This is a genomic window from Cryobacterium sp. M91, assembly GCF_002929615.1.
In the GTDB taxonomy this organism is placed as follows: Bacteria; Actinomycetota; Actinomycetes; order Actinomycetales; family Microbacteriaceae; genus Cryobacterium; species Cryobacterium levicorallinum.
In genome coordinates this window covers 55811-112984 of record NZ_PJJT01000081.1, presented here as the reverse complement: position 1 = coordinate 112984, position 57174 = coordinate 55811, and the positions used below count along the sequence as shown (strand labels likewise).

The 57174-nt window shown below is 63.8% G+C and carries 51 protein-coding genes and 2 pseudogenes (2 of these 53 only partly in view); 13 read left to right on the top strand and 40 right to left on the bottom strand.

Annotated features, from left to right (window positions below):
• The 3 genes from CXY80_RS08125 to CXY80_RS08115 form a co-directional block, all read left to right on the top strand.
• A protein-coding gene (locus CXY80_RS08125; protein WP_092448331.1) for an MFS transporter crosses the window boundary here: on the top strand, nucleotides 1-1377 show its 3' portion. It extends 99 nt beyond the left edge of the window; 1377 of the gene's 1476 nt are visible here — the last part of the coding sequence; the start codon falls outside the window, past its left edge; its stop codon occupies nucleotides 1375-1377.
• Nucleotides 1378-1514: 137 nt separating this feature from the next.
• On the top strand, nucleotides 1515-2012 hold the full coding sequence (locus CXY80_RS08120; protein WP_092448332.1) for a universal stress protein: 498 nt from the start codon (nucleotides 1515-1517) through the stop codon (nucleotides 2010-2012).
• A 256-nt stretch (nucleotides 2013-2268) separates the two neighbouring features.
• Entirely contained in the window at nucleotides 2269-3420 is a 1152-nt protein-coding gene (locus CXY80_RS08115; RefSeq protein ID WP_146070706.1) for a hypothetical protein, read from the top strand.
• A gap of 12 nt (nucleotides 3421-3432) precedes the next feature.
• Here the strand turns inward: CXY80_RS08115 and CXY80_RS08110 are convergent, their stop codons facing one another.
• The 13 genes and pseudogenes from CXY80_RS08110 to CXY80_RS08055 form a co-directional block, all read right to left on the bottom strand.
• Nucleotides 3433-4746 (bottom strand): class I SAM-dependent methyltransferase, encoded by a 1314-nt coding sequence (locus CXY80_RS08110; protein ID WP_104132181.1) that lies wholly within the window; start codon nucleotides 4744-4746, stop codon nucleotides 3433-3435.
• On the bottom strand, nucleotides 4743-6122 hold the full coding sequence (locus CXY80_RS08105; protein WP_104132180.1) for an FAD-binding oxidoreductase: 1380 nt from the start codon (nucleotides 6120-6122) through the stop codon (nucleotides 4743-4745). The genes CXY80_RS08110 and CXY80_RS08105 overlap by 4 nt, the downstream gene beginning before the upstream one ends.
• A gap of 252 nt (nucleotides 6123-6374) precedes the next feature.
• On the bottom strand, nucleotides 6375-7349 hold the full coding sequence (gene nrdF / locus CXY80_RS08100; RefSeq protein WP_104132179.1) for a class 1b ribonucleoside-diphosphate reductase subunit beta: 975 nt from the start codon (nucleotides 7347-7349) through the stop codon (nucleotides 6375-6377).
• A gap of 174 nt (nucleotides 7350-7523) precedes the next feature.
• Nucleotides 7524-9629 carry a class 1b ribonucleoside-diphosphate reductase subunit alpha gene (nrdE, locus tag CXY80_RS08095; RefSeq protein ID WP_104132195.1) on the bottom strand — a complete coding sequence of 702 codons (2106 nt, stop codon included), beginning with the start codon at nucleotides 9627-9629 and terminating at the stop codon, nucleotides 7524-7526.
• Between the two features lie 26 nt (nucleotides 9630-9655).
• Nucleotides 9656-10060 (bottom strand): class Ib ribonucleoside-diphosphate reductase assembly flavoprotein NrdI, encoded by a 405-nt coding sequence (gene nrdI, locus CXY80_RS08090; protein WP_092448337.1) that lies wholly within the window; start codon nucleotides 10058-10060, stop codon nucleotides 9656-9658.
• Nucleotides 10061-10113: 53 nt separating this feature from the next.
• Nucleotides 10114-10347, bottom strand: coding sequence for a glutaredoxin-like protein NrdH (gene nrdH / locus CXY80_RS08085; RefSeq protein WP_092448338.1), 234 nt, complete (start codon nucleotides 10345-10347; stop codon nucleotides 10114-10116).
• A gap of 451 nt (nucleotides 10348-10798) precedes the next feature.
• Complete coding sequence (mmsB, locus tag CXY80_RS08080; RefSeq protein WP_092448339.1) at nucleotides 10799-12028, bottom strand: multiple monosaccharide ABC transporter permease; 1230 nt, start codon at nucleotides 12026-12028, stop codon at nucleotides 10799-10801.
• A 30-nt stretch (nucleotides 12029-12058) separates the two neighbouring features.
• Nucleotides 12059-13588, bottom strand: coding sequence for a multiple monosaccharide ABC transporter ATP-binding protein (gene mmsA / locus CXY80_RS08075; RefSeq protein ID WP_092448340.1), 1530 nt, complete (start codon nucleotides 13586-13588; stop codon nucleotides 12059-12061).
• A 143-nt stretch (nucleotides 13589-13731) separates the two neighbouring features.
• Complete coding sequence (gene chvE, locus CXY80_RS08070) at nucleotides 13732-14802, bottom strand: multiple monosaccharide ABC transporter substrate-binding protein (RefSeq protein WP_369828661.1); 1071 nt, start codon at nucleotides 14800-14802, stop codon at nucleotides 13732-13734.
• A gap of 80 nt (nucleotides 14803-14882) precedes the next feature.
• Nucleotides 14883-15143 (bottom strand): annotated as a pseudogene (locus CXY80_RS08065) (hypothetical protein); the annotation flags it as partial.
• Nucleotides 15092-15802, bottom strand: a complete 711-nt coding sequence (locus tag CXY80_RS08060) for an L-ribulose-5-phosphate 4-epimerase (protein WP_092448342.1) — start codon at nucleotides 15800-15802, stop codon at nucleotides 15092-15094. The gene CXY80_RS08060 and the pseudogene CXY80_RS08065, both read right to left, overlap by 52 nt.
• Complete coding sequence (locus CXY80_RS19440) at nucleotides 15799-15960, bottom strand: hypothetical protein (protein WP_158251609.1); 162 nt, start codon at nucleotides 15958-15960, stop codon at nucleotides 15799-15801. Before CXY80_RS19440 ends, CXY80_RS08060 begins: the two co-directional genes overlap by 4 nt.
• Nucleotides 15961-16212: 252 nt before the next feature.
• Nucleotides 16213-17250 carry a LacI family DNA-binding transcriptional regulator gene (locus CXY80_RS08055; RefSeq protein WP_199182238.1) on the bottom strand — a complete coding sequence of 346 codons (1038 nt, stop codon included), beginning with the start codon at nucleotides 17248-17250 and terminating at the stop codon, nucleotides 16213-16215.
• Nucleotides 17251-17402: 152 nt separating this feature from the next.
• Here CXY80_RS08055 and CXY80_RS08050 point away from each other — a divergent pair, with 152 nt between their 5' ends.
• The gene (locus CXY80_RS08050) at nucleotides 17403-18221 is read left to right on the top strand and encodes a shikimate 5-dehydrogenase (protein WP_104132178.1); all 819 of its coding nucleotides are present in this window, start codon (nucleotides 17403-17405) and stop codon (nucleotides 18219-18221) included.
• Between the two features lie 176 nt (nucleotides 18222-18397).
• On the opposite strand, the gene CXY80_RS08045 is transcribed toward CXY80_RS08050, so the two are convergent.
• Together CXY80_RS08045 and CXY80_RS08040 are read right to left on the bottom strand one after the other, a co-directional pair.
• Nucleotides 18398-19543, bottom strand: a complete 1146-nt coding sequence (locus CXY80_RS08045; protein ID WP_104132177.1) for a cystathionine gamma-synthase — start codon at nucleotides 19541-19543, stop codon at nucleotides 18398-18400.
• A gap of 23 nt (nucleotides 19544-19566) precedes the next feature.
• On the bottom strand, nucleotides 19567-20931 hold the full coding sequence (locus CXY80_RS08040; RefSeq protein WP_092448345.1) for a cystathionine beta-synthase: 1365 nt from the start codon (nucleotides 20929-20931) through the stop codon (nucleotides 19567-19569).
• Between the two features lie 269 nt (nucleotides 20932-21200).
• Between CXY80_RS08040 and CXY80_RS08035 the strand changes: the two genes are divergently transcribed.
• Both CXY80_RS08035 and CXY80_RS08030 read left to right on the top strand, forming a co-directional pair.
• Nucleotides 21201-21881 (top strand): DUF3105 domain-containing protein, encoded by a 681-nt coding sequence (locus tag CXY80_RS08035; RefSeq protein WP_104132176.1) that lies wholly within the window; start codon nucleotides 21201-21203, stop codon nucleotides 21879-21881.
• A gap of 25 nt (nucleotides 21882-21906) precedes the next feature.
• Entirely contained in the window at nucleotides 21907-22599 is a 693-nt protein-coding gene (locus CXY80_RS08030; protein ID WP_104132175.1) for a DUF305 domain-containing protein, read from the top strand.
• Nucleotides 22600-22700: 101 nt separating this feature from the next.
• Here the strand turns inward: CXY80_RS08030 and CXY80_RS08025 are convergent, their stop codons facing one another.
• The 12 genes from CXY80_RS08025 to CXY80_RS07970 all read right to left on the bottom strand — a co-directional run bounded on the left by CXY80_RS08025 (nucleotide 22701) and on the right by CXY80_RS07970 (nucleotide 37343).
• On the bottom strand, nucleotides 22701-23525 hold the full coding sequence (locus tag CXY80_RS08025; RefSeq protein WP_104132174.1) for a DUF6454 family protein: 825 nt from the start codon (nucleotides 23523-23525) through the stop codon (nucleotides 22701-22703).
• Nucleotides 23498-25048 (bottom strand): inositol monophosphatase family protein, encoded by a 1551-nt coding sequence (locus CXY80_RS08020; protein ID WP_104132173.1) that lies wholly within the window; start codon nucleotides 25046-25048, stop codon nucleotides 23498-23500. Before CXY80_RS08020 ends, CXY80_RS08025 begins: the two co-directional genes overlap by 28 nt.
• On the bottom strand, nucleotides 25045-26121 hold the full coding sequence (locus tag CXY80_RS08015) for an ABC transporter ATP-binding protein (protein WP_104132172.1): 1077 nt from the start codon (nucleotides 26119-26121) through the stop codon (nucleotides 25045-25047). Before CXY80_RS08015 ends, CXY80_RS08020 begins: the two co-directional genes overlap by 4 nt.
• A gap of 37 nt (nucleotides 26122-26158) precedes the next feature.
• Nucleotides 26159-27004 (bottom strand): ABC transporter permease, encoded by an 846-nt coding sequence (locus CXY80_RS08010; RefSeq protein ID WP_233195141.1) that lies wholly within the window; start codon nucleotides 27002-27004, stop codon nucleotides 26159-26161.
• Nucleotides 27004-27891 carry an ABC transporter permease gene (locus CXY80_RS08005; RefSeq protein ID WP_233195140.1) on the bottom strand — a complete coding sequence of 296 codons (888 nt, stop codon included), beginning with the start codon at nucleotides 27889-27891 and terminating at the stop codon, nucleotides 27004-27006. Before CXY80_RS08005 ends, CXY80_RS08010 begins: the two co-directional genes overlap by 1 nt.
• A gap of 50 nt (nucleotides 27892-27941) precedes the next feature.
• Nucleotides 27942-29099 (bottom strand): extracellular solute-binding protein, encoded by a 1158-nt coding sequence (locus tag CXY80_RS08000; protein ID WP_104132170.1) that lies wholly within the window; start codon nucleotides 29097-29099, stop codon nucleotides 27942-27944.
• A 243-nt stretch (nucleotides 29100-29342) separates the two neighbouring features.
• Nucleotides 29343-31250, bottom strand: a complete 1908-nt coding sequence (locus tag CXY80_RS07995) for an ABC transporter ATP-binding protein (protein WP_369828659.1) — start codon at nucleotides 31248-31250, stop codon at nucleotides 29343-29345.
• A 105-nt stretch (nucleotides 31251-31355) separates the two neighbouring features.
• Nucleotides 31356-33335, bottom strand: a complete 1980-nt coding sequence (locus CXY80_RS07990) for an HAD family hydrolase (RefSeq protein WP_104132169.1) — start codon at nucleotides 33333-33335, stop codon at nucleotides 31356-31358.
• On the bottom strand, nucleotides 33336-34403 hold the full coding sequence (locus CXY80_RS07985; protein WP_092448353.1) for an ABC transporter ATP-binding protein: 1068 nt from the start codon (nucleotides 34401-34403) through the stop codon (nucleotides 33336-33338).
• Nucleotides 34400-35275, bottom strand: coding sequence for an ABC transporter permease (locus tag CXY80_RS07980; RefSeq protein WP_092448354.1), 876 nt, complete (start codon nucleotides 35273-35275; stop codon nucleotides 34400-34402). The genes CXY80_RS07985 and CXY80_RS07980 overlap by 4 nt, the downstream gene beginning before the upstream one ends.
• Nucleotides 35263-36090, bottom strand: coding sequence for an ABC transporter permease subunit (locus CXY80_RS07975; protein WP_092448355.1), 828 nt, complete (start codon nucleotides 36088-36090; stop codon nucleotides 35263-35265). Before CXY80_RS07975 ends, CXY80_RS07980 begins: the two co-directional genes overlap by 13 nt.
• A 113-nt stretch (nucleotides 36091-36203) precedes the next feature.
• The gene (locus CXY80_RS07970) at nucleotides 36204-37343 is read right to left on the bottom strand and encodes an extracellular solute-binding protein (protein ID WP_104132167.1); all 1140 of its coding nucleotides are present in this window, start codon (nucleotides 37341-37343) and stop codon (nucleotides 36204-36206) included.
• A 291-nt stretch (nucleotides 37344-37634) separates the two neighbouring features.
• Here CXY80_RS07970 and CXY80_RS07965 point away from each other — a divergent pair, with 291 nt between their 5' ends.
• The gene (locus CXY80_RS07965; RefSeq protein ID WP_158251607.1) at nucleotides 37635-38366 is read left to right on the top strand and encodes a GntR family transcriptional regulator; all 732 of its coding nucleotides are present in this window, start codon (nucleotides 37635-37637) and stop codon (nucleotides 38364-38366) included.
• A gap of 64 nt (nucleotides 38367-38430) precedes the next feature.
• On the opposite strand, the gene CXY80_RS07960 is transcribed toward CXY80_RS07965, so the two are convergent.
• From CXY80_RS07960 to CXY80_RS07950, 3 genes are all read right to left on the bottom strand, one after another.
• Complete coding sequence (locus CXY80_RS07960; RefSeq protein WP_104132165.1) at nucleotides 38431-39384, bottom strand: carbohydrate ABC transporter permease; 954 nt, start codon at nucleotides 39382-39384, stop codon at nucleotides 38431-38433.
• Complete coding sequence (locus CXY80_RS07955; protein ID WP_104132164.1) at nucleotides 39381-40514, bottom strand: carbohydrate ABC transporter permease; 1134 nt, start codon at nucleotides 40512-40514, stop codon at nucleotides 39381-39383. Before CXY80_RS07955 ends, CXY80_RS07960 begins: the two co-directional genes overlap by 4 nt.
• A gap of 152 nt (nucleotides 40515-40666) precedes the next feature.
• A complete protein-coding gene (locus tag CXY80_RS07950; RefSeq protein ID WP_104132163.1) occupies nucleotides 40667-41986 on the bottom strand; it encodes an ABC transporter substrate-binding protein in 1320 nt (439 codons plus the stop codon).
• Between the two features lie 329 nt (nucleotides 41987-42315).
• On the opposite strand from CXY80_RS07950, the gene CXY80_RS07945 reads away from it, so the two are divergent.
• Nucleotides 42316-43350 carry a LacI family DNA-binding transcriptional regulator gene (locus tag CXY80_RS07945; protein WP_092448361.1) on the top strand — a complete coding sequence of 345 codons (1035 nt, stop codon included), beginning with the start codon at nucleotides 42316-42318 and terminating at the stop codon, nucleotides 43348-43350.
• Between the two features lie 165 nt (nucleotides 43351-43515).
• On the opposite strand, the gene rplL is transcribed toward CXY80_RS07945, so the two are convergent.
• Both rplL and rplJ read right to left on the bottom strand, forming a co-directional pair.
• On the bottom strand, nucleotides 43516-43899 hold the full coding sequence (gene rplL, locus CXY80_RS07940; RefSeq protein ID WP_092340409.1) for a 50S ribosomal protein L7/L12: 384 nt from the start codon (nucleotides 43897-43899) through the stop codon (nucleotides 43516-43518).
• Between the two features lie 54 nt (nucleotides 43900-43953).
• Nucleotides 43954-44469, bottom strand: coding sequence for a 50S ribosomal protein L10 (gene rplJ / locus CXY80_RS07935; RefSeq protein WP_092448362.1), 516 nt, complete (start codon nucleotides 44467-44469; stop codon nucleotides 43954-43956).
• A gap of 343 nt (nucleotides 44470-44812) precedes the next feature.
• Between rplJ and CXY80_RS07930 the strand changes: the two genes are divergently transcribed.
• Together CXY80_RS07930 and CXY80_RS07925 are read left to right on the top strand one after the other, a co-directional pair.
• Nucleotides 44813-46567 carry an MDR family MFS transporter gene (locus tag CXY80_RS07930; protein ID WP_146070705.1) on the top strand — a complete coding sequence of 585 codons (1755 nt, stop codon included), beginning with the start codon at nucleotides 44813-44815 and terminating at the stop codon, nucleotides 46565-46567.
• On the top strand, nucleotides 46560-47021 hold the full coding sequence (locus CXY80_RS07925) for a MarR family winged helix-turn-helix transcriptional regulator (RefSeq protein ID WP_104132162.1): 462 nt from the start codon (nucleotides 46560-46562) through the stop codon (nucleotides 47019-47021). Before CXY80_RS07930 ends, CXY80_RS07925 begins: the two co-directional genes overlap by 8 nt.
• Here the strand turns inward: CXY80_RS07925 and CXY80_RS07920 are convergent.
• On the bottom strand, nucleotides 47018-48535 hold the full coding sequence (locus CXY80_RS07920) for a HAMP domain-containing sensor histidine kinase (RefSeq protein WP_104132161.1): 1518 nt from the start codon (nucleotides 48533-48535) through the stop codon (nucleotides 47018-47020). The two genes, CXY80_RS07925 and CXY80_RS07920, sit on opposite strands and share 4 nt — an antisense overlap.
• The gene (locus CXY80_RS07915) at nucleotides 48532-49281 is read right to left on the bottom strand and encodes a response regulator transcription factor (protein ID WP_104132160.1); all 750 of its coding nucleotides are present in this window, start codon (nucleotides 49279-49281) and stop codon (nucleotides 48532-48534) included. The genes CXY80_RS07920 and CXY80_RS07915 overlap by 4 nt, the downstream gene beginning before the upstream one ends.
• Nucleotides 49282-49475: 194 nt before the next feature.
• Between CXY80_RS07915 and CXY80_RS07910 the strand changes: the two genes are divergently transcribed.
• Nucleotides 49476-50351 (top strand): hypothetical protein, encoded by an 876-nt coding sequence (locus tag CXY80_RS07910; protein ID WP_092448365.1) that lies wholly within the window; start codon nucleotides 49476-49478, stop codon nucleotides 50349-50351.
• A gap of 13 nt (nucleotides 50352-50364) precedes the next feature.
• Here the strand turns inward: CXY80_RS07910 and CXY80_RS07905 are convergent, their stop codons facing one another.
• Nucleotides 50365-51480 (bottom strand): hypothetical protein, encoded by a 1116-nt coding sequence (locus CXY80_RS07905; protein WP_104132159.1) that lies wholly within the window; start codon nucleotides 51478-51480, stop codon nucleotides 50365-50367.
• Between the two features lie 271 nt (nucleotides 51481-51751).
• Here CXY80_RS07905 and CXY80_RS07900 point away from each other — a divergent pair, with 271 nt between their 5' ends.
• Complete coding sequence (locus CXY80_RS07900; protein ID WP_369828660.1) at nucleotides 51752-52339, top strand: YqaJ viral recombinase family protein; 588 nt, start codon at nucleotides 51752-51754, stop codon at nucleotides 52337-52339.
• Nucleotides 52340-52553: 214 nt separating this feature from the next.
• On the top strand, nucleotides 52554-53531 hold the full coding sequence (locus tag CXY80_RS07895) for an NADP-dependent oxidoreductase (protein ID WP_233195139.1): 978 nt from the start codon (nucleotides 52554-52556) through the stop codon (nucleotides 53529-53531).
• Between the two features lie 120 nt (nucleotides 53532-53651).
• On the opposite strand, the pseudogene CXY80_RS20095 reads toward CXY80_RS07895, so the two are convergent.
• From CXY80_RS20095 to CXY80_RS07870, 5 genes and pseudogenes are all read right to left on the bottom strand, one after another.
• Nucleotides 53652-54044, bottom strand: a pseudogene (locus CXY80_RS20095) (signal peptidase I); the annotation flags it as partial.
• Nucleotides 54045-54130: 86 nt separating this feature from the next.
• A complete protein-coding gene (locus CXY80_RS07885) occupies nucleotides 54131-54877 on the bottom strand; it encodes an LPXTG cell wall anchor domain-containing protein (RefSeq protein WP_092448369.1) in 747 nt (248 codons plus the stop codon).
• Nucleotides 54874-56106, bottom strand: a complete 1233-nt coding sequence (locus CXY80_RS07880; RefSeq protein WP_158251606.1) for a fibronectin type III domain-containing protein — start codon at nucleotides 56104-56106, stop codon at nucleotides 54874-54876. Before CXY80_RS07880 ends, CXY80_RS07885 begins: the two co-directional genes overlap by 4 nt.
• Nucleotides 56107-56196: 90 nt before the next feature.
• Entirely contained in the window at nucleotides 56197-56724 is a 528-nt protein-coding gene (locus CXY80_RS07875; RefSeq protein WP_104132157.1) for a hypothetical protein, read from the bottom strand.
• A 91-nt stretch (nucleotides 56725-56815) separates the two neighbouring features.
• Nucleotides 56816-57174, bottom strand: partial view of an alternate-type signal peptide domain-containing protein gene (locus tag CXY80_RS07870; protein ID WP_092448372.1) — the 3' portion only. Its footprint extends 259 nt past the window's final position; only the last 359 of its 618 coding nucleotides appear in the window; its start codon lies off the right edge, out of view — the gene reads right to left on this strand; the stop codon is at nucleotides 56816-56818.

Here is a 57174-nt window from a genome sequence, read left to right as displayed (position 1 = left end):
CTGTCCAAGATAAATGTTGGCCTGCCCGCCATCGAACAGTCGCTCGGCGGCGGTACCACCGAACTCCAGCTGATCGTCGCTGGTTACGCCCTCGCTTTCGGGCTTGCGCTGGTACCGTCCGGTCGGCTGGGCGACATTCATTCCCGGCGACTCATGTTCATCGTGGGTCTCAGTTCATTTACGGTCGCGAGCATCCTGTGCGCGATCGCGCCCACGATCGAGTTCCTGATAGTAGCGCGCATCGTGCAGGGAATTGCTGCGGGAATCCAGATGCCGCAGGTACTCGGGCTGATCCAGCAGCTCTACCAGGGCGCGGCACGAGGGCACGCATTCGGCTTGTTTGGCGCGGTCATTGGAATTTCGACGGCCTTCGGGCCGACGCTGGGTGGCCTCCTGATCGCCGTGGGCGGCCCAGAGAACGGATGGCGTCTGTCGTTTTGGATGAACGTGCCGTTGAGCCTGCTGGCACTCTTTTTCGCGATGCGCGTGCTTCCGAAACGTCAGAGTCATGCGCGGGAGCAGACCGGACTGGACCTGGTCGGCATCCTCTTGCTCGGAATTGCCACCCTCGGCCTCATGCTCCCGTTCGTGCTGACGACCGGTTCGCCAACGGATGACCACAACCGCTGGTTCTGGCTCATTGTCTTCGGCCTGTCCGGTGCCGCATTCTTCTGGTGGGAACGGCGATACCAGCAGATCGGCAAGTCACCCGTTATAGATTTCTCGCTCTTTCGCACGGCGTCCTATCGCAACGGGATACTGATTTCGACGGCATATTTTGCGGCGATTCCACCGTACTTTCTGCTGGTCACCCTCTTTTTGCAGCAGGGCCTCGGGCTGGAACCCGTCTTCGCCGGAATGGTCAGCATCTCATTTGCTCTCGCCTCCGCCGTTACGTCGTGGATCGGCGGTCGCCTGGTCTTTCGCTGGGGCCGCCAGCTCGTCGCCGCCGGCCTGGTCACGGTCATGATCGGCTTTGTGCTCGTTCTGCTTGCGGGACTGTTCGCCTCGGTGAACCTCGCTCCGTGGCTCATCGCCGCAGCCATGACTATGACCGGCGCCGGCGGTGGCCTCGTCATTTCGCCGAATCAGACGCTCACCCTGAGCGACGTTCCGGTCACTCAGGGCGGTGTCGCCGGGTCGATGGCCCAGGTCGGTCAGCGAGTGGGAACCGCGATCGGAGTCGCGGCCATAATCTCGACCTTCTACGCGATGTTGTACGCGGAGGCGAGCCAGCCTGATCGCGTGCAGGTGTTTCGTGACGGCTTCTTCAGCGGCATCCTGGTCGCGTTGGCACTCATCGCCGTTGCCCTGGCCTTCGCCCTGGTCGATTTGTTCGGAGGCCGAACTGAAAAATCCACCGTACCGAACGCCTGAAGTCCTGCTCGTCGCTGGACGAAAATCTCTGTATCCGCCAAACGGCAAATCGGGGCGGGGTCTGCCATGCTGACGGTGACCCGCTGTTCGGCAGGCGTTCCGGTTCGTCTGCGGGCCCTTGAGTAAAGGAGTACAGCATGAGCGCGTGCGTGATTGTTGGGGTAGTGCCCGGCCAAGCGGATACCGTCGTCGTGCAGGCGGCCATATTCGCGGCGCGCTTCAACGCGGAGCTGGTGTGCGCATCCGTCGACGCCGGCCAGTACCGGGTCTACGACCTGGGCGACGGAACGATGACGAGTCTGCCATTCACTGCGGACTCGCCCGAACGTGCGGAGGCGAGATTCGACCCGGATCTCGCGGCGCACCTGGCCGTGCTTCTCGACGGATGCAGGCTCACCTGGAGCACCCGGGCCCTGGCCGGCAATCCGGCCGGGGCCCTCGGCGAGTTGGCGGACACGCTGAGTGCCGCGATGATCGTGGTCGGAACTAGGGAGGCGACCTTGCGGGCCAGCCTGCAGGAGTTCATCAACGGTTCGGTGGCGGCCCAGTTGGCGCACCGTCAGCATCGTCCGGTGGTGGTGATTCCCCTCGCCCCGGTTCCGTCTGATCAGCCCCTACCTTGGGACCCCGCCTAATCCCGGCAAGCGGTAAACGTGCCCCTCAAGCCCCGTTGAACCTTCCCCTAAAACCTCGTCAAACGTGCCCCGAAAAGCTCGTCAAACCTTCCCCTAAAGGCTCGACTCGGCCCGATCGACGACGTGCGGCGCGAACCTGCAGGCAGAGCCGGGAGCATCCGTTGTGACCGTCGCCGTCCGCGCGGATTTACCCACCCACCGGTTTTCCCGGGTCGGGCGGCTAAACTCACCGTCTACGGGGTGAGGACTAAGTTCCATGAAACAACCGGGCATGTTTCTCTGCCTCGTGACCGCCGCCGCCATCGCGGCCGGCAGCGTCACCACGAGTTCCGCCGCCGCCGCCGATTACCCGACCTGGGAGCAGGTGGAAGCCGCCAAGAGCAGCGTCGCCGCCACTCTCGCCGAGGTAGCCGCGATCGAACTCGCGCTCGACGAGTTGCAGACCCGCACCGCCACCCTCGCCGACGACGCCGTAGCGCTCGGCGCCGCCCATGAACAAACACAGGCGGATTACAGCGCAGCCGCAGCCCAGCAGACGGTGCTCTCCGTTCAAGCGGATGCCGCATCCGCTCGCTCTGTCGACAGCAGCACCCGACTGGGCGCGTTGGGGGCCCAGCTTTACCGAGCCGCAGGCACCGATTTGAGTCTGGGCGCCTTCTTCGACAGCACGCACTCCGACGACCTGCTGTTTCGGCTCGGCACGATGGAGCGACTCACGGAGCAGGCGGGGCGGCTCACCGCGGAGGCTGATGCCGAACGCAACTCGGCCGAGGCGCTCAGCGCGCAAGCCGAAGCGATGACCACGGAGCGCGACCGATTGCAGGCCGCAGCATTGGCTGGGCTGACGGCTGCGCGCGCGGCCCAGCAGGCAGCCGACGCGGAGGTTGTCGTAAAGCAGTCCGCAAGCGAGGTGCTCTATGCCCAGCTCGCGTCACTGAAGAACTCATCCGCCGACGTGGAGCGGCAGTATCGAAACGGCGTGGCCGCCCATCAGCAGTATCTCGAACAGCAGCGCCAGGCTGCGGCCATCGCGGCGGCTGAGGCGTCCGCGTCATCCGGATCACCCGCGTCGTCGCCCGTACCGCCCGCCGGAGCCGTGATCGATCGCAGCGGCGCGCAGGCGATCGCCGCCACCCAGGTCGCCGCCCGGGGCTGGGGCACCGCCGAATTCACCTGCCTGGTTCAGCTCTGGCAACGGGAGTCGGGCTGGCGGGTGAGCGCCTACAACGCGTCCAGCGGCGCCTACGGAATTCCCCAGTCGCTTCCTGGGAGCAAGATGCAGACCGCGGGCGACGACTGGCAAACGAACCCCGCCACCCAGATCACCTGGGGCCTAGGCTACATCGCTTCCCGCTACGGCACCCCCTGTGGCGCCTGGGCACACTCCGAGGAGTCCAACTGGTACTGAGCCCGGCTGCTGCTACGGCGTCCACCACGGCCGCAACGGCAGATCCCCGGCCGCGCCACCCTCGTGGGGCTTGGTCATCAGCACCTGGTGCAACTGGATCCCATTGCGCTCGAAGCCGAGCCTCGAACCCGCCATGTACAGCCCCCACACTTTCGCGGTGGGCAGCCCGACCTCCGCGACGGCCTCGTCCCAATGCTCGACCAGGTTGGCGCCCCAGTCGCGCAGAGTGAGCGCGTAGTGCTGGCGCAGGTTTTCCTCGTGCAGCACCTCGAGGCCTATATCCTGCGCTTCGCTAATGATCCGGCCCGAGCCGGTGAGCTCCCCATCGGGGAAGACATAACGATCGATGAACCCGCGAGTCGCCGGTTCGGTCTGATTCTCCGGCCGGGTGATGCAGTGATTGAGCAGCAAGCCGCCGGGGCGCAGCCTGTCCTGCAGAAAGCGGAAGTACGACGAATACTTGCGCACGCCGATGTGCTCAAGCAGCCCGATGGATGATATCGCATCAAAGCCGGTTTCCGTGACGTCGCGGTAGTCGCCGAAGCGAACCTCCGCCAGATCGCTCAGGCCGCCCTCGGCGACGGCCCGCTGCGCCCACGCGGTCTGCTCGATCGAGAGCGTGACTCCGGTGGCGCGCACACCGCGCCGGGCGGCGTAGCGCACCATGCCGCCCCAACCGCACCCGACGTCGAGTAGCCGGTCGCCCGGCCTCAGCCGCAGCTTCTCAAACACGAGTCGGTATTTGTTCTCCTGCGCCTCGTCCAGGGAGGCGTCGCCGCTCGGGTAGCAGGCGCAGGTGTAGGTCATCGACGACCCAAGCACCCACTCGTAGAACCTGTTCGAGACGTCGTAGTGGTGGTGGATCGCGTCGGCGTCACGAGTCTTGCTGTGTCGTAGCCCTCCCGCAACGCGGCGCCAGCGGGGTTCCGCCTCCTCCGGCGGCGGCTCGATCGGGCGCAGCTGCCTGATTCCAATAGAGCGGATGATGTCCACCATCAGCCGCGCCGGTGGCCGGGTGAAAACCAGACTCTCGGAAAGTGCCTTGAGCAGTTCGTACGGGTCCCCAGGGTGCACCCCGCGGAGGTCGAGGTCGCCGGCGATATAGGCGCGGGCCAGTCCGAGGTCGCCACGGCCCGTGGCGAGATAGTGGGTGCCGCGCGGCGTCAACAGGTCCAGCCCGAGCGGGGCGTCCGGGGGTCCGGCCGAACTCCCGTCGTAGGCGGTGAACCGCACCGGAAGGCGTCCGCCGGCCAGAATCTCCAGGACCTGCGCGATGGTGAACGTGCCGGCCGAAGCATCCGTTTTACGATCTTTGAACGTCGTCATTGTCGTTGCACCGCCTTGGCATAGAGGTCGAGGAGACGTGAATCGGGGTCGTAGCGTTTTTTCGCGGCCCGGTAGGCTTGCCCGCCGTAGAGTTCGTCGAAGTCTTCACGGGAATAGAACGAGTCGGAGTACAGCGACTTGTGCCCGTCAAGCTCGCCGACCCTGCGTTCGATGCGCCGGTTGGCCTCCCCCTCGATCGACCCGACCGGCACCGTCGACCAGAACCCGACGTTGACGTAGCTCTGCCGGGGTCGCATCGGGTAGAGCTGCCAGCGGTCATCGCCCCGCAAGCGCAGCGGGCACAGCCAGATCGGTGCAATCGGCACCGTGTCGAGGAACCAGTCCAGAAATTCCGCGCACCGCTCCAGAGGCACCTCAACGTCTTGCACCACTCGCTCGCGGGGCCGCCGGCCGTGCAGTTTCTCGAGGAGGTCGCCGATCTGAAACCGCCGTTCGAGCCTCATCAGGGTTCCGTAAAAGCTGCTGCGCCGGTAACGCCCGGGCCAGCACCGGCGAATAAACGGATGCTGCGCGCCGAACGCCTCGGAGCACCAGAACCAGTCGGTGTCCCAGCGCCAGAGGTAGTCGTGAATCGTGAGGCGGTCGGTTGTCACACCGCGCTCGTGTCGGATGGAGCGGTAGTAGATCTGTTGGCCGGTGTAGTCACTGACGGGGCCGGGCTCGCTGGTCTGCCGGCCCACGCAGAGGTAGCTTTCGTCGGCGCTGAACACGACACCGTCGAGATAATCGACGGCGACACCGTCGAGGCTGCCGGTCAGCAGGATGCCGTTGATCGCCGCGACCAGGTCGACGAGCGCGTGGAACCGCACGTGCGTGAGAGCGACGAAGGGCTGGACAGGTTCGAGTTCAATGCGCAGCCGTACCGCGTAGCCCAGAGTTCCGTAGGAGTTGGGGAAGGCATGGTACAGCTCGGGGTTCTCGCGACGCGATGCGGTGAGCACTTCTCCGGCGCCGGTGAGGATGTCCAGTTCCAGCACGGATTCGTGGGGCAGGCCGTTGCGGAACGATGTCGACTCGATGCCGAGGCCGGTGACCGCGCCGCCGAGGGTGATGGTCTTCAACTGCGGCACGACCAGCGGCGCCAACCCGTAGCGCAGCGTCTCGGCAACGAGGTTTTCGTAGGTGCACATGCCGGCCACGTCGGCCGTTCGCGCCTCCGTATCAACAGCAATGACGCCGGTCAGTCCGGACGGGTCGAGCCCTACGCCCCGGGCTTTGGTCCGGGTCCGAAACAGATTCGAGGTGGACTTGGCCAATCGAATCGGGGTCGCCACCGGGACGGCGCGATAGCTCTGCAGTAGGCGCTGCACGCCGGCGGCGTGAGCGCTCCGGGCGTCGAGCACAACAGCGGGCACGCCCTCACGTTAGTCCCCAGTGAAGCGATCACACCAGTGCTCGTTGCCACCGATATCGCCCGCGTTCTGGCAGGCTCAGGCCAGGACCACGACGATCGGCACGCCGGCCGGCACACCAGAGCGGCCAGCAATCTTCTTCGCCACGCCCGAGGAGTTTCGCGCAGCCGACGCGGCGCGAGCTGTGGCATCCGCTTCATCAACCGGCTCCGAACAGCTATGAGCGCATAGCATTCCCCGAGGTCGTGTGTGTGGTTAGAAGTCCCAGTCGTCGTCTTCGGTAACCACGGCCTTGCCGATCACGTACGACGAACCCGACCCGCTGAAGAAGTCGTGGTTCTCGTCGCCGTTGGGTGAGAGCGCGGAGAGAATCGCCGGGTTCACGTCGCAGACGTCCTTCGGGAAGATCGCCTCGTAGCCGAGGTTCATCAGCGCCTTATTGGCGTTGTAGTGCAGAAACTTCTTGACGTCTTCGGTCAGGCCGACCTCGTCATAGAGGTCCTGCGTGTACTGCACCTCGTTCTCGTACAGCTCGAACACGAGATTGAAGGTGTAATCCTTGATCTCGTCGCGACGCGCCTGCGTCTCTTTTTCGAGCCCCTTCTGAAACTTGTAGCCGATGTAGTAGCCGTGCACGGCTTCGTCACGAATGATCAAACGGATGAGGTCGGCCGTGTTGGTCAGGCGGGCGCGGCTGGAGAAATACATCGGCAGGTAGAAGCCCGAGTAGAACAGGAACGACTCGAGCAGCACCGAGGCGACCTTGCGCTTGAGCGGGTCGTCGCCCTGGTAGTAATCCATGACGATCGAGGCCTTGCGCTGCAGGTTCTCGTTCTCGGTCGACCAGCGAAAAGCTTCGTCGATCTCCTTGGTGGAGGCCAGCGTTGAGAAGATCGAGGAGTAGCTCTTGGCGTGCACCGACTCCATGAAGGCGATGTTCGTGTAGACGGCTTCTTCGTGCGGGGTGATCGCATCGGGGATGAGCGAGACAGCGCCCACTGTGCCTTGGATCGTGTCGAGCAGGGTCAGCCCCGCAAAGACGCGCATTGTGAGCTGCTGCTCCACCGGCGTCAGCTGGTTCCACGACTGGATGTCGTTGCTGAGCGGAACCTTCTCCGGCAGCCAGAAGTTATTGGTCAGGCGGTTCCAGACGTCGACGTCTTTATCGTCTTCGATCTTGTTCCAGTTGATCGCGTCAACGTGCGACACCAGCTTGAGCTTGTCAATCATGGGAGGTCCTCTTCGGATACTGCTTATTGGGTATTGCTTGGGTCGTTACTCGTCGGCGCCGGTATGCGAAACCCAGCCAACCGCTGGTCGAGCTTGCCCCGACCGCCACGGTATTTCGATGGCGGTCGGGGCAAGCTCGACCAGCGAATTTAATCCATCATTCGATGCGCCAGATTAAAGCGCGCACGAGACGCAACCCTCAATTTCCGTGCCTTCGAGGGCCATCTGGCGCAGACGGATGTAGTAGATCGTCTTGATGCCCTTTTTCCATGCGTAGATCTGCGCGCGGTTGATGTCGCGGGTCGTCGCGGTGTCCTTGAAGAACAGCGTCAGCGAGAGGCCCTGGTCAACGTGCTGGGTCGCCGCGGCGTAGACATCGATGACCTTCTCGTAGCCGATCTCATAGGCGTCTTGGTAGAACTCCAGGTTGTCGTTCGTCATGAACGGCGCCGGGTAGTAGACGCGGCCCAGCTTGCCTTCCTTGCGAATCTCGATCTTGGCCGCGATCGGGTGAATCGACGCGGTCGAGTTGTTGATGTACGAGATCGATCCGGTCGGCGGCACGGCCTGCAGGTTCTGGTTGTAAATACCGTGCTCGACAACGGATGCCTTCAGCTCGGCCCAGTCCGCCTGCGTCGGAATCGACACTCCGGCCTGGGTGAACAGCTCGGCGCCGCGGTCAGTCGTCGGCTCCCAGACCTGGTCGGTGTACTTGTCGAAGAACGCACCGGAGGCATAGGTGCTGTTTTCGAAGCCCTCGAAGGTGCGACCGCGCTCGATGGCGAGGGCGTTCGAGGCGCGCAGCGCGTGGAACAACACCGTGTAGAAGTAGATGTTGGTGAAGTCGATGCTCTCTTCACTGCCGTAGTAGATGCGCTCACGGGCGAGGTAGCCGTGCAGGTTCATCTGGCCGAGGCCGATGGCGTGCGAACGGTCGTTACCGTCTTCGATGGAGCGAACCGAGCTGATGTGGCTCTGCTCGGACACCGCGTTCAGGCCACGAATGGCGGCGTTGACGGTGCGCCCGAGGTTGCCGGAGTCCATCGCCAGGGCGATGTTCATCGACCCGAGGTTGCAGGAGATGTCCTTGCCGATCTCGTTGTACGAGAGGTCCTCGTTGTACGTGGTCGGGGTGTTCACCTGCAGAATCTCGGAGCAGAGGTTCGACATGTTGATGCGACCGTCGATCGGGTTGGCCTTGTTCACCGTGTCTTCAAACATGATGTACGGGTAGCCGGACTCGAACTGAATCTCGGCGAGGGTCTGGAAGAACTCGCGCGCCTTCATCTTCGACTTCTTGATGCGGGGGTTGTCGACCATCTCGTGGTATTTCTCGGTCACCGAGATATCGGCGAAGGGCACGCCGTAGACCTTTTCCACGTCGTAGGGCGAGAAGAGGTACATCCACTCGTCATTCTTGGCGAGCTCAAAGGTGATGTCAGGAATGACGACACCGAGCGAGAGCGTCTTGATGCGAATCTTCTCGTCGGCGTTCTCCCGCTTGGTGTCGAGAAAACGCATGATGTCGGGGTGGTGCGCCTGCAGGTAGACGGCTCCGGCTCCCTGCCGGGCACCGAGCTGGTTGGCGTAGCTGAAGGAGTCTTCGAGCAGCTTCATCACGGGAATGATGCCGCTGGACTGGTTCTCGATCTGCTTGATCGGGGCGCCGGCCTCACGGATATTGCTGAGTAGCAGCGCCACGCCGCCGCCGCGCTTTGACAGCTGCAGCGAGGAGTTGATGCCGCGGCTGATCGACTCCATGTTGTCTTCGATTCGCAGCAGGAAGCAGGAGACGAGCTCGCCGCGCTGGGCCTTGCCCGAGTTCAAAAAGGTCGGCGTCGCGGGCTGAAAACGGCCGGCGATGATTTCTTCGACCAGTTCGACGGCAAGCTTCTCATCACCGGATGCGAGACCCAGCGCCGTCATGACGACGCGGTCTTCGAAACGCTCGAGATAACGCTTGCCGTCGAAAGTCTTCAGCGTGTACGAGGTGTAGTACTTGAATGCGCCGAGGAAGCTCTGGAAGCGGAACTTCTTGGAGTAGGCGAGGTCGTTCAGGCTCGTGATGAACTCGAACGAGTACTGGTCGAGCACGGCCTGCTCGTAGTATTCCTTCTCGACCAGGTAGTCGAGGCGCTCGCGCAGCGAGTGGAAGAACACCGTGTTCTGGTTGACGTGCTGCAGAAAGAACTCGCGTGCGGCTTCCTGGTCCTTGTCGAACTGGATCTCCCCGTTCGGCCCGTACAGGTTGAGCATGGCGTTGAGCGAGTGGTAATCCATGCTCGGCGCATCCACTGGTGTGACTTTCACGGCTGTTGTTTCCAAAATTCTTCCAATCCGTCGTGAACGATGCGTACATCATCCGGTGTTCCAAATACTTCAAAGCGATACAGGTGCGGCACCTTGCACTTGGCGGCGATGATGTCGCCGGCCAGGCAATAGGCCGTACCGAAATTCATGTTGCCGGCGCCGATGACGCCGCGAATCAAGGACCGGTTGGTCTCGTTGTTCAAAAACTTGATGACCTGCTTGGGGACAGCCCCGCCGTCACGGCCCCCACCATAGGTGGGCACGCACAGCACGAACGGAGCCTGGACGACGAGCGGCTCGTCGCGGGCGTGGAGCGGAATGCGTGCGGCCGACCGGCCCAGTTTTTCGACAAACCGATGGGTGTTGCCCGAGGTGCTGGAAAAGTACACCATGTCAGTCATCCGTGCGAGTCAATCCTGAGTTTGTGGGTGTTGGCGCGAGGGTGCGATCTGAACTACGCGAGGCGAGCGGCGAGCGCGTTGATCTTGTCCGGGCGAAAGCCGCTCCAGTGCTCTTCGTCGGTAATGACGACGGGCGCCTGCAGGTAACCAAGGGCCTTGACCGCGTCGAGAGCGTTCTCGTCGACCGAGAGATCGCGCACCTCGTACTCGATGCCCTTGTTGTCGAGGGCACGGTAAGTGGCCGTGCACTGCACGCAGGAGGGCTTCGTGTAAACGGTGATTGCCATGATTATGGCCTCTCTTCTTGGCTGATTCAGTCTAATTCTGCTCGTGATACTTCGCAAGTATGTTCTATAAAAAACTTCGACTTCGAGCCGGAATTCGTCGGAAATCGCAGTGTAAAGTGAGCAAGTTTTCGCCTTGCAATACTGCCTGGCTAGAGTCTCAATACTACATCTAGTGATCAAAGAAGAACAGAGCCACTACATACGGTAATTACATTTATGTAGTTATCCACCGACATTCCACAAGCCGCACACCGCCGACCGGCCCCAGACCGCCCGAATTCCGCGGAACCCCGGACAGTTATCCACAGGGCCTTGCCCTGACTATATTTTGCCTGTGGAATGTCCGACGGCGTGTCGCGGCCGGTCCCCACACCGAGCGCGCACGGCACACAAAAGGCCGGAACGCTCACGCATTCCGGCCTTCGGGTGGGTAGTGCTAACGCAAGAACGGTCAGTGACCGCCCGACCGGCGCTTGTTGTACACGTCAAAAGCCACAGCGAGAAGCAGCACGAGGCCTTTGACTGCCTGCTGCCACTCGATGCCAATGCCGAGAATCGACATACCGTTGTTGAGCACACCAATGATCAGACCGCCAATGATGGCGCCGCCGACCGTACCGATGCCACCCTGCACGGCCGCACCACCGATGAACGCTGCCGAAATGGCCTCGAGTTCGAAGCCATCACCGGCCTTCGGGCCGGCGAGATTAAGCCTGGCGGTGAAGATGAGGCCCGCCAGGGCGGCGAGAATACCCATGTTCACGAACAGGTAGAAGTCGACCTTGCGGTTCTTGATGCCGGAGAGTTCGGCTGCGTGGCGGTTGCCGCCGATCGCGTAGATGTGGCGGCCGAACACCGTCCGGTTCATCACAACACCATAGATGAGCACGAGCACGGCGAGCACGATCAGGGTGACCGGGATGCCCTTATAGCTCGCGAGCGCGTAGGCGAAGAAGCCAACTGCCGCGGTGATCAGGATGAGCTTGGTCACGAACCACACCAGGGGCTCGACCTCTTGGCCGTACTTGGACCGTCCCAGGCGCGTGCGCACCTGCTGCACAATCAGAGCAATCACGGCGATCAGTCCGACTCCGAGGGTGAGCGGGTCGAGGTCGAACTCGCCGAACACGTCGGTGAGAAAGCCGTTGCCGAGCGCACGGTACTCGGCCGGGAAGGAGCCGATGTTCGTATTTCCGAGCACAACGAGCGCCAGGCCGCGAAAGATGAGCATGCCCGCCAGGGTCACGATGAACGCCGGGATTCCCACATAGGCAATCCAGAAGCCCTGCCACACGCCAACAAGAGCGCCGATGCCGAGCGACATAATGATGGCCAGCCACCACGGCAGGCCCCACTGCACGGCGAAGACACCGGAACATGCGCCGACGAAAGCGGCCACCGATCCCACCGACAGGTCGATGTGGCCCGCAACGATCACCATCACCATTCCAATGGCGAGAACGAGAATGTAGCCGTTCTGCACGATCAAGTTGGAGATATTTTGCGGGCGTAAAAGAATGCCGTCGGTCAGAACCGCAAACAGCACCACCACCAGAACGAGGGCAATGAAAATACCGTTCTTGCCCAGGTCGGCCAAAACGTGACTCAGCCAAGACGTGGCTTTGTTCTCACTCGGGTTGACCAGGCCTCCCGTGGCCGGCGTGGTCTCTTGATCACTCATTGGGGTTCTCCTTTTCCGCTAGCGCCGGCGCTAGCGGGCCTTTTCCATGGTCATGTGCTTAATGAGGGTCTCCGGCGTGGCGGTCTCAATCGGGAATTCCCCGGTGATGGCACCCTCAGCCAGGGTATAAATGCGATCGCAAATGCCGAGCAGTTCCGGCAGCTCCGAAGAGATGACAATAACGCCCTTACCGGCCGCGGCAAGTTTGTTGATGATTGTGTAAATTTCGTATTTGGCCCCCACGTCGATCCCGCGGGTGGGCTCGTCAAGAATCAAAACGTCGGGGTTGGAATAGATCCACTTCGACAGCACCACCTTCTGCTGGTTGCCACCAGAAAGTTTGCCGGTCTTGACGAGCACGTTCGGAGCCTTGATATTCATGCTCGCGCGGTATTCGTTGGCGACCTGATACTCCTCGTTGTCATTCACGAGGCCCTTGCGTACCAGCCGATGCAGCGCCGCCATAGAGACGTTGCGCTTAATGTCTTCGATCAGGTTCAGGCCGTAGGTCTTGCGGTCCTCAGTGGCGTAGGCGATGCCGTTGTCGATGGCTTCGGTCACGGTGCGGGTCTTGATCTCAGTGCCGTGCTTGAATACCTTGCCGGTGATGCGGCTCCCGTAGGAACGCCCAAACAGGCTCATTGCGAATTCCGTGCGGCCAGCCCCCATGAGGCCGGCGATTCCCACAATCTCACCGGCACGTACGCTGAGGTTGACGTGGTCAACGATCATGCGCGTCACGTCTTGCGGGTGAAAAGCGGTCCAGTCCTCAACCCGAAGGATCTCTTCCCCAATGTCGGGAGTGTGATCCGGGTAGCGGTGCTCGAGGTCACGACCGACCATGTCTTTGATGATGCGTTCTTCGGTGACGTCGAGCTTGGCGATGGTTTCAATGGCCCGGCCGTCACGGATGATCGTGACCGCGTCGGAGACTTTCTTGATCTCGTTGAGCTTGTGGCTGATGATGATCGACGTGATGCCCTGACCCTTGAGGTGCAGGATGAGATCGAGCAAATGGTCGGAGTCGTCATCGTTGAGGGCCGCCGTTGGCTCATCCAGGATCAGCAATTTCACCCGTTTCGAGAGCGCCTTAGCAATCTCGACGAGCTGCTGCTTGCCGACGCCGATGTCCATGATCCGCGTCGTTGGATTTTCGCGCAGCCCCACCCGGGCAAGAAGCTTGGCAGCCTCAGAGTTGGTCTTGTTCCAGTCAATGAGACCGAAGGCGCCACGCTGTTCGTTGTTCAGAAAGATGTTCTCGGCAATAGAGAGGTACGGACTGAGCGCGAGCTCCTGGTGAATGATCACGATTCCCTTGGCCTCGGAATCGCTGATGCTCTTGAACTCAACGATTTCGTCTTCGAAGACGATGTCGCCGGTGTAGGTGCCGTGCGGGTAGACGCCGCTGAGCACCTTCATCAGGGTTGACTTTCCGGCACCGTTCTCGCCGCAGATGGCGTGGACCTCCCCGCGACTGACGTCGAGTGTCACGTCAGAGAGCGCCTTTACTCCGGGAAACGTCTTGGTGATGCCGCGCATCTCAAGGATGTTCGTAGTCACGTGAGCACCTTCTTTATTCCTCTATTGCATGGTCAGAACCCGGGCGATTTCGGCGACCGGTAAAAATGTGGGGGGCACAACGGCCGGTGGGGTAAAACTACCCCACCGACCGTTGGGCACGGGCTAAACAGGGGCAGCGAAACCTAGCCGTTGATTTCTGCTTCTGTCCAGTAGCCCGAATCAATCAGCACGGCCGGGATGTTGTCCTTGACCACGATCGTCGAGTCGAGCAGGAACGACGGAACGGTCTTCACACCGTTGTCGTAGTCCTCCGAGTTGTTGGTCTCGGGGGTCTCGCCATTCAGCAGGGCGACGGCCATGTTCACGGCGACGGATGCGAGCTCGCGCGTGTCCTTGAAGATGGTGCCGTACTGCTCACCCGAGTTGATCGCCTTGACCGAGTCGATCTCGGCGTCCTGGCCGGAGATGATGGGCCAGCCGTCGCCGACGGAGTAGCCAGAGCCCTCGAGGGCAGAGATGATGCCACGAGAGATGCCGTCGTATGGCGACAGGATGGCGTTGACCACGGTGCCGTCCGAGTACTGCGCGGTGAGGAGGTCCTCCATGCGAGCCTGTGCTTCTTCTCCGGCCCAGCGGAGGGTAGCGACCTGCTCAATGTCGGTCTGGTTGCTCTTGACCACGAGGACGCCGTCGTCGATCAGCGGCTGGAAGGCATCCATTGCACCGTTGAAGAAGAAGAACGCGTTGTTGTCATCGAGCGAACCGGCGAAGAGCTCAAGGTTGAACGGACCGGCAGGCGCGCCCTCGATGGGCGTTCCGTCGAGTTCGGCAAGTCCGAGTCCGTTCAGGACCGACCAGGCCTGCTGCTGTCCGACCTTGAAGTTGTCGAAGGAGGCGTAGTAGTCGACGTTTTCGGTATCGCGGATGAGTCGGTCATATGCGATGACGGGAATGTCCGCGTCAGCGGCGTCCTGCAACACGCTCGTGAGCGTCGTGCCGTCGATCGAGGCCACGATCAGGGCTTCGGCACCCTTGGTGATCATGTTCTCAATCTGCGAGACCTGCATGGGGATATCGTCCTCGGCGTACTGGAGGTCGACGGTGAAGCCCTGTTCCTCGAGCTGGCTCTTGACGGCGTTACCGTCGGCGATCCAACGCTCGGAGCTCTTGGTCGGCATGGCAACGCCGATCAGTCCCTTGTCGCCACCTCCGTCGGTGCCGGTGGATGTGGCGCCGGATGAGCAGGCTGCCATCGATACCGCGAGGGCACCCGCGGCCACGACTGCGAAGAATACGTTCTTTTTCACTGTGTTACCTTTCATTCTGTTTATCGTCATTGATGTGAAATTGCAGGATTGTGGAGCAGGTACAGGCCTTGTGCCAGTCGGTAGTAGGCCTGATTCCAACGCACTTCGCGGGTGAAATCGCGCAGGGTGGTGGTTTTATCGATCACGAGAAGCTCGGTGCGAGCGATCTCGGCGAAATCGTGGAGCACCTCGGTGCCGCCGGCAGACGACGTTACGGTGGTGCGGTCGGCTGCCATCACTGCAACGCCCCCTGCGGTGCTTGTCCGTAGACATTCTGGTAGCGGGCGAACAGGGAATCGATAGATTCCTGTGGGATCGGGACGAGTTCACCGCCCACGCGGGCAAGCTGAACCGTGCGGGCAACGTCCTCCACCATGACCGCGGCCTTCACAGCATCGCGAGCGTCCTTGCCGATCGTGAAGGGCCCGTGGTTCGCCATCAAGACGGCACGAGAACGGTGGCCGGTGAGAGTCTCCACGATGCCGCGGCCGATCGAATCGTCGCCGATAATGGCGAAAGGTCCGACCGGGATCGGGCCGCCGAATTCGTCGGCCATGGCCGTGATAACGCACGGGATGGCTTCATTGCGGGCGGCCCAGGCCGTGGCGTAGGTGGAGTGCGTGTGCACAACACCGCCGACATCAGGCATGTTCCGGTAGACGTAGGCGTGTGCTGCGGTGTCACTCGACGGCGAGCGGTCGGCGCCCGGCGTGCCGGGGATGACATTTGCGTCGAGGTCACAGAGAATCATGTTCTCCGGCGCCAGGTCGGCATAGTCGACCCCGCTGGGCTTGATAACGAACAGGTCGGCGCCCGGCACCCGGCCAGAGACATTGCCGCCGGTCCAGACCACGAGCCCGTTGCGAAACAGCTCCGCGTGCAGGCGGGTGATTTCAGCGCGAACGCGGGCGATCGCGACCTCGATCTGGGGGCCGTAGGTGCTCATGCGAACACCAGCCTGGCGCGGTCCGTGGCCGCGGCCGGACGGCCGCCGGCAGCGCGCACCATAACGGCCCGACTCGGATTGGCCACGCTCAACGCGCGCGTCCCGCCGTCGACCGAGGTCAGGGACTCGGTACAGGAGATCGCATCGGTTGTACTCACGGAATCGACTCCTATGTCAGGTCTGAGCGCGGACGATACCGCGAGTGGTTCGGGTGTGGTGACAGGGCAATCGCTTGACTCGATCTGCATGTTCCGACCGAATGTGATCGGTCACATTGCTGTGTGTTTATGTTAGCGGCATTGGGACACACTGTGTCAACAGCGACTTTGTCTCGTTTGAATAACGCTCGAAATCGCGCATACCGCCGATCGAAATCGCTACAAAGGATCGATCGACCCGCAGGCCGAACCTCAGAATGCCGGGCGCGCGGTCGAGCCGCGAACGATGAGCTCCGGCATGATGGCGCCCTGGTTTTCCGCAGTGGTGCCCGCGATGTTGGCCAGCAGCAGCGCGACGCAGCGCCGGCCGAGCTCGGCGAAGTCCTGGCGCACCGTCGTGAGCGGTGGCCAAAAGTGAGCCGCCTCCGGGATGTCGTCGAAGCCCACGATGCTCACGTCGCGGGGTACCTCGAGCCCGGCTTCCCGGATCGCGTGCATGAGGCCAAGGGCCATCTGGTCGTTGGACGAGAAGATTGCAGTGAAGTCCCGCACGTGCAGCAGCTCGCGCCCGGCGTGATAGCCGAATTGCGCAGTCCAGTCGCCGAGGATCGGCGCCGTGGTCGGAACTTCCCTGGCCCCCATCTCCTCCAGGAAGCCGTGCATGCGAGCCTCGGCCTCGATCCAGTCCTGCGGCCCGGCGAGATGATAGATGTCACGGTGTCCGAGGTCGATGAGGTGCCGAGTGGCCAGTCGTGCACCGGCGATCTGGTCCACGGTGAGGGCGTTGGCGTCCACGTTCCCGGAGGACTGCAGCGTCACGAACGGCACATCGATCGACAGTAGCTTGAGGGCATTGAACACCTGCACCTGCGGTGCGATCACCACGATCCCCTCCACGGATTGGGACATCAGGTGGTCGACGGCCGCCGCGATGGACCCGGGCTCCCCACGATTGAGGTTCGCCGTGTTCACAAAGTATCCGGCGTCCCGCGCCGCGTCCTGGATCGCGGCGATGCTGCTCGCCGGGCCGTATTCGGCGCTCGACGCGGACAGCACACCGATCGTGCGGGATCGTCCGCGCGAGAGTGCGCGGGCGGCCCGATTGGGCCGGTATTGCAGTTCTTCGATGACCGCGAGCACCCGGGCTTTGGTGGAATCGCGGATGCTGGCGTGATTGTTGAGCACGCGCGATACGGTCTGGTGGGAGACCCCGGCGAGGCGCGCGACGTCGCGGATGCTCGGCGCACGCTCTTTCGTTGGGTCGTCCGACACGGTCACCCCCGAAGTCATGTGCACGGTCACAAATTGGCCCGCGGTTACATTATGCAGGCACAGACCGCGATGTGACAGTCACGTTGTAACGGTCACATTGTGACGGTCACAATGTGACTGTCACATTCGCCCGGCCCGGCTCGTGTCGCAAAGCACGGCACACTGGAGTTATGCCCATTCTCAACAAAGACATGACCCTGTGCATCTCACTCGCGGCCCGCCCGAGCAACCTGGGCACCCGGTTTCACAACTATCTCTACGAAGAATTCGGCCTGAACTACATTTACAAGGCCTTCGCCCCGGTAGATCTGGCGAATGCGATCGCCGGCGTGCGCGGATTAGGCATCCGCGGTTGCGCCGTGTCGATGCCCTACAAAGAAGACGTCATCGCTCTCATCGATGAAATGGATGCCTCGGCGTCGGCCATCGACTCGGTCAACACGATCGTCAACAACGCGGGGCACCTCACGGCGTACAACACCGACTATTCCGCAGTGCAGCGTCTGCTCGCCGAGCACGCCGTGCCGCGGAACTATTCGGTCATTCTGCGCGGCAGCGGCGGCATGGCCAAGGCCGTCGCAGCGGCCCTGCACGATGCCGGGTTCGCCCAGGGCACGATCGTGGCACGCAACGAGGGCACCGGCCGGGCGCTGGCCGCACTCTACGGTTACGACTGGGCACCGGAAGTCGGCCCGCTCACCGCCGACCTCATCGTCAACGTCACGCCGGTAGGTATGACCGGAGGCGCGGCATCCGCTGAAACGTCATTTCTGCCCGAAACGATAGCGGGGGCACGCCTGGTCTTCGACGTTGTAGCCACCCCCGCCGAAACTCCGCTCATTCTGGCGGCCCAAGCGCTCGGCAAGCCGGTCATCACGGGAGCCGAGGTCGTCGCGCTGCAGGCCGAGGAGCAGTTCTTTCTCTACACCGGCATCCGCCCAACTCCCGATCAGGTGCACCGGGCCTCCGCTTTCTCCCACAAGCCCTGACCCTACTCTCTGCATCGGACGGGGCCCAGCTTAGAAACTGGGCCCACGTTCATACGCTGGGCCCGCACGCGCGATACCCCGCAAGTCTTTCCGGGCCCGGGCCCGGAAAGCGGGCCCATGATCGATCATGGGCCCGCTTTCCTAACCTGGGCCCGCAACAAACGCGTCGGTCCAGATCAGGCCCCGGGCAGCGCACCCTTCAGGTCGGCGATGAGGTCCTCGACGTCTTCGATTCCGACCGAGAGGCGAATGATATTGTCGGGCACCTCGAGCTCGGTCCCGCGCACCGAGGCGTGCGTCATTTCCGAGGGGTAGTTCACGAGCGACTCCACGCCGCCAAGCGATTCGGCCAACTGGAACAGGTGCATCGACTCGGCGAACTGGCGTGCGGCCGCGGCGCCACCGGCGCACGCGATGGAGATCATGCCGCCGAAGCCGGACATCTGCTTCTTGGCCAGCTCGTGCCCCGGATGGCCGGGCAGCCCCGGGTAGTAGACCTGCTCGATGGCTGGGTGGCCGTCGAGAAAATCGGCGATGGCCTGAGCATTCTTGCAGTGCCGTTCCATGCGCACCGAGAGCGTCTTGATGCCGCGGACGGTCAACCAGGAGTCGAGCGGGGCCGACACCGGCCCGGCCGCGAACTGCAGAAACTTGGCCTTCTCGTGCAGCTCGTCATCGTTGATGATGAGCGCGCCGCCGAGCACATCAGAGTGGCCGCCAAGATATTTCGTGGTCGAGTGTACGACGACGTCAGCGCCGAAGGCAAGCGGATGCTGCAGGGCCGGCGACGCAAACGTGTTGTCGACGATCGCGATGACACCATGCCGGTGCGCGATCTCGGACAGTGCCGCGATGTCGCTGATCTTCATCAGTGGGTTGCTCGGCGTCTCCACCCAGAGGATTTTGGTTTCGGGGCGGATGGCCGCCTCAACCGCCGCAAGGTCGCTCATCTCAACGGTCGTGTTGAGCACGCCCCAGGCTCCGTGCACCTGGTTGATGAGCCGGTGGGTTCCTCCGTAGACGTCGTTGCCGAGCACCACGTGGTCGCCCGGCTTGAGGATGGCACGCAAAATGGCGTCTTCCGCGGCTAGACCACTCGCGAACGACAGGCCGTGCTTGCCGCCTTCCAACGCGGCGAGCAGGGATTCGAGCACGGTGCGGGTGGGGTTGCCGCCGCGGCTGTACTCGTAACCGCCGCGCAGGTTGCCGATGCTCTCCTGCACGTAGGTGGAAGTCTGGTAGATCGGCGGAATGACGGCGCCGGTCGTCGGGTCGAATTCCTGACCGGCGTGGATGGCGATCGTGTCGAACTTGTTAGCCATGGGTGCTCCCTGTGTAGAAATGATTAGACGCTCAGGTAGCTGAGCAGGTCGTGCCGGGTGATGACGCCGAGTGGTTTGCCGCCGTCGGTCACGAGCAGCGCGTCGTGAGTGGCGAAGGCGGCGCGGGCGGCAGCGACGGGCTCGTTGACGCCGATCAGCGGCAGCGGCACGCCCACGATCGCCCCGATCCGGTCGGTGAGCTGCGCGTCGCCGGAGAAGACCCGGTCCATCAGAGCTCGCTCATCGACCGAGCCAAGCACCTCCCCCATGACGACGGGCGGCTTGGCGCTCAGCACGAGCAGCTGCGACACACCCTGGCTGGTCATGGTTTCGATGGCGTCACGCACGGTGTCGCTCGGGTGCACATAGACCAGAGCCGGCAGTCGCCCGGTCTTCGATTCGAGCAAATTGGCGACCGTGTGACCGGCGGGGGCTGCGCTGAAACCGTAGCTGCGCATCCACTTATCGTTGAAGATCTTGCCGAGATAACCGCGACCGCCGTCGGGCAGCAGGACCACGATGGTGTCGTCGGGTCCGAGCTTTTCGGCTGCACGCAGGGCGGCAACGACGGCCATTCCGCTCGAGCCGCCGACCAAAATTCCCTCTTCGAGCGCGAGCCGCCGGGTCATCGCGAAGGAGTCGGCGTCGGAGACGGCGATGACCTCGTGCACGACGGCGGGATCGTAGGCGCCCGGCCAAAAGTCCTCACCAACACCCTCGACCAGGTAGGGCCGGCCGGTGCCGCCGGAGTAGACCGAACCTTCAGGGTCCGCTCCGATGATGCGCACGGCGTCGTTTGACACCTCCCGTAGGTAGCGGCCGGTTCCGGTGATGGTGCCGCCGGTGCCGACTCCGGCGACGAAGTGCGTGACCGTGCCGTCGGTGTCGCGCCAGATCTCGGGGCCGGTGGTCTCGTAGTGACTGAGCGGGCCGTTCGGGTTGAAGTATTGGTTGGGCTTGAAAGCACCCGGAATGTCCCTGGCCAGCCGGTCCGAGACGCTGTAATACGATTCGGGGTCCTCCGGTGAAACGGATGTCGGCGTCACCACGATCTCGGCGCCGTATGCCGTGAGGACGTTGCGTTTGTCCTCGCCGACCTTGTCCGGCAATACGAACACGCACTTGTAGCCGCGCTGCTGCGCCACCAGGGCCAGGCCCACCCCGGTGTTGCCGGAGGTGGGTTCGACGATCGTACCGCCGGGTTTCAAGAATCCATCGCGCTCGGCGGCGTCGATAATGCGCACCGCGATGCGGTCCTTCGCCGAGCCGCCCGGGTTGAGATATTCCAGCTTCACCAGCACCGTCGCGGTCAATCCCGCGGTGACCTTGTGGAGTTTGACCAGCGGCGTGTCACCGATGAGGTCGAGAATGGTGTTAGCGATTTTCATGGGAATTCCTTCTGTCGAGCCGCACGCGAGTGGGCAGGCGCGGCCTCGGGTTGCACCGGCGCGGCGCGTTCCGGGCGGTGGCCGGGCGCGTTCGTGGAGGGTCGGCTAGCGACAGCAGCAACACGACGAGTGAACGGGCACGCATCCACTCTAACGGGCGGCGAGACCTGGCGACCAGCCTGAGAAATGTCTGTGAGAGCGAGATCAGAGGGAAGCTGCAGGGGCGACTGGTACGTTCGATTGGAAGTAGTTCCCACAGAGAGGCCGTCGTGACCCCCCAGCCCGGATCCCCAGTCAATAAAGCGTCGATCAAGGAAGAGCGTGCTGCGAAGCGCGCGAAGAAGCTGGAGGAATATCACCGCCAGCAGAAGCGCAGCAAGCGCAACCGACGGATCGGCATCATTGGTGGGTCGGTCGCCGCGGTCGCTATCATCGCCCTCCTGGTGGCCACTTTTGCGCTCGCCCCGAAAGCGGCGAACTACGCGGGCGGCGGCGCCGGCGATGCGTCGACGATCGACGGCGTGGAGACCTTCACTAACACGGCCGGACACGTCGAAACGGCGGTGACCTACGAGCAGACGCCGCCCGCCGGTGGCGAACACGCCCGGGCCTGGCTCAATTGCGGCGTGTACGATCAGGCGGTTCCGAGCGAGAACGCGGTGCACTCCCTCGAGCACGGCGCAATCTGGGTTACCTATGACCCGGCGATCGCTGACGCCGAGCTCGACCTGCTCAAGACGGCGCTGCCCTCCAGCTACGTCGTGTTGTCGCCCTTCGAGGGAATTCCCGCACCGATCGTGCTGAGCGGTTGGAATGCCCAGCTGCAGATCGACAGCGCAGACGACGCGCGCATCGGTGAATTCTTCACCGAATTCTGGAAGAGCACGAACGTGCCCGAAGACGGCGCCTCCTGCTCGGGCGCAATCGACGCCCCCGGCAAGGTTTCCTAGAGCGCGGGACAGCGTGCAGCCCATAATGCCTGCGCGACCAGCGGATGCCCCACCGTCGCGACCGCGCCGCACCCTGATTCGTGCGATCGCGGCATCCGTTCTGGTGACGGCGCTCGTAGTCGGAGCCGTGGCCTTCTCAATCGGGAGATTGAGCACGATCGTCGACGCGACGCCCGAGACGACGAGCGCCGAGGCCGGCTTCGCGCGGGATATGCAGGAGCACCACAACCAGGGGGTCGAACTCGCCCTGATCATCCGCGATCGGACCGATGATGAACCGGTGCGGCTGCTCGCCTACGACATCGCCACGACGCAGGCCAAGCAGAGCGGGCAGATGTCGGGCTGGCTCGCCGTGTGGGGGCTGCCGCAATTCGCCCCGGAGCCGTCGATGACCTGGATGACCCGACCCGGCCTCTCCGGCGAGACCCACGACGGACCGCACACGGCCGGTTCCGACGCCGTGCACGTCGCCGGGGAGCCGATGCCCGGGCTCGCGACCGCCGCCGAAATTGCCGCGCTCACCGCGGCCTCCGGGGTCGAAGCTGAACGCCAGTTTCTCGCCATCATGATCGCTCACCACCGGGGTGCGATCGAGATGGCCGAGGCGGTGCTGGACCGCAGCACCAACGCGACCGTGCAGTCGTTTGCGACCTCGGTCGTGCTGAGCCAGGAGTCCGAAATCGATCTGATGACCGGGATGCTCGCCGACCGTTCGTAGCCCTCCCCGGTGCGTGACAGGCGCCGGGCCCACCCTGTGAACCGGGGCCCAGCCTATGAACTGGGCCCACGTTCCGGGTCCGGGCCCCGTGCACGATGGCGTCAGGGGGTGGCGCAATAGGTCAGAATTTCGGTGCCGTTGCCTTCGTCGTCGTCGTCGGGGGCCACCCGCATCGTCACGCAGCCCGAGTCGAGCGAGATCGAGAACGGGTTTCGAGTGACCGTGCGCCCGGCCGTCGAGTAAAGGCCGATCGGAAATTCCCGAGCGATCGTGCGCTGTGCGGTATCGATGAGTGCCAACCCGCCCAGCTCAAAGGCTCCGGATGCCCCGCTCAGCACCGCGATTCCGCTCGCGGCGATGAGACCCTCACCGAGAAAGCGGCAGTCCTGGTAGTCGATGAACCCGCTCGGATTCGGCCAATACGCGACCAACGCCCCAGCAACAGTCCAGGTGTAGAAGAACCGTGAGCCCCAGCTGGCGCCGTGCACGAGGCCATTCACCCGGTCGCAGACGACCCAGCTCACGTGGTCGGCGACCCGAAAGCGCTCCCGAACCTCGCCGGACGCCGGGTCGATCGTCATAATCATGCTCTGGCCGCCCGGGCGGTATTGCGCCACCGACACCCATACCGAACTGCCGTCGAAGTCGATGCCGCCCGGGTGGTACATCTCGCCGTCGCCCACGATCACATCCCGCTGCAGCGCTCCGCGCTCGTCGATGATGAACACGTGACCCACTCCACGGGTTTCGGCCTGAATCTCCACCGAAGACAGAAAGGTGAGTCCCGCGGCGAAGGCCAGCCCCTGCGGGTGGAAGGTGGCAAAGTCGAGCGGTAACCGGTCGACCAGGTGCCAGGGCGTCTGCCGGTCGAGGCCGTCGAGTGCGTCGAGTGCGGGCATCAGCTCGCGCGCACGGCGGCGCGCCACAGGCCATACACTTCCGTCGCGGCCTCGGGGGCGGCCACCACGATGCCGCCGCGCCGAGGAAACGCGTTCGGAATCCCGTCTTCGTCAAGCACGACGCCACCGGCCTCCTGCACGATCAGGGTGCCGGCCAGATGGTCGACGGCGCTGAACTGGCCGATCACCGAGGCGGCTCCCCGTCCGGCGGCGATTCCCACGACGGTCAGCGTGGCTGAGCCCATCACCCGCATGATGCTGAACCGCTCGCCCAGCGCGGTCAGGAGTTCGATCATGCCCGGCCACGGCAGGTGCCCGGCGAGTTCCGTGTGTACGACCCGTCCGGCCAGCGACAGCGGTCCCTCGCCGGCTCGGGGCAGCGCCAGGGCAGCGCCATTGAGCCGGGCGCCCTGCCCGGCCACCGCTTCGAACAGGTCGCCGCGCCAGGGTTCGGACACGACGGCGACGTAGGGAACGTGATCCACCGCCAGGGCGAGTGAAAACGACGTCCACGGAATCAGGTTGGCGTAGTTTGTCGTGCCGTCGACCGGGTCGAGGTACCAGCACGGCACGCCGGCCTGCGCCTCGCCGCCCATCTCTTCGCCGACGAAGTTGTGGCCGGGAAATTTGGCAGCAATCCGCGCGCGAACATGTGCCTCGACGGCAACGTCCACCTCGGTCACGAGGTCGCCGGGGTTCGCCTTGGTCGAAATTGTTCCCTTGTCGGCGGATCGGCTATATTGCTGCGCCCAGATCGCGAGTTCCCGGGCAATCGCACTGGCCTCGCGCAGCTCGTCCGCCGAGAACGCCGAAACCGCAGAGAAAGCCGCCGGCTCAGGCCCGACGGCCTCGCGCACGGTCTCGGCGAGCAGAGCCAACCGATTGGAGGTCACGGAATCCACGCCCAGCGCGAGCACCCACCGCATGATCGCGGCGCTATCGACCGTCCAGCAGGCGACCCGCAAGCCCAGGGCATGAATGTCGTCCACGAGCTTTCGGCTGAGCACGACATACTCCGCGTTCACAAAATCCGGCCGGAGCTCATCGATCAACTCGAGCGGTGGCGCCTCGCGCCGGTGCCACGGCAGCCAGATGCTAGCCGCAGCATCCAGAGAACGGATGCGCCGCATCCCGGCCAAACTTCCACACCACGCGACGTCCAGGCCGCTTTCTCGCACTACGTCAAAAGCCGGCGCGGCCGGCGCTTCCTCGTCCATGTCGATAAGCAGCAGGGCGGGGGAATCTTCGAACAGCTTCAGCGCGTCTCGCAACAACGGGACACGAAGATCGTCGCCGCCCAACAGGGCGACCTGCGCGTAGGTCAGGTCCGCGATGGCGGCGTCGAAGCCCCACAACCGAAGGAGGCTCGCATCGTGCAGCAACACCACCTGACCGTCACGGGTGACCCGAACGTCGACCTCGACGTAGTCCGCTCCCGCCGCAATCGCCGATCGAATCGCTGCGAGGGTATTCTCCCGAAAATTCTGGGAATCCCCGCGGTGAGCGGTGACGGCGGCGACCCGCTGGGCGGCCGCGCTGGGCGCGCTCATGCCGCCACCCCGGCGGTCGTGACGAGCCGGCCCTGCCGAAAGGTAAGCGCTTTCTGGATGGCGGCGTGACCGCGATCGCCGGGCGCCGGTGGCAGCCCGGAGGCGAAGGCGCGAAGAGTGGCGTCATCGCGCTTCAGGTAGATTTCGTGAAAATGCCCGTGGGGCACGACGCGCTCGACGACGGCCGGGCGTGCATCGAATGATGCGTGCAGGGTGAACACCACGTCTTCCGGGCGAATGCCGATGACGTCGTCACCGGGCACGATGGCGCCGTTCACCAGCGAACCTTCGATCCGGTTCAGGCTGCCGATAAAGGTGGCGACGAATTCGGTTTCCGGCCGGGAATACAGCTCGGCCGGGCGGCTGAACTGCTCAATCTTTCCGGCGTTCATCACGGCGATTCGATCGGACATCGACATCGCCTCCTCCTGGTCGTGCGTCACGATCAGCGTCGTGATGCCCAGGCGCTGCTGAATTTCACGGATGTCCTCACGCACTTTCACCCGCAGCTTCGCGTCCAGGTTGCTGAGCGGTTCGTCCAGCAACAGCAGCTCCGGCTCCTGCACCAGGGCGCGCGCCAGGGCAACGCGCTGCTGCTCACCCCCGGAGATGCGGGCCGGACGTGAGTTTTTGTGGTGCAGCAGGTTGACCAGCGCGAGGGCAGCATCCACTCGCTGCTCGATCTCTTTTTTGCCGAGTCGACGCAGTTTGAGGGGGAAGCCAACGTTCTTCACGACCGTCATGTGCGGCCACAGCGCATAGTTCTGAAACACCATGGCACTGGGCCGTTTCTCGGCACCGAGGGCGGACACCTCGCGGTCGTGCACCTGGATCGAGCCGGCGTCGGGCGCGAGGAATCCGGCGATCATGCGCAGGGTCGTGGTTTTTCCACAGCCGGAGGGGCCAAGCAGGGAGACCAGCTCCCCGTCCTGCACGGTCAGGTCGAGATTGTCGATGATGGTGCGACCGCCGAGCACCTTGTGGAGGCCGCGCACGCGCAGACCGCGCGAGCCGCCGGCATCCGTTTCACGGTGTGTGGGTGTCGTGGAATGTATTTCTTCGATCAAAGTCATGGTCTTCTCTACACTTCTTGCGATTGCCGGAGCGGAGCTATTTGATTTGGAATCCCTCGGCGAGCGTGCCGCCGACGATGTGCTTGTGCGCCGCCAGCAGCAGGGCGACCGAGGGGATGGCCAGCAGAATGGAGAACACAGCCGCCACCTGATTCGGGTAGTTGAGCACTAGGGTGTACATCTGCGTTGGCATGGTCATAATGTCGGGTGCGCCAATGAGATAGGTCCCCTGCGCCTCGTCGAACGACGCCAGAAACGACATCACCGCGGCCACCAAAATTCCGGGCAGGGCCAGGGGAAAGGTCACGCTGAGGAACACTCGCAGTTTCGAGGCCCCGGCGTCGCGCGCGGCTTCCTCGAGACTGCGTGGCACCGCGGCGAAGGCCGCAGCGGGAATCCAGGTCATGAACACTACGGTTCCCAAAACGTGCACTATCAACACGCCCAGCACGGTGCTCATTAGGTTGAACGCGTAAAACAGCGAGGCGATGGTGACGTACAGACCCATTTTCGGGAAGGCGTTGAGGGCGAACAGCCCGATCAGAAAGGTTCGCCGACCCCAGAATTCGTAGCGCGCGAAAGCATACGCGGCCGGCAGACAGATGCAGGCCGACACCAGCACGGTCAACGCGGCGAGCGCGAGCGAATTCTGCACCGCACGGCCGAGCGTTTCGTCGCCGAGCACCACGCTCCACCAGCGCAGGGTCCAGCCGTCCGGGCCGAGGTTGGGGAAGGTCCAGGATTCGGCAAATGCTCGAATGCCCAGCCCGGCCAGCGGGCCGAGAATGAAAACGACCATGAGGACGAAAAAGAGCCCGCTGAGCGGACCGCTGAAGTTGAGCCGCGCTGCGTCCTGGCGCGCGCGCTTGGTGACCATCGTCATCAGACTTTCCCCTGATCCTTTGCTGATCGAAAGTTGGCCCAGACATACGCTGCAGCGATACCGGATGCGATCACAAAGACGATGAAGGCCATCACGACGGATTGCTGCGGCTGGTTGAAGGCCGAGAAATAGTTGGACATGCTCACGCCGAGCATGTTGGGCGCATTGGGCCCGGTGAAGTACGGCACCGTGAAGGAGCCGACCACGCCGATCGCGGTGAACGTGACCGCGATCAGGATCGGTACGAAGGCCATGGGAATGAGAATGTATACGACAATGCGCAGAAACCCGGCACCGGCGTCCCGCGCCGCTTCGATCATGGCGTTGGGAATGGCCTGCAGGCCGGAGGTGATCATGAGTACCGCGAACGGCAGCGAGGTCCACACAGATCCGATCACCACGGCGACCATGGTGAAGGCCCACACCGGTGCCTCGACACCGAACTGCGCAAAGACGCTGCGCACGAAGCCGTCACCGGAGTAGAACGTGACGATTGCCCAGGAGGCGATGACCACCGGGATGAACAGCGGGATGATCGCCAGACCGGACAGCAGCCGGGCCATCCGTCCGTCACGGAGCTTGAGGAACAGCCCGATGCCCAGAGCCAGAAAAATGACGATGACCGTGCTGAGCGCTGTCACGCCGACGGTGACCGAGAGGTCGCGCAGGATGCGGGAGTTCGAGAGCACCTCGATATAGGCCGCCGGTGTTCCCCACCAGTTCTCGGCTTCGTGCACGTTCAGGCCGCTCGAGGCGATCACGTGGTTCAGGCCACCGGTCAGGCCGATGCTGAACGCAAATGCCAGGACGATCGGGAATCCCACGAACAGCAGAATCAAAATGATCGGGGGAAGGGCAAGGAAGAAGCCCAACGGGCGACGCGCCACAGCCGGGGTGGCTATGGCGCGTCGCTTTGAGCCCCTGGTCGGGGCGAGAGTCACTGTCCCGGAACTTCCTGATCCCACAGGTTGCTCAAGTCACTGCCCATCTGAGAGAAGTAGCCCTTGCGCAGGTTGCCGGTATCGGCATCCTCGAACTCGTTCTGGATGTCGGCCGAAAGCAGGTCGAGGCTGATTGCCGGGAAGCCGGCGATCTCGTTCACGATCATTTCCTGAGCGTCGGGGGTCAGGACGAAGTTGGCGAGCTTGAGCGCACCCTCCTGGCGGGGGCTGGCAGCCGGAACGCCGAGGTAGGCTGCGCTTCCGGTGAAGGACGGGTCGGCGATCTGCGTGTAGTTCACGGACTCGCCAATCGCGCCGTTCTTCTTGCCGGAGATGAACATGTCGGACCAGACCGGCGCCATCGAGATTTCACCGCTCGCCAGCAGGTCCAGCGTCTGCTGGTTGCCGTTGGGGTAGAAACCATTCTGGTAGATGTACGGGTTCAGGCTGCGGAGTGTTTCGAACCCTTCGGTCCACTCGCTTTCCAGTTCCTTCTCGTAGCCGACGGTCATTTTTGCGCGGGCATCCTCAGAGACGTACTTGTCGAGGACCGTCGCGACGAAGGCCGAGCCGGATCCGCCGGACTTCGGGGAGTTGTAGGTGAATTCGCCCGGGTTCGCCTCAATCCATGCCAGCAGCTCGTCGAGGGTTTTCGGCGGTGTCGGGATGGTGGCGGTGTCGTATGCCAGCAGAACGACGGAGCCGCGGTAGGCGATCCCGCCGACACCACCGGCCTCGACGACGTCACCCGGAATGTCATTGAAAGCGGAGATTTCGTCCGCGGTCATCGGCGTCAGCAGTCCGGCCTCGGCGGCCATGGGCACGAATCCGCCGTCAACGAGGTCGAAGCCCGGGTCCTTTTCCTGCTCCGTGGCACTCGTCAGCTTGGCCATCGTCTGGGCATCGTGCTCGCCGTGCAGATCGAGGTTGACCGCGACGGTGTAACCGGGGTTCTCCTCTTCGAAGGCGGGAATGAGGTGGTCTTCCCACAGCGCCTGGATGTTTTCACCGCCACTGATGAGTACCGTGAGGGCCTGATCGGCCGACCCATCGGTGTCCAGCGATGTTGCGGCGCTGCTCTGCACGCATCCGGCTAAGGCCAGGATCGCGACTGATGCTACGGCTGTGGCGGCAAGGAGCCGAGTTGTTTTCATTACTGTCCGTCTGCTATTTGGGCGATGGGTAAGCCCCAATGTGGAGCACACCGATCTTCCAAAATGCGGGTGACCAGCACATTGCCCGAAGGTAAACAGGAAACGTTGCCCCGTCGACGCGAAAGTGAACAGGGGTGTGTGGTGTCGCGCGAACCGGGCCCACCCTCGGGAACCGGGCCCACCCTAGGGAACCGGGCCCATGATCTATCATGGGCCCCCTTCCCCGGCCTGGGCCCGGGAAGTTTAGGAGGTGGGGCTCGACGTGATTTGGCGGGCGTAGAGAGACGCGTAGACGGCGCCTCGGGCCAGCAGTTCGGCGTGGGTGCCACGCTCGACGATGCGGCCGGCGTCGACGACGAAGATCACGTCGGCGTCGACGATCGTCGACAGGCGGTGGGCGATCGCGATGGTCGTGCGGCCGTGACTGGCCGTGTCGAGTGCGGCCTGCACGACGCTCTCCGAGATGGAGTCGAGCGCGCTCGTGGCCTCGTCAAGAATGAGTACCGGCGGGTCCTTCAGCAGCACCCGGGCAATAGCGATGCGCTGTTTCTCGCCGCCGGACAGCCGGTAGCCGCGCTCCCCCACCATGGTGTCGTACTTCGCCGGAAAGGAGTCGATCGTGTCGTGGATGTTGGCGGCGCGCGCTGCGGTGACCAGCTCGGCATCCGTTGCCTCGGGTTTCGCGTAACGCAGGTTCTCGGCGATGGTCGCGTGAAACAGGTAGGTTTCCTGGCTGACGATGCCGATGTGCGATACGAGCGACTCCTGCTGCAGGTCCCGCACGTCGACCCCGGAGAACATCACCCGGCCGGCCGAGACCTCGTAAAAGCGCGGAATAAGGTAGGAAACCGTGGTTTTGCCGGCGCCGGACGGCCCGACAAAGGCCGCGAACTGGCCCGGCTCGATTGTCAGGGACACGTCGTCGAGGGTCGGGCGGGCGTCGCCGCCGGCATCCGGGTAGGCGAACCGTACCCGGTCGAACTCGACCCGGCCCCGATCGGTGCCGGCCGTCGGCACGAGCACCGCGTCGGGCTTGTCGCTGATCGCCGGCTTCAGGTCGAGGTATTCAAAGATGCGCGCAAACAGTGCTGACGAGGTTTGCAGGTCGAGGGCGACCCGCATGAGTCCGAGCAGCGGAAAGATCAGCCGGGACTGCACGGTCGTGAAGGCCACGATCGTACCGGGGGTGATCTCGGTGGTTCCGTTGAACACGAGCGCACCGGCCACGAGGTAGACGATCGCGGGAATCGCCGACAGGAACACGCTCACGGTGGCGAAGAACCACTGGCCGCTCATCTGCTGGCTCACCTGCAGCCGCACCTGGTTGCGGTTCTCCTGCGCATACCGATCGATCTCGTTCTGCTGCCGGGTGAAGCTCTTGGAGAGCAGAATTCCCGACACGCTCAGTGTCTCCTGGGTGATCGCGGTCATGTCCGAGAGCGATTCCTGGGTCTTTCCGGCGATGCGCGCCCGCACCTGCCCGACCCGGCGCTGGGCGAACACCAGAACCGGCATCAGCACGACCGCCACGATGGTCAACTGCCAGTTGAGCAGCAGCATCGCCACGAACGCCGCGATAACCGTGACCGTGTTGCCCAGGATGCTGGAAATCGTGTTGGTCAGCACCGTCGCGACACCGCCGACATCGTTTTGCAGCCGCGACTGAATCACGCCGGTCTTGGTCTTGGTGAAGAAGCTCAGTTCCATAGCCTGCAGGTGCGTGAACAGGCGCACCCGCAGGGCGCCCATCACCTTGTTGCCGACGCTCGCGGTGAGCCAGGTTTGCCAGACGCCGAGCAGCGCGTTGACCAGAAAAACACCGAGCATGAGCGCCACGAGAACGCCAAGCACCGAGAGGTTCGGGGTGTCGCCGGGCGGAAAGAGGCCGTCGTCGAAGGCCCGCTGGGTGAGGAGCGGCGGCACGACCGAGAGGGCTGCGCTGATCAGAACGAGTACGACCGTGACGATGAGTGTGTTGCGGTGCGGCGCGAACAGATCGGTGATGCGGGCGAGCAGGTGCGGGATGCGCGGGGCGAGCGCGTTCTCGGCGCGCTGCGCCGCGGTATCCGCTCCACTGACTCGCTTGCGGGGGCGCTCCACGCCCGCCTGCTGCCGCGGGCCGTGGCCAGGGGCCCCGTGCATTCCACTCATGCACTTACTCTAAACGCAGCTGTGGACTACTTTTTTTCGGTCGGCAGCAAAGCAGCGCACACCACGCCGCGAGGCGGATGTCCCGACTCGGCCCAGGAACCTCCGTCAATTCCAGTGCAACCGGGCCACGACAGCTGCGTGATCGGTCGGCCACGCATTCTCAAGGTGGTGGCCTAGAACGCTCGCACCCAGGCCAACTTGGCGGTTTTCACCGATGCGGCGCTTTGGGGGTGCCTCGCTCTCTGCCTCACCGGCTACGGTATAGGCCGCTAAGGCGCGCGCGCCCCGGCTAAAGATGAAGTCAATCCGGTCCCGAGGTTCCTCATCGGATGGGATGATCGGCGACCAGGTGTGCCCGGGCGCGACACCAACATTCGGATGAACGACTCGAAATGCATCGGCGTACCCCGCGACCTCGAGCATGCGTGAAGTGGGCCACTCGACAGTATTGGCGCGGTGTCCCGGCTTCCAGTCCAGATGCGAGGGCACGTTGAAATCACCCATGATGAGAATGGAATCCTGTGCAGACACAACGCCCTCGCGCTCGAGCCGGCCCTGTTCAGACAAGATTTTCGCGAGCTCGCCTGTGCGTCGGCGTTCGCCCCGGCTGGCGAGGGTATAGCGCGCAGGAATGCGCGCATCATCGGCCGTATAGGGGCCGTAGTCCGAGTGCCACAGGTGCGCTGACCACACCGTGACGGCGCCGGTCGGTGTGAAAACGGTGGCACAGGTTGCGAAGGGATCGGTCTCGGTCTGATGAAGCGACAGTGGATACGGACTTATCACCGCGGTGTCATGACCCTGTTGCGCGATATTCCACCCCATCGCCGCCGCCAACCGACGGCCATGATCCCCGAATGACTCCTGCAGGGCCACGATCGAGTGGGAAGATTCCCGAAGGTACGCGACCTGCTTGGCGTGGCCGTCGTTGGAGTGGCATCCGCCAAACCAGAGATTCCAGGTCATGGCGGTCACACCCTGCTCCGGCGATTCCGGAGTGAACGTAGCGGGCGCCGCTGTCTGAGGAGCTGCGGACTGTGCCACTGGCACGGTTGTCCGCACGGTGAATTCACCGGTCCGCCCATTCCATTCCGGTACTAAACCATCCGTCACCAGCAGAAAACGATAGGTCCCGTCGGGCAGGTGGGCCAGATCTATTGAAAGTGATTCCCTATTGTTGGGCACGGATGCCGATGCCACGGGTAGACCTGCCGGCAGCTCGTTCCACAGACAGTCACTCTGGGCATAAACCTGCACCCGCGCCGTTTGTTCGGCCGGATATTGGCACTGCACGGTCAAAGTCGACGTCGCCGCGTCGAAGGAGCCCCCGACGAGAGTGTACGGCCCGACCTGCGCGGGCTTCTCCCGTTCCAAGATACGGGCCCAATCGACGAGTTCTTCTTCGAGCAGAGTGGTGTGCCGCACGTGGCAGTTGAGGACCACTTTCGGGTCAGCGTTGACGCCGACAACGAGCAGGCCGGCACTCATGGCAGCCAACGCCCCCACCGCCGAGTCTTCAAAGGCGACGGCTGTCTCGGCGGTTACCAATGGATCGAGTTCGTGCAGTTTGCGGAGGGCAGCCACGTACAGCTCGGGAGCGGGTTTGCCCGCCGACACCTCATCCCGGGCGACGGAACACGTGATCAAGTCCCGCACACCGATACGTTCCAGAATCTGGTCGAGCAGCGCACGCGGACTGTTTGACGCGACCGCGACGGGGAATCGTGACGCGAGTTCACTCACCAGGGCCACAGCTCCCGGCATCGCGGTCGCCTCCTGGGCGATGAGGGATTGAAATTCTTCGGACAGCGACACCTCCAATTTGTTTACCGAGAGGGTCGGAAGCCCGGCAGCGGCGAGGATCGTCACGAGCTGCGCGGCCACGTCGTCTATTGCGCCACCACGAAAACCGGCCAGGTCGGTCAGGGTTGTGCCGCGCTCGTTCGCGCACGCAGCCACGGCACGCAACCAGAGGTCCTCGGTGTCCGCAAGTAGTCCGTCGCAGTCAAAAATAATCGCAGATGCTGCGCCCGGCAGCAAGCTCGCGCTCACGTCAATGCTGGTGTTAAGAAATTGGGCTTGCATTTATGCCTCCATCCGAAGCGCCGGGCGCCCCGTAAGTCGAACCCGAACTCTCAGGCCGATCGCTAATTTGGCTGCGCTAGCCGAGGGAACGTCGACCTTGATCTCGGAACTTCCGTGACTAATGTCACCCTCGATCTTGGCCGTGATGCGAGTCGTCGCACCGCGGTAAACGTGGGAAATGATGTGGGCAGATCCGCGCTCGGACGCCTCCAGCATGAGCAATTCGGGCCGCACATAAAGCAAATCACGATCGCCATCACGGTGGGGCGTCCAGAGCTCGGGGACGGCCGCGCCGCGGGCGACGGCGAGCTGGTTCGTCGTACCAACGAAGCGAGCAACGAAATCAGTGCTCGGTTGGTCGTAGAGAACCCCCGGCTGGTCAATCTGTTCGATTCCACCGCCCCGCATGACCGCCACCCGATCGGCCATCGCTAGCGCTTCATCCTGGTCATGGGTGACAAAGAGCATTGTGATCCCGAGCCGGAGTTGCAGGTTGCGAATCTCCTCCCGAAGTGAGGCGCGCACCCTGGCATCCAGAGCCGACAGGGGTTCATCCAAGAGCAGCACCCGAGGCTCAACGGCGAGCGCTCGTGCGAGCGCGACGCGCTGTTGTTGTCCGCCGGAAAGTTGAGCCGGAAACCGATCTGCGAAACCGGGCAGCCCGACCAGCTCAAGCAAAGAGGTCAGTTTCGCTACCCGCTTGGCCTTGCCTTCGCGTCGCACGACGAGTCCGAACGATACGTTGTCGGCCACACTGAGGTTGGGAAACAGACTGTACGACTGAAACACCATGCCAATGCCGCGACGGTGGGCCGCAACCTGCAATACATCGCGCCCGTCCACCGTGAGAGTACCGCTCGACGCGGTCTCGAACCCGGCAAGAATTCGCAGCGCTGTTGTTTTTCCGCAGCCAGAAGGGCCGAGCAGTGCAACAAATTCCCCGGGTTCGACAGTGAGGTCAAGGCCAGTGAGCACGGTAGTATCACCAAATTTCTTGCTCACCGAGGTGTACTCGATACGCGCCCCCGTTGCACTTCGGGGGTGAGCGATTGTTGCTGTAAGCGTCACGATTCGTGTCCTTTCAAGGCCAGGGCGCGCGCGGGAGCTGCCCGTCCGGCGAGTACGGTCATGGCGATCAACAGTGCCCAGGTGAGTGCGTTAATGAGGAGGGACATGGAAATGGACGCGCGAAAATTGGATCCGGCAATTTGGGTGAGCCAAACTGGCAGAGTTCGATAGCCAAGCGTCACCGCCATCGTGAATTCACCCAGGCACAGTGCGATACAGAAGAAGACACAGAAGATTACCGGCCCTTTAATGTTGGGCAGGATGACCCGCCAGAGCACTGTGGCGCCGCTCGCCCCGAGTGAATGTGCGCTCTCGACGAGGGTACGCAGATCAATGGTGCGCAGACCAGCATCGAGCGATCGAAATACGAATGGCAGGGTTAAGACGATGTAGCTGCCGATCAGAACGATGGGCAGGTCGGGGTTTTGCAGCAGCTGGCTGATCTGAGCCGGCACGGAACCGCGACCGAAACTGGCCATGCTGCGCAGCACGGTGACTAATCCGGCCGCTAGAGCGATTGACGGTACGACGAGGGGGATCGTGCAGACGATCTCAATAATGGGGCGCCACCGGGGCGCCTTGAGGTGGAGATACACCATGGTCGGAACCATAATGGCCAGTAGCCCGAAAACGGTCAGAACGGTTATGAGCAGCGTCAGCGAAAGCGCACCGAAAAATCCGGGGTCACGCACCGATTCCAGATACGGCTCAAAGGTGAATCCGATGGTGGGCACGTAGATGCTGAAGGCTAAAGCGCAGAGCATCGGCACCGCAATGTAGAGCGCCACCAAGATGATCAAGGCCCAGCTGAGCCCCGGCGCCACGATACGGATGCCGCGCGCCGCACGCGTCGGCTGCTTCATTGGAACCATCTCAGACTCCGTTTCTGCAGCGGCATGTAGACGAGTAAGACCAGCAGGGCCACGATGATCATGTTGACACCCAGTGCCATCGCCACATTCTCCTGTCCGGCCAAGTTGCCACCGGCCAGTCCACTGTCGATGCGGAGGGTAATGAGGGGTACTCCACCGCCTCCGATCAGGGCCGCGGCCGAGGCGTGGGTCGCGAACGACGCGCCAAAGAGCAGGACAAATCCGGCCAGAATCGCCGGAGTGGCGATCGGCAAGCCGACCTTCTTCCAGAAGTGCCAGCTGGTTGCCCCGACGGAGGCTGCCGCCTCCTTCCACTCCAAGCGCAGGCCGGCCAGGGTGGGCAAAACAACCATGACCATGGTCGGTATCAGAAAATACTGATACATCAGAATGAGTCCGCCGCTGCTGTAGAGGGTGAAACCCAGGTCCGTCAGTGACAGGAGCCCCGTCATGATGCCGGCGTTCCCGACCGCCGCGATGAAGGAGAACGCGAGCGGAACGCCTCCGGAATTGGCCAGCACGCTCGTGAGTACGGTGACCACGGCGGTGAGTTTCTTGGAGCGCGTAGTGAGAATGGCCTGCGCGAGGGCCAGACCGATAATGCCGCCGGTCAGTGCGGCTATCAGGCTAATCTGCAGGCTGTTCTGCATTGCCTCCCAGGACGCCCCCCGGAAACTGGCCACAAAGTTGGCCAGGCTGGGCACGTAGATTCCCGGGTCGTTGACGTCGGCGACTCGAAACGCCGACAGCACGATGCCGCAGACCGGCACGCCCAGAAAAAATGCGATGAAGACTAGGAAAGGGATCAGTCCCATGAACGAGGAGTCGCCTCGGCGCTCGGGCCGAGCGGGCGACGAATGAACGAGATCCGTTGCCCGATCGACCGAATCAGTGCCGGAGGGAGCGTCGCTCCTAGCCACCGTGAGCGTCACGAGGCGACCGCTGCGTCCCACTTCTCAGCCAGGAGCAGGTTGGCGGCGCTGCGCTGGGCTTCGGACGGAAACTCGAAGCCGTTCGTGACGGTAGGGAGCCTATCGGCCGCAGCCGTGTCGACAGCACCGGATTCGACCAGTGCGTCAAAACGCACGGGTCGGGTGTAGCCATTGAGCAGGATATTCTGGCCCTCGTCGGAGTACATGAACTCGATCCAGAGGCGTGCCGCAGCGGGGTGCGGGGCGTCTGCATTGATCGACGCGGCGTAGTAAGACGCCATAGTGCCGTCCGTCGGGATGGCAACTTTAAAATCGACACCAGCTGCGGCAGTGTCATCGGCGGCTGCCAAATTCAGGTAGTCCCAGTTGATAATGATGGGGGTTTCACCGGTTTCCAGCGTTCCAGCGTTGGCCTCGACGGGAATGAGGATGCCGCTCGCCGACAACTCCGCCATGAAGTCGATGCCCGGCTGGATGTCGTCGAGACTGCCGCCCATCGCCATCGCTGCGGCCCAAACCGCGTTGAAGCCGGATTCGCCCTGGGCAGGGTTTCCGGTGAGAGCGACTTTGCCGGCGTACTGTGAATCGTTGAGTTCGGCGAAAGATGTGGGACACACCGCCACCGCCGCCGCGTCACACCCGATGGTGACGTAACCGCCGTATTGGTTCGTCCACCGACCGTCGGTGTCCGTCAGTGCCGGGTCAATGTCAGCAACCGTGGCAGGACGATACTCAGCCAGGAGCCCCTCCGCACTGGCACTGTTGGCAAAGGAAACTCCGGTGTCGAGGTAGTCGAGGGACCGGCTCTGGCCAATGCGATTCTTGATGGCATTGATCTGGTCCTGGCTGGAACCGGCCGAGGTGTCGTTGTCGACTTCAATGCCGTAGGTCGCCGTGAATTCCTCGACCAACACCCCATAGTTTGCCCAGTCCGGATACAGTCCCATGACGTTCAGGGTTCCTTCAGCCTGCGCAGCACTGACAAGGCTGTCCAGCCCCCCACCGGCTTCGACCGATGTCGCGGCGGCCCAGCCTGCGTCCGCGGCAGCGTCAGTGGAGGTGCTAGCACAACCAGACAGGCCAATCGCGCCGACAAGCAGGATTGCGGGCAGGTAACGGCGGTGCGACGTGTTCATTGAAATCCTCTTCAGCCAGAATGATCGTGTACCGGTGGGTCACCGACGGAGACTCCCGAGACAAAAGATCATCGCTCACCCAACTTCTCTAGTGAACTTTGATCTTTGACGTTCGAAGTTCACTAGAGAAGTTGGGCCGGGATGGGTAAATTGAGTGACGAGTAGGTAAACGCTCGGTGAACCCCCAGTGCGTGAGTCCGGTGCGGTCGTCGCACGTTGCGGTGACGCAATACTTTGGACAGTGATCCAGGTTGGGCGCTCAGAGCGCGGCCGTACAGAGTGAGGTTGGGCGTGGCGCGGTATCACGACATTGCAGAAACCGTTCGAGGCGCAATTACCCGGGGCTTCTATGAGCGCGGAAGTCAGCTGCCCAGCGAACGTGAGCTCTCGGAAGAATTCGACGTTGCTCCCGGTACCATCCGGCAGGCGCTGGGCGAACTCGAAACCGAGGGGGTCCTGGCCTCCCGTCGTGGCAGTCGGCGCACCGTCGTCGGCGAGCCGCGGCCAGCCGCCACGTTCGAAGAATTTCGAAGTTTTGCCCAATGGGCGTCGTCGCGCGGGCGCGTTCCAGCCGGCCACGTCATCTCGGGGGTGTGGCAGGACGCTTCGCCGCTCGACCGCGAGGAACTTCGGCTACCGACAGCCGCTCGCGTGTTCTGCGTTGTGCGGGTACGCCTGCTTGACGGCAGCGCCATCATGGTGGAGCGCACCCGCTACCGGGACTCGGTCGGCGCCGAGGTGGAGCAGATTTCGTCCGACTGCCCGTCGGTGACTGCCTGGCTCGCGGCGACGGCCAACATCACTTTCTCCCGCGCGGAGCACCAGTTTTCCGCCTGCCCCGCAGGGGCGGAAGACGCGCGGCTGCTCAATGTGCGCCGCGGGTCCCCGCTGCTCATGCACAAGCGCGTTAGCTTCAGCCGCGACGGCCTACCTCTGGAGTGGTCAGTCGACCGTTACGTCGCCGGCACCATCAGCCTCGTCGTCGACAACTCCCTCAACGCCAACGCCTTGCGCTGGGCATAACGACCGAGGGCCACCCCGTCGGGGTCGGCCCCGGTAACCATTCACCGGAGATCTGCAGGCCCACCTACCCCTTGGTAGACCCGGCCAGAAGGCCCCGCACAAAGAAGCGTTGCAGGGAGAAGAACACGATCAGCGGCACCAGAATAGACAGGAACGCACCGGCCGTGAGCAGATGCCAGTCCTGGCCGCGGGCGCCGGAGAGTTCGGCGAGCAGCTTGGTCATCGGGGCAACCGCGCCGTCGGCGAAGATTAGCGCCACCAGCAGGTCGTTCCAGACCCACAGAAACTGGAAGATGGCGATCGAGGCGATGGCCGGCATGGTCAGGGGCAACACGATGCGGAAGAAGATCTGCCCGTGGCCAGCGCCATCAACCCGAGCGGCTTCAATGACTTCGGCCGGTATCTCCGAGACGAAGTTGTGCAGCAAATAGATGGCCAGCGGCAGGGCAAACATGGTGTGCGCGATCCAGACCTGCGAGTAGCCGCTGCCCGGGTTGAGCGCCGCGACCACCGGGTAGCCGAAGAGCGTGCCGCCGGAGAAGAACTGCAACAACGGAACGAGCGCCATCTGAATCGGCACGATTTGCAGGGCGAAGACTCCGATGAACATCACGTTCTTGCCGCGAAAATCGATCCAGGCAAAGGCGTAGGCCGCAAGGCTGGCAATCATCAACGGGATGAGCGTGGCCGGGAGAGTGATTGCGATCGAGTTAATGAACGACCCGGCCAGATTGATCTGGCTATTGCCGGCGGCCAGAGCAGTGATGTAGTTGTCGAAGGTGACCCCGGTGTTGGTGAAGATGGTCCACCAGCCGGTGGTGCGCACTTCCTGCGCCGGCCGGAATGACGACACCAGCAGGCCCAAGGTAGGGATAGACCAGAGCACCGCGATGATAAGCGCCCCGATGGTCGCTCCGCGGCTGGTCAACCGCTTCTTGGTCTTGCGTGCGATCGTTGCTTCCGTGCTCCGGGCACTGCGGCGCTTAGTGGTGGCGTCTATCGGAATGACCGCGCTCATCGGATTTCCCTCTGCTTCTTAATCTGGCGGGCGTTATACACAACGATCGGAAGCACCAGCAGGAAGAGCACCAGAGCGAAGGCGGCGGAGCGGCCCTGCTCGAAGTTTTTGAACTGGGTATACATTTCGTTGGCCACGACGCTGGTCTCGTTATTGCCGGCCGTCGTGGTGCGCACAATGTCGAAGACCTTGAGCGAAATAATAGAAATTGTCGTCAGAACTACGACGAGGGCGCCGCGGATGCCCGGAACGGTCACGTTCACGAACTGCTGCCAGGCGTTGGTTCCGTCGAGTTCGGCGGCCTCCATCTGCTCGGTCGGTACGCCTTTAATGGCGGCCGAGAGCACGACCATCGCGAATCCGGTCTGCACCCAGATCAGAATCACGATCAAGAACAGGGTGTTGAACGGAGAGAAGGAGAGAAAGTCGACCGGCTGGCCGCCAAACAACACCACGATCTGATTGAGCAGGCCGATCTGCTCCTGATCGGCCGGGCGGGCCGTGTAGACGAAACGCCAGATAATGGATGCCCCCACCAGCGAAATAGCCATCGGCATAAAGACCAGAATTTTGAAGTATTTTTCACCGCGGCTCTTGTCGATGAATACCGCGTAGGCGAGGCCGGCAATGGTCGAGACGGTCGGGACGATGAGCACCCAGACGATCGTGTTGAGCACGATGCGCACGTTTTCGGGTTGGGTGAAGATCCAGACGAAGTTCTCCAGGCCGACGAACCGGTCACCGCGAGCGCTCATGAAGGCCTGCACGGTGGTTTGAATCGTCGGAATGACCAGGCCGATGGCCAGCAGGAGCATGGCGGGAGCGAGAAAACCAACCAGCTGAAATAGGTACCCAGCGCCCTTGTGCGATCGATAGTCGATATAGAAGAAGCCGAGGCCCAACACACCGGCACCGATGATGGCCCAGGTGTAGGAGTTGGCCACCAGCAGAATAATCAGGGGTGCCAGAACGCAGACGGCGAGACGAATGACCGTGTAGATGCGGCCAGAGCGGGGGGCAACCTCTACAAAGAACAAGATGGCACCGACAACGACACCGAAAGCCAGAATGACGATCGGAACTTGTGCCAGCGCTGGTAATTGCGCCAGCCAGGAGAAGAATGCGGACATCTGAAACCTTTCGAGTACGGCAGTGAACCCTGGTATTCGCTCGACAACCGGTGAAAACGTATACGCAACGTACGCCTGTCACGCACGGTGTGCCGCCCGTTTCTGAAGGCGGGCGGCACACCGTTTCATGCCTGAGTGTTGACTGTTTCAGGCTAGCTCGACGGCCAACCCGCTTCGATGCTGGTGAGCACCTCGCTGGTCGGCGTGCCGTTGATCCAGCTCACCATTCCCTTCCAGAACGTTCCGGCTCCCACGGCACCCGGCATCAGGTCGGAGCCATCGAAACGGAAGGTGGTGTCCGGGTCCTGCAGGATCTTGATCGCTTCCTGCAGGATGGGGCTCGTCGCCTTGCTGGCATCGAGTCCCTTGTTGGCGCTGATCACACCGCCCAGGCCCACCCGGCTGTTGGCCCAGTCGGCGCTGGAGAGGTACTCCAGAACTGCCTGCGTGTCGGCATCGTCGGAGAATGCACCGACGATTTCGCCACCACCGGTAACAGCCTGGCCGCCCGCCTCAACGGACGGGGTGATGAAAGCCCAGACGTCAGCATCGGGACCGACCTCGCCACCGGCATCCGTGATGAAACCATCAAAGAACGATGCCTGGTGGGTCATCGCACAGGTTCCGTCAGAGACCGGGATGGCAACGTCACCGAAGGGGGTGCTGTTGATCGATGCAACGTCGCCGTAGGTGGCATTGACAAAGGCCGGGTTGAGCAAAATTTCGCCCACCGAGTCGAAGGCCGACGCGATGGCCGGGTCAGTGAAGGGAATCTCGTTGGCGACCCACTTGTCGTAGGTCTCGGCTCCGGCCTCGCGCAGCACCAGGTCTTCGACCCAGTCGGTTCCCGGCCAGCCGGTGGCGTCGCCAGAGCCGAAGCCCGCGCACCATGGGGCCGCGCCGGTCTTTTCCTGGATGGTCTGGGTAACGGCGAGCAGCTCGTCCCACGTCGTGGGCACTTCAACGCCCCACTCCGCAAACTTCGCCGGCGAGTACCAGACAAAACCCTTGACGCTCGCCATGAGGGGGGCGCCGTAGAAGACGTCGTCGACCGTGCCGTAGGCCTTCCAGTCGGCCGACCAGTTCTCGTCGGCGTTCGCCTCGACGGCCGCCGGGGCGGGCTTCAGGAAGTCGCGGGAGGCCAGGTCCTTCATGAGGCCGGGCTGCGGGAAAATCGCGATATCGGGGGCATTGCCACCCTGGGCGCGAATGGAGATCTGCGACTCGAACTCCTTCGACGATTCGTACTGAATGTCGATGTTGTTGTCTGCTGCCCAGCCGGCCCAGGACTCTTCGAGCAGCTTGGCCTCGGTGTCGGCGATCGTGCCATAGATGGTGACAACGCCGTCGCCCTCGGCGCCAGCCTCATTGGTGGTAGCTCCCGGGCCGCCGGAGCAAGCGGTTAGGGCCAGACCCGCGATCGCCGCCAGGGCGAGCGGTGCTGTAATTCGACGGTGCAGGGAAGACCGCATCTTGTTTCTCCTCATTGAGTGGTGCTTGGTCGAGTGGTGGTGCTGAGATTCCGCCAGGGCGGGTGGCTCCGGACTAGTGGCACCGGCCCAGAATAAGCTATTTCTGCCACAACTCGGGAACCGGTTCCACACCATAAATTACGTCACCCGATCAGCGATAGCAACCCTGCGAAGATAACAAAATGGCAAAGATCCAAAACCTGCCGCTGGGAACCCTCCATGTGTGGCGGAACATCAGCAGAGAATCAGGGGTTATCATGGAACCGGTTCCATGATGCGCCAACCCGCGCTATCGTGTCTGAGAACCAGTCGCCAAAGACGGAGACCAGATGAGTTCAATTGCCGATGTCGCGCGCCTCGCCGATGTGGCCAAGGCCACTGCCAGCCGGGCACTGAGCGGCCGGGGCTACGTCTCGGCCGAGACCCGCCAGAAGGTTGTCGACGCGGCCAGGCAGCTCGGTTACGTTGCGTCACAAAACGCCGCCAGCCTGGTGACCGGCCGAACCAAGAGCGTCGGGGTGATCATTCCTTTTATTAACCGTTGGTTCTTCGCCGAGGTGCTGGAAGGCGTGGAAGAGGCACTGCTCGAGCAGGGCTATGACATGACCCTGTACAACCTGCCCCTGGCCTCTCCCGAACGCGAGCGCGTCTTTGAGTTCTTTCTGGCCCGCAAGCGTTTCGACGGCATTGTCTCGGTGGGCGTTGCCCTGAGCGACGCCGAGGTCAATCATCTACATCGTCTGGGGCGCCCGCTGGTCGGGATCGGCGGCGCTATTCGCGGCGTGCCCACCATTTCCATCGACGACGTTGCCGCCGCCAGGCTGGCCACAGAGCACCTGCTCAGCCTCGGGCATCGCGACATCGTGCACGTCGGCGGCAGCCGGGTCAATGAGATGGATTTTCACGTGCACAGAAACCGCTACGGCGGCTTCGAGGCGGCCATGACGGAGGCGGGTTTACCGGTGCAAGGGTGCCTTCATACCTCTGAATTCACCGTTCCCGGCGGCCATGAGCGCGGTCTGGCCCTCCTGGGCGACCCACGGCAGCGACCGACCGCGATCTTCGCGGCGAGCGACGAGATCGCGATTGGACTCATTGTCGCGGCTCGGGAATTGGGTATCCAGGTGCCAGCAGAGCTCAGCGTGATCGGAATCGACGGGCATCCATATTCCACAATGTTTCGTCTCACAACACTGGAGCAGCATCCGCGTCGGCAGGGCCAGCTCGCGGTTGCTTCGCTGCTGGCCGAGTTTGAGAACCCAACGCTTGGTGGGCACGATGACGCGTCCACCGTGCTCCAGACGAACCTCGTTATTCGTTCGAGCACGAGCGCGCCACGTCAACCGACCGTCTCGGGTTCCTGACAACACACCTGCGCGAGCGCGGCATCCGCTGTGGGTAACGCTCATCAGGCCCGCTGGGGTACGACAAAGGGGCGCCGTCTCCTTTCGGAAACGACGCCCCTTGCACGCTGATCAGTCCGAAAACTGGTCGGCTACGCCTCAATCAGAGCCCCTATGGGGCGTTGATTACTTGAGGGTAACGGTTGCGCCGGCCTCTTCGAGGGAAGCCTTGGCCTTCTCGGCAGCATCCTTGGCAACGCCCTCGAGGACGGCCTTCGGCGCGCCATCGACAACAGCCTTGGCCTCGCCGAGGCCCAGGCTGGTGAGCTCGCGCACAACCTTGATGACCTGGATCTTCTTGTCGCCAACGGCGTCAAGGATGACGTCGAACGCGGTCTGCTCTTCGACCTCTTCAGCAGCAGCGGCGGGGCCAGCGGCTCCGGCAGCGGCGACGGGAGCGGCTGCGGTGACCTCGAAGGTCTCCTCGAACGCCTTGACGAACTCGGAGAGCTCGATGAGGGTCAGGCCCTTGAACTGCTCAAGCAGGTCTTCAGTGGAAAGCTTTGCCATGATGTACTCCTATTAGTTTCTTAAAAATTCGTGAACCGTGAACCAGGCAGGTGCCTAGTTCGCGGACTCCTGCTTCTCACGCAGCGCGTCGATGGTGCGAACAGCCTTCGACAGCGGTGCCTGGAAGAGATAAGCGGCTCCGAACAGCGATGCCTTGAAGGCGCCGGCCAGCTTGGCCAGCAGCACCTCGCGGGACTCGAGGTCGGCAAGCTTGCCAACCTCCGCTGCGGTGAGCGGGTTACCGTCAAAGTAACCGCCCTTTACCACCAGGAGAGGGTTTGCCTTGGTAAAGGCACGCAGGGTCTTCGCGACGGCGACGGGGTCTCCGTGCACGAAGGCGATAGCGGACGGACCGACAAGTTCCTCGTCGAACGAGGTGATGCCGGCATTGTTGGCCGCAATCTTGGTGAGCGTGTTCTTTACCACGGCGTACGTGGCGTCCTCACTGATGGACTTACGCAGGCTCTTGAGCTGCGCAACAGTGAGACCGCGGTACTCGGTGAGCAGAACGGCGGTCGAGCTCTGGAATTTCTCCGTAAGCTCGGCGACCGTTGCTTCCTTGTTCGCCATGGTGCTCCTCATTAATAATCATGTGCCGGGTAGCCCGGGGCGCAGACATGAAAAAAGCTCCAGCGCAGGGCGCCGGAGCTTGGGGAACAATCCAAAAGATTGTAACTGAACTTCGAACACCTGCGCGGGCCGTTCACGTGAATGAACCTTCGTCTGCACTTCTGTCTTTCGACATAGCGCAGCAACCGGCGGTCTGTGGCTAAAGTTCACCCTACGGCAGGTTGCGGGCGCGCGCAAATCAGCATCCACTTACCGGCCAGTGTCGCATCTGCCGACGCGAAATGGTTGACATGCATCCACTACCTGCCTATCGTTGATATCTGTCAACCACTTAAGGAGTCGCATGGCCCGCGCCAGTCGAACCGCTCGAGAGCCGGCCCCCGACGGTTCGATGACCCACCGCCAGGTGCTCGAAGCCCTGTCGGGCCTGCTGCTGGGCATGTTCGTGTCGATTCTGGCGAACACCGTCGTGAGCACGTCGCTGCCGCTCATTCTCAGTGACCTCAAGGGCTCGCAGTCGGCCTATACCTGGGTCGTCACGGCGACGCTGCTCGCTACGACGGTGAGCACGCCCATCTGGGGCAAGGTCGCCGACCTGTTCAACCGCAAGCTGCTCATTCAGCTGGCCCTCGCCGTCTTCGTGATCGGCAGCGCCCTCGCCGGTTTCTCGCAGGACGCGGGCACCCTCATCGCGTTCCGGGTGCTGCAGGGCCTCGGCGCCGGCGGTCTGGTCGCCCTCAGCCAGATCATCATGGCCGACATCATCAGCCCCCGCGAGCGCGGCCGCTATGCCGGCCTGTTCGGCGCGGTCATGGCCCTCGGCACCATCGGCGGCCCTCTGCTCGGCGGCGTCGTAACGGATGCCTTCGGCTGGCGCTGGAACTTCTTCATCGCCCTGCCGGTGGCAATCGTCGCCATCGTGCTGCTGCAGCGCACCCTGCACCTGCCGGCACGGCCGAAGCGGGTCGTACGCATGGATTATCTGGGCGCCGCGCTCATCACGAGCAGCATCTCCCTGCTGCTGATCTGGGTGACCCTGGCCGGTTCGCAGTTTGAGTGGCTGTCGATGACCTCGTGGGTCATGGCAATCGGTGCCGTCCTGCTGCTCGTAGCGGCCGTCATCGTCGAGATGCGCGCCACGGAGCCGATTATTCCGCTCAGCCTGTTTCGCAATCGCACCTTTACCTTCGCGACGGTCGCGAGCCTCGCGGTCGGCGTCTCCCTGTTCGGAACCTCCGTCTTTCTCAGCCAGTACATGCAGCTCGCCCGCGGCGCGACGCCAACCGAGTCCGGCCTGCTCACCATTCCCATGATGGGCGGCCTACTCATCTCGTCGACGCTGTTCGGAACCGTGATCAGTCGGCGCGGCACCTGGAAATCGATCATGGTCTCCGGCTCCGTGCTCATGCTCGTCGGCACCACCCTGCTCGGCACGCTCGATGTGTACACCAGCCTCGTCTTCGTCGGCGTCTATATGTTTACCCTCGGAGCCGGCCTGGGCATGGTCATGCAGAACCTTGTTCTGGTCGTGCAGAACACCAATGAGGTGCGACACCTCGGCGTCGCCACCAGCTCGGTCACCTTCTTCCGCAGCCTCGGCGGCGCGGTCGGTGTCTCGGTGATGGGGTCGATTCTGGGCAGTGTCGTCGCCACGCAGATCAGCAGCCGCGTCGGCAATCTCAGCCCCGCCAATCAAGCGGATGCGGGTCGACTGCTGGGCGACGGTGTCATCCCGCAGGTCAATCTGCTGCCCGACGTGCTGCGCATCATCGTGGAAACGGCCTACGGCTCCGGCGTCGGCCTGATCTTCCTGGTCAGCGCACCGCTGGTTCTCGTGACCCTCCTCATGGTGTCGCTGCTGCCCAATCATCCGCTCGGCACGGAGACCGGCATCGATCGGGTGCGCTCGGCCACCGTAGAGTCGACTCCGGCGCCGGAATCGACCCGGCTGCGCGAGACGGAAACCGTGGAGGACATCGTGATCGACGTGAGCGCGGCGTCCGCTGGCCTGCTGCCGGTGGGGCGCGCCCACGATACCCAGTCGATTCGTATCGTGCAGCCCGCGAGCGACAAGACCAGGACAACACGCGATGAGTGACACGGTCGCACCGACATTTGTGGATGGTGAGAGCCCCGAACTCGCCCGGGTTGAGGCACAAATGGCCCTGCTCGCCTCGGGAATCCGGGCCAGCACCCGGTCGACCGCGGCCAGCATCGACCCGGCCCTGGAGCCGTTCGGGCTGGCTGTGCTGCGCGTGCTCGCTCGACGGGGTGAAACCCACGCCGGAGTCGTCGCCGAGGTGCTCGCGGTGGATCGGAGCATGATCAGCCGCCAGGCCAGGCTGCTCTGTGGGCTGGACCTCGTCGGAACCCGGGTCGATCCGCTCGACGGTCGCGCGCGGTTTCTGGCGCTCACCCCGCTCGCCGAGGCGAAGCTAGCCAAGGTGCGCCGCGAGCGCACCGCTCTCGTTCACCGACGCCTCAGCACCTGGACGACCGCCGAGCTCGACCAGTTCGCCGTTCTGCTGGAGCGGCTGAACGAAGCCGACTAGGCCGCGACGAGCGGAAGCGCCACCCGAAACTGGGTGCGACCGGGAGCGCTCTCGACACTGACTTCGCCGTGGTGCGCAGCGACGACCGCTGCCACGATGGCGAGGCCCAGGCCGGTGCTGCCGGTTCCGCGAAAGCGTGAGCTGTCGCCGCGGGCGAACCGTTCGAACAGGGTGTTTTTGAGGGCATCGGGAATGCCCGGACCGTTGTCGGTGACCGTGATGACGGCCTGGTCGCCGATGGCGGTGAGCGCGATGACCACGCTGCTGCCGGCATCCGTGTGGATCCGGGCGTTAGCGAGCAGGTTGGCGATGACCTGACGCAGGCGCGGTTCGTCGCCGGTCGCCTCGATCGGTTCTTCGGGCAGCTCGACGTTCCAGCCGTGATCGGGGCCGGCGGCGTGCGCGTCGCTGACGGCGTCGACGAGCAGCATGGTGAGGTCCACCGGCTCCAGTTCGAGTTCACGGCCCTCGTCGAGGCGGGCCAACAACAGCAGGTCCTCGACCAGCCCGGTCATGCGCACCGACTCCGACTCGATGCGACCGAGCGCGTGCATGGCGTCGGGCGGCAGCTCCTGGCCGCTGCGGCGGGTGAGTTCGGAATACCCGCGAATGGATGCCAGCGGGGTGCGCAGTTCGTGGCTCGCGTCGGCGACGAACTGGCGCACCTTGCGTTCGCTCGCCTGCCGAGCCTCCAGGGCGAGGTCGACGTGGTCGAGCATGCGGTTGAGGGCGGCGCCGACCCGGCCGACCTCGGTGCGCGGATCGGTGTCGCCGGCCGGAACCCGATCATCGAGCGAGACCTCGCCGCGGTCCAGCGGCAGCTGCGCGACCCGGGTGGCGGTCGCGGTGACCCTCTGCAGTGGGCGCAGGGCCAGCCGCACCACCCAGGCGGCGATGATGGCGACGATCACGAGTCCGACGAGCGAAACAAGGCCAACGATCAGGGCCAGTTGGGCGGCCGTGGCAGCAACTCCGGAAAGCGGAAGGCCGACCAGATAGAGCGTGCCGGTGCGGGACGTTTCGGCCTGCACCCGGTACTCGCCGAGTTCGCCGCCGAGGTGCACCGTGACCGGCGTCGATTGGTTGACGTGGTCGGCGAGGATCTGCACCTGCTCCGACGTGAGCGCCTCGATTCGTCCGCTCTCGTCGTCGGTGTAGCCGGTCGTGATGCTGGTTCCGTCGTAGACGAGGGCGAGCAGTCCGGGCGGCTGGGCCGGGCCGCTGAGAATGCTGTCGGCCGTCGGAGTGCCGAAGTAGGGGTTGCCGGGCAGGTCGCCGAGACGGTCGCCGTCGTTGTCGCCGACGCCGCCGAGCGCGGCCCCGGAACGGTCAGCGGCCGAGGCGAGCTGTAGGTCTAGCCGGTCGACCAGGGAAGCGCGCAGAATGACGACGCTCACTATGCCGATCGTGATGCTCACGACCGCGAGCAGCCCGACGACGGTGAGCACGAGGCGGCGCTGCAGGGTCCAGGGCGAGCGGGTGCGGCCGCGGCGACGGGGCATCCGCTCAGTCATGAAGCAGTTTTGAGCATGTAACCGGCGCCACGCACCGTGTGGATCATCGGCTCGCGGCCGACATCGACCTTCTTGCGCAGGTACGAGATGTAGATTTCGACGACGCTGGATTTGCCGCCGAAGTCGTAGCTCCAGACCCGGTCGAGAATCTGGGCTTTGCTGAGCACCCGGCGCGGATTGCGCATGAGAAAGCGCAGCAGTTCGAACTCGGTCGCGGTCAGTTCGATGGCGTCGCCGTCGCGAAACACCTCGTAGCTGTCCTCATTGAGGGTGAGGTCGCCGACGGTAATGCGCGGGTCGGTCGAGTCCGCCACGGCGAGGGTGGAGCGGCGGATGAGACCGCGCAGCCGGGCGACGACCTCCTCGAGGCTGAACGGTTTGGTGACGTAGTCGTCGCCGCCGGCGGTGAGGCCAATGATGCGGTCGTCGAGGGAATCCTTGGCGGTCAGAAACAGCACCGGTGTCTCGTAGCCGTCGGCGCGCACCCGCTGCAGCACCTGCAGGCCGTCGATGTCGGGCAGCATGATGTCGAGAACGATAGCGTCGGGGCGGAATTCGCGGGCGATGCTGAGTGCTTGGCGGCCTTCGCCGGCGGTGCGCACCTCCCAGCCCTCATAGCGCAGGGCCATCGAGAGCAGATCAGTGAGCGTCGGTTCGTCGTCGACGACGAGTACGCGAATGGCACTGCCGTCGGCCTTGGTCAGTCGGGGGCCGTGGCCGGTGTGCGTGCTCTCACGTGTGCTCATAGTAGTAAGTATCGCTACTTTTCTATGAGTCGACTATGCGTTGCCCTAGCCCTCACTGTGAGCAGCCTTGCCCGGGCGTGCGAATTTGCCGCGTGCTGGGCAATCCTTGGGTTTCGTCCCGAATTCTGCCGTAAATCCTGAGGTGGGGCGAGCATGATCGATCAGACACGAGGTGCGACACGGGGGAACCGGCCATGACCTTGACAGCCCTGCTCCGCCGCCGAGCACTACCTTCGAGCCCTGCTGCACTCGTCGACCAAGCCCCGGCCGATGCCCACAATCTGACCGACGTCGGCGGAAAGACCTACTTTCTGGTCTACGGACGAGATGCGCTGTTCTGCTTCGACGGTTCGAGCCTGGCCACCGTGCCTCAGGCCCCGGCAGGAATCACGCGCATCGTCGCCGTGGGCACCGACCTGTATCTGACGGCCGAGTCCGACCGGCATCCGGGTCTCACGTCGATCCATCGCTATCGCAACGGCCGGTTCACCTTCATCGCCACAACCGAGGCCTCGCAACTGCTCCTGACCAGCTTTCGCGGACGAGCGTACTTTCGCTTACAGTCCGGCCTCTGGTACGTCAACGGCCGTGAACTGGTTCCAGTAGCCGGATCCCCGATCGACATTCTCGCCCTGACGGTGTTTGGTCAGGAACTCTATATCGTTCACCATGACTCAGAGGTGTGCGCCATCTCGAGCTACCGCGGGTCATCGTTTACCCGGCTGGACGGTGTTCCCGCCGACGGGCCGTTCGAGTTCGCCGCCCTTGATGAGGCGCTATATATTCGCACGCGCCGTCACGTCTATGTCTGGGCGCGGTCAACCTTCAGCCTCGCATCGAGCGGGCGATTCACCGGGCTGGCCGCCTACAACGGGGTGCTCTATGCCAAGGCCTACGGTACGAGCAAGCTCGGGGTGCTCGACCGCACCGGCTTCTCTGAGCTCGCGAATACCCCGCCGCTGAGTGGGGAGATCAACATCGTTCGGGGTGGTCTGTACTTTCTCGACCGCGCCGGACGGCTGCACACGCATCGAACGGCGGCCCCGCCGCTTCGCGCGTCGATTGACTGAGCGCGCTCGCGGTTTATTGCAGGATGTTGAGCAGTTCCGGCGCGGGCACGAGCGCGTGGCTGCCGGGCAGGAACAGCCTCTGGCAGCCGTCGAGTTCGACCTGAATCGACGTGTCGAGCCGGGTGCCTGCGCGCTCCGGCCAGAGCACCGCAAACCGGGTCGGGTCGGTGCTGCACTCGGGCGCCTGCGAAGCGGATGCTGCGGCGGCGAGGAGCACCGCAGCATCCGCTTCAAGGGTGCTCGCGCCGGCAAAGGTGCCGAACTGCAGGTTCATCATTGCGCCGAGAGCGAGGTCATCGATCCCCTCGACGGAGTTGAGCTCGCTGAGGTCGGGGTCTTGATGCGGATCGACCGTGTAGACGCAGACGCTCGCGCCGTCGACGCCGGCGAGGGACGGAGCCTCGGCCGGCGGCGCCGGAATCGTGGTCGGTTCAGCACCGTCGCTCATGCCATCCGGAAAGGTCTGCAGGCCCATACCGCCAAAGAGCAGCGACTGCTCGGGCGTGCCGGTGCTCATCGCGCAATTGGCGTCGAGCGCCTCTCGCGTGACCTGCAACACGAGCGGAAGCAGGGTCGTGTCGGTCAGCTCGAGCTCGTCGAGAGCGGTGTGGGTCGCCGGCTTGGTTTTGCCGCAGGAGGTGCGCGGCCAGGCGGCGCGAAGTGCGTCACCGTCGGTGTTTTCGAGCCAGAGTTCCGGCACCAGCTCCATGTCGGCGGTGCAGGCCTGGTTGGGGCCCGCCTGGTCGCTGGGTTCGGCGAGCGCCGACAGCAGCGCGCCGAAGTCGCCCTCGAGGGTCTCGACCTGCACGGCCGACCAGCGGCCCTGCGCGTCGTCGAGGCTGCCGAAAAAGGTGCAGCGATAGGCGGCGACGGGGTTGAAGTCGGTCGGAACCCGTCCCGGATCCGGCGCGGCGGGGTGCTCGGCGGTCAGGTCGGTTTGGGTCGGAACACCCTCCTGCACGGCGATGTCGTGATTGAGGTTGGGCGCCTGGCAGTCGACCCCTTCGACGAGGTGCGCGATCGGAGCGTCGGTCGCGGCGGGGAAGCCGGGGAGGCCGGCGCATCCGCTGAGCAAAATGGCGAGCGTGATCGCGACTGCGCCTCCAGCTGTGCGTGCGCGGTGCGACATAGTATTCCCCCGGTTGGTTGCCGTGCACTCACGCTAGCGAACTCAGATCACTTCGCGATAACGATTCTCAGAGTTTCGGGGCTGCCGAGCGGGGCGTGTCGGGTGCAACGCGGCGCGGCGAGCGGCCGCAGCGTGCGCGGCAGCAAACGAGCGGCACTCCGTGGCGGTGGCGCGCCGACCGGGCGCGCGGGCACACAATAGAGGGGTGCCGAATTCAACGCTGTCCCTCTTCGATCTGGACCAGCCTTCAACGCACCTTGCAGCATCCGCTCTGCTGCCGGCACCGCACACGCTGCGCATCGTCGCTGACTCGACCGACCGGGTGGCCTGGCTGCGGGCGCGCAACCAGGGAATCACCGCAACGGATGTCGCGAAACTGTCGACTCCGAAATCCATTCTGAACGCGGCCCACGACAAAATGCACGGCACGAGCTTCACCGGCAACAGCTACACCGACCACGGGCGGGCCCGGGAACCGGTCATCGCCGCCTGGGTGCTGGAGAACTACGGCATCGAGCCGAGCACGAACCTGTTCCGGTCGCTCGCGCACCCACGGCATCTGGCCACACCCGACGGAGTCGGCGTGGCGGCCAATGGCGATCTGCACCTGGCCGAGATCAAGACCACGAGCAAGCCGTGGCGCAGCATTCCGCGCAGTTATATGCGGCAGGTGTGGTGGCAGCAATATGTGCTCGGCGCCGACCGCACGCTGCTGGTCTGGGAAGAGCACCGGGGCTTCGTGCCGGTGGCCCCGGTGCCCGAATGTCGCTGGATCGAACGCGACGAAGACCAGATCGCCATACTGGTCGGCCTCGCCAACGCCCTGATCGACAACCTCGACGAGCAGACCCGCCGCTAGCGGTCCGTTTGGCGGGGCCTGCGCGGTGAGGGGTCCTCACCGCGCATCCCTCAGGCGCACCCGTCATCGCGCATCCGGGAGCGATCAACTCCATATGTTTGGACCGGGCCCGGGCCCGCTCCGCGGGCCCACGATAGATCATGGGCCCGCTTTCCGGGCCCGGGCCCGGGCCCGGAAAGCGGGGGCGCGGGTGCGATGCAGCAGAATGGGGAGCATGGCTACTGAATACGAACTGCCGGAGACCATGCGCGCCCTCATCATCGACGAGACCGGCGCCCCCGAGGTGTTGCACCTGGCCGAACGGCCGCTGCCCCGCCAGATTTCCGACGAGGTGCTCATCAAGGTCGTCGCCGCCGGCCTCAACCCGATCGACGCCAAGACCCGTGCGGGCAAGGGCGTCGCGGCCGCGATCCAGAGCTACCCGACCATTCTCGGCAACGACTTCAGCGGAATCGTCGTGCGCGCCGCGTTCGAGGCCTCGCCGCTGCAGCCCGGCGACGCGGTCTACGGCATGGGCCGCGTGCCGCGCACCAGCGGCAGCTTCGCCGAGTATGTCTCGGTCTCGAGCATGAGCGTCACGCACAAACCGGCCAGGCTCAGCCACGCCGAAGCGGCCGCCGTTCCGATCGCGGCGTTGACCGCCTGGGGCATGGTCAAGTTGGCCGGGGCAGCTCCCGGGCAGCGGATGCTGGTGCACGCCGGCAGCGGCGGCGTCGGTCACTTCGCGGTGCAGTTTGCCCGGGTGCTGGGAGCGCACGTGACCGCGACGGCGTCGACCCGCAACCTCGACTTTCTGCGCGAGCTCGGCGCCGACGAGGTCATCGACTACAGCACGACCCGCTTCGAGGATGTGGTCCACGATCTTGACTCGGTCATCGACCTCATCGGCAACGTGCACGACAACACCGGCACCCGCTCGCTCGCGGCCCTGCGCCCCGGCGGCCTGCTCGTGAACGCACCGACCGGCAGCTGGCCGACCATGGCAGCGGATGCCGCCGCCGTCGGCCGCCGCGCGACCGGTTTCAAGGTGTCCCCCGACGCGCGCACGCTCGACGAGATCTCAGCTTTACTCTCCAGCGGAACCGTGCGCGTGCACGTCGACTCCGTGTTCGAACTCACCGACGGTGCCGCCGCGCACCGACTGCTCGAAGAGGGTCACACCCGCGGCAAGATCGTGCTCCGCGTCTCGTAACCCGAGGGCCGGGTCGTCGGCATCCACTCCCCGTTTGTGGGTTTTTCGGCGGTCGAGCAGGCCGCCGACGACCATGAAGCAGGCATAGCCGAACAGGGCCACGGTCACCACGGGGATGATCCAGGTCCGGTTTGCCCCGGTGATCACGTTGTTGACGTAGCCGACGAAGGGTACCGCGTACCAGAGCCGACCTTGAATCTGCTCGGCCAGCACGGGGTCGTCGTCGGGCGCACTGTTGTTGTCGCCCTGCACGATGAAGGAACGCGGTCCTTCTGAGCTCGAAACGATCGAGAGGATGCGGTGCGTCACGACCTTGGCGTCGCCGGACACCATTTGATACGTAACGACGTCTCCAATGTGCAGCGCGTTGGCGTCGACCGGGCGCACGATGACGACAGTGCCGGGCGAAAGTCCCGGCTCCATCGAGCTGGTCAGCACGGTCAGCGGGGTCGCACCGGTCGCCTTGGGAATGACCACGAGCACCAGTCCGAGCCCGATGACGAGCAGTAGCACGGCAGCGCTAAGCGCGATCCCCAGAAAACGCCAGAGGCTGGGAGCGGGCGTATCGGTCGGCGCGATTGGTGCGTCAGCCGGCTGCGTCACGGTTCACGCCGGTCACGGCGCCGCCGGGTGACCAGCAGCACGCCCAGGCCGAGCAGCAGGCCGCCGCCGATAATGGCCGGAACGGGCAGGTCGACGCCGGTGCGCGACAGAGCATCCGCCCGCTGGGGTACTGACGGTTCGGCGATGGCCGGAATGAGCACGCCATCGTCGTCGCAGGCCGATGCCGCGAAGGGTCCAGCCTCGGCATCGCGCAGCGCAACGAGAACGCCGAGGTCCGCGCGCGCGTTTTGAGCGGTCAGTCCGTTCACGTTCATCATCTCGATCGTGAGCTCGACCCGCAGGGTGTCACCGGCCGCGAGCGGCTGCTCGGGCGCGAGTACCGCGCAGCCCGCGTCGGCCAGCTGCGGAACGGTGGTCACCGTCTGCGCCGCGGCGTCTTCGACGGTCAGGATGAGGTATTCCCGAAGGTCAGAGACCGTTCGATTAGCGGATGCTCCGCCCGGCTCCCGCAGGCTCACCCGCACGTTCGCGGGCCGGTCGCTCGGGTTCTGAATCCACAGGCTCGATTGCATCGAACCATGCGGAATCAGCAGGCCGTACGATCCGAACAGTCCGACGGGCAGGCTGCTGGCAAAATGTTCGCCATCGCTGCTGACCAAGACGTCGGGAGCGGACTCGGCGCCCGGCGCCGCCAGGGCCGGGGCGGCGGTCCCACTCACGGTCAGCAGGAACACGGCGCCCACGGTCGCTGCGATCCGGGCACGGATCAGGAATCCGGTCATGAAGTCACCTCGTCGAGGGTGAATAGCTGGTTTTCCTGGATGGGTACCGTGGTGTCGCACGTCTTCAAGGTGAGCGTGTTGCCTGACTCAAGGCACTTCGTGTCGTCCTTCACGCTGCGAATCTGAAAGGTGGCACTGCCCAAGCTGATCGGGGCGAGCGTGAAACGTTGCTTGGCTTTGTCTGCTGGGCCACTCTGCGTGCTGAGCGACAGCGGAGACGTGCCTTCCGCAGTCCACACTAGGTTCTCGTCAGCGGCGACGATTTCATACTCGGAACCGTTTCTGTCCGCAACGAAGCTGAACCGTGAGGTTGAGGCGGTCGAGCACTCCTTCGTCGCCAGCACTCGTCCCTTTTGTTGCGGGGCGGCCGCATCGACACAGGTCCCGGCGGCGGTGACGACGTGGTACCACACGCCAGGGGCCGGTGGCTGCTTGTTCGTAGACACGGCGAGCTCGTTCGAGGCGGCCAGGTGATTGCCGTTCGCATCGACGGCGTAAATCAGGTAGGTATAGCGCGTGTTCGCCGTCAGGCCGGTGTCGGTGAAGGTTGTGACGCTTTGTGCGTTTGCAACCCGCGTGCCGTTTCGCCAGACCTCGTAGCGCGTCACGGTTCTGTCCTCGGCAGCGGCCCAGGTCAAGGAGATGGAGCTGTGCGTCTTCCTGACCGCCGCCAGATCGCGTGGCGCGGTGTTGGTGACAGATTGCGCGGCGGTGACGAGCGAGATGGGTGACATCCAGTTGCCCGTTCGCGCTTGCAATTCCAGTTGCGCCGTTAGGGAGGTGCTGGCCATGGTGCCGGCGGTGGTGTTGGCGATCGACGTCTGCACGCAGTAGCGCACCGAAGCCCTCGCCGCCAGGTCGCCGCTCAGAGTGACTCCCGTCGCCAGGGGGGTGCTCACTGTTCCGGTCGGGGGCGTCATGGGGCAGCTGCCGGTTGCCGCGATCGACCAGGCGCGCACGTTGACCGCAGCGGCAAACGCGGTCGCGGCGGCCGAACTGACTGTCAGGTCGTAGGCGGCAGGCACGGCGCCGTTGGTCAGGGTGACCGGCTTCGTCGCCGTGAGCAGATGGGACGTGTAGTCGGTCGCGAGCGCGGCGAACCCGTCCTGGCTGATGGTCACGGCGCCCGAGACAGCGGATGCTGTGGGGTTGACCGCCGCGGCGGTCCAGACGGCCTGGGCAACGCCGGTGCCGGCAAAGGTCAAAAAGACCAGGCTCGCAATTGCCACGGCAGATCGTGCGGCGGGCCAGCGCGCCGGACGCCCAGACCGGCTGCGCAGCCGCAGAGAACGACGACGGTTCGATGTCATGGGCTAGACCTACCGTCCGTCAATCAGGAGTCCAAAGCTCGTCGCGGTCTGGGATTGGCTGCCGCTCGGGGTATCCGCTGACAGCCTCACTGAGACGCACAGAAGCGCGCTGGATCCGGGAGCCAGCGTGAGGCCGAGCTCCTCAGCCGGCGGGTCAGCGAAGGTGCCGGCAATGGTGGGAGTGAGGTTCGACGTGCACTCCTGCACCGTCGAAACGGCGCTCACCCCGACGATCAGGGCCTCCGAGAATAGCGTCGAAACGGTCGGCGGCGTCAGGCCGGCGAGGCGAAGGGAGAGCGACACCGTGCCGTCGTTGCGCACGTCGACCGTGCCGACGTTGCTTGCTCCGGGATACAGCGGGGTATTCGACATCTCGAGGTCTGACGTGATGCTGAGCTCGGCGGATCCGGCCTGAATCGTGACTGCCGGGCCGGCCGAAGCGCTCGAGTTCAACAGGGCATAGGTTCCGCCCACGGCCGCAGTGGCCAGCAGGGTCGCACCAAGAATCGCCGCACTCGCGAACAGAAATGTTTTCAAGAGATCACCGGCTTTCGCAAATCAAAAGTGGATGCTGCCTGCTGGTCGTTTCCGGGTGCCCATCGTTGGTGGGCACCCGGGCACCGATCGGTTAGATCTGGGTGAGGTTGACCGCCACGTCCTTGAGGGTGACCGAACCGAGCATCATGGTGTTCTCAGCGCCCAGCGCGCCGTTCGGGAAGGTGATCGTGACCTCGACGGTGACGTCTTCCTCGACGATTCCCGCTCCGGGTGTGATGGTGTAATCCGTCGGGCCAGTGGTCACTGAACGCTCAGTCTGGGAGAAGTTATCCTTGATGCCGCCATCGGGTGTCACTGTCAAAACTGCGGTCCCAATGAGGTAGGCGGCCAGTGCGTCGTCGGCTTTGTGACCCGGCGTGGTGGCGTTGATGGAGCCCGCATCGAGCGTCAGCTCGGCGACGAGGTTGTCCCCCTCGGCCAGGACGTGCA

Coding starts and splice junctions, on each gene's coding strand:
- CXY80_RS08120 (WP_092448332.1), top strand. CDS start 1,515: ATGAGCGCGTGCGTGATTGTTGGGGTAGTGCCCGGCCAAGCGGATACC.
- CXY80_RS08115 (WP_146070706.1), top strand. CDS start 2,269: ATGAAACAACCGGGCATGTTTCTCTGCCTCGTGACCGCCGCCGCCATC.
- CXY80_RS08110 (WP_104132181.1), bottom strand. CDS start 4,746: ATGACGACGTTCAAAGATCGTAAAACGGATGCTTCGGCCGGCACGTTC.
- nrdF (WP_104132179.1), bottom strand. CDS start 7,349: ATGATTGACAAGCTCAAGCTGGTGTCGCACGTTGACGCGATCAACTGG.
- nrdE (WP_104132195.1), bottom strand. CDS start 9,629: ATGGATTACCACTCGCTCAACGCCATGCTCAACCTGTACGGGCCGAAC.
- nrdI (WP_092448337.1), bottom strand. CDS start 10,060: ATGACTGACATGGTGTACTTTTCCAGCACCTCGGGCAACACCCATCGG.
- nrdH (WP_092448338.1), bottom strand. CDS start 10,347: ATGGCAATCACCGTTTACACGAAGCCCTCCTGCGTGCAGTGCACGGCC.
- mmsB (WP_092448339.1), bottom strand. CDS start 12,028: ATGAGTGATCAAGAGACCACGCCGGCCACGGGAGGCCTGGTCAACCCG.
- chvE (WP_369828661.1), bottom strand. CDS start 14,802: ATGGCAGCCTGCTCATCCGGCGCCACATCCACCGGCACCGACGGAGGT.
- CXY80_RS08060 (WP_092448342.1), bottom strand. CDS start 15,802: ATGAGCACCTACGGCCCCCAGATCGAGGTCGCGATCGCCCGCGTTCGC.
- CXY80_RS08055 (WP_199182238.1), bottom strand. CDS start 17,250: ATGACTTCGGGGGTGACCGTGTCGGACGACCCAACGAAAGAGCGTGCG.
- CXY80_RS08050 (WP_104132178.1), top strand. CDS start 17,403: ATGCCCATTCTCAACAAAGACATGACCCTGTGCATCTCACTCGCGGCC.
- CXY80_RS08045 (WP_104132177.1), bottom strand. CDS start 19,543: ATGGCTAACAAGTTCGACACGATCGCCATCCACGCCGGTCAGGAATTC.
- CXY80_RS08040 (WP_092448345.1), bottom strand. CDS start 20,931: ATGAAAATCGCTAACACCATTCTCGACCTCATCGGTGACACGCCGCTG.
- CXY80_RS08030 (WP_104132175.1), top strand. CDS start 21,907: ATGCCTGCGCGACCAGCGGATGCCCCACCGTCGCGACCGCGCCGCACC.
- CXY80_RS08020 (WP_104132173.1), bottom strand. CDS start 25,048: ATGAGCGCGCCCAGCGCGGCCGCCCAGCGGGTCGCCGCCGTCACCGCT.
- CXY80_RS08015 (WP_104132172.1), bottom strand. CDS start 26,121: ATGACTTTGATCGAAGAAATACATTCCACGACACCCACACACCGTGAA.
- CXY80_RS08010 (WP_233195141.1), bottom strand. CDS start 27,004: ATGACGATGGTCACCAAGCGCGCGCGCCAGGACGCAGCGCGGCTCAAC.
- CXY80_RS08000 (WP_104132170.1), bottom strand. CDS start 29,099: ATGAAAACAACTCGGCTCCTTGCCGCCACAGCCGTAGCATCAGTCGCG.
- CXY80_RS07995 (WP_369828659.1), bottom strand. CDS start 31,250: ATGAGTGGAATGCACGGGGCCCCTGGCCACGGCCCGCGGCAGCAGGCG.
- CXY80_RS07990 (WP_104132169.1), bottom strand. CDS start 33,335: ATGCAAGCCCAATTTCTTAACACCAGCATTGACGTGAGCGCGAGCTTG.
- CXY80_RS07980 (WP_092448354.1), bottom strand. CDS start 35,275: ATGGTTCCAATGAAGCAGCCGACGCGTGCGGCGCGCGGCATCCGTATC.
- CXY80_RS07975 (WP_092448355.1), bottom strand. CDS start 36,090: ATGGGACTGATCCCTTTCCTAGTCTTCATCGCATTTTTTCTGGGCGTG.
- CXY80_RS07970 (WP_104132167.1), bottom strand. CDS start 37,343: ATGAACACGTCGCACCGCCGTTACCTGCCCGCAATCCTGCTTGTCGGC.
- CXY80_RS07960 (WP_104132165.1), bottom strand. CDS start 39,384: ATGAGCGCGGTCATTCCGATAGACGCCACCACTAAGCGCCGCAGTGCC.
- CXY80_RS07955 (WP_104132164.1), bottom strand. CDS start 40,514: ATGTCCGCATTCTTCTCCTGGCTGGCGCAATTACCAGCGCTGGCACAA.
- CXY80_RS07950 (WP_104132163.1), bottom strand. CDS start 41,986: ATGCGGTCTTCCCTGCACCGTCGAATTACAGCACCGCTCGCCCTGGCG.
- CXY80_RS07945 (WP_092448361.1), top strand. CDS start 42,316: ATGAGTTCAATTGCCGATGTCGCGCGCCTCGCCGATGTGGCCAAGGCC.
- rplL (WP_092340409.1), bottom strand. CDS start 43,899: ATGGCAAAGCTTTCCACTGAAGACCTGCTTGAGCAGTTCAAGGGCCTG.
- rplJ (WP_092448362.1), bottom strand. CDS start 44,469: ATGGCGAACAAGGAAGCAACGGTCGCCGAGCTTACGGAGAAATTCCAG.
- CXY80_RS07930 (WP_146070705.1), top strand. CDS start 44,813: ATGGCCCGCGCCAGTCGAACCGCTCGAGAGCCGGCCCCCGACGGTTCG.
- CXY80_RS07925 (WP_104132162.1), top strand. CDS start 46,560: ATGAGTGACACGGTCGCACCGACATTTGTGGATGGTGAGAGCCCCGAA.
- CXY80_RS07920 (WP_104132161.1), bottom strand. CDS start 48,535: ATGACTGAGCGGATGCCCCGTCGCCGCGGCCGCACCCGCTCGCCCTGG.
- CXY80_RS07915 (WP_104132160.1), bottom strand. CDS start 49,281: ATGAGCACACGTGAGAGCACGCACACCGGCCACGGCCCCCGACTGACC.
- CXY80_RS07910 (WP_092448365.1), top strand. CDS start 49,476: ATGACCTTGACAGCCCTGCTCCGCCGCCGAGCACTACCTTCGAGCCCT.
- CXY80_RS07905 (WP_104132159.1), bottom strand. CDS start 51,480: ATGTCGCACCGCGCACGCACAGCTGGAGGCGCAGTCGCGATCACGCTC.
- CXY80_RS07895 (WP_233195139.1), top strand. CDS start 52,554: ATGGCTACTGAATACGAACTGCCGGAGACCATGCGCGCCCTCATCATC.
- CXY80_RS07885 (WP_092448369.1), bottom strand. CDS start 54,877: ATGACCGGATTCCTGATCCGTGCCCGGATCGCAGCGACCGTGGGCGCC.